Here is a 56,520-nt window from a genome sequence, read left to right as displayed (position 1 = left end):
TGGATGGGCGTCTCGTAGACGTAGCCCTGGCCGTCGATGATGCGGGTTTCCTTGCCCTCGGCCAGCGGCGTGCCATAGGCGGTGCGGGTGAAGAAGCCGCCGATGCCAGCGCCGGCGGCGCGGATGCGCTCGGCCAGGTTGCCCTGCGGCACCAGTTCCAGCTCGATCTTGCCGGCGTGGTACAGCGAATCGAAGACGTAGGAGTCGGCCTGGCGCGGGAAGGAGCAAATGATCTTGCGCACGCGCTCGGTCTTGAGCAGCGCGGCCAGCCCGGTGTCGCCATTGCCGGCGTTGTTGTTGACGATGGTGAGGTCGCGGGCGCCTTGGGCGATGAGGGCATCGATGAGCTCCGCCGGCATGCCTGCCATGCCGAAGCCGCCGATCAGGATGGTGGCGCCGTCCTGGATATCGGCCATGGCCGATTCCACCGAGTCGAATAGCTTGTTGATCACTTGCGTTCCAGTTCCGAGAGTCCGGACGAACTATCCGGAACCGGCCGCCAAGGAGGGAAATCAGGCGGCGCGCAAACGCTGTCTCCGGACAGTCCTGCCGGAAGAGCCATCCGGCTTGGGCGCCCTCCGCTTGCAAAAGGCGCACCGCCGGAAACGAATCCAACAGACTTTGGTTTTTCTTATTATTGTGGTTTGTTCTAATTGCGAACTTCAATTCGCAGAATGAACAGGTTACACCCCCTGTCCGCGGGTGGTCAAGGCGCCGGCAAATCGCTTGTGCGTTAGCCGGCCACAACCGTAGGGCAGTTGAAAGCTAGCTTGCCAACGGGGCCACGGCGGCCCGGAACATCGGACAGCTTACGCTCTTCAGGCCCCGCTGAGGTGGCCCCGGGCCGCTACGGCAATTGCAGCTCCGCCCGGCTGCCGCCGGCCCCGGCACGAATCTCCAGGCGCACATCGATGCGCTCGCGCAACTCGGCCACGTGGGAAATGATGCCCACCAGCCGCCCGGCATGCTGCAGGTCGATGAGGGTGCGGATGGCAAAGTCCAGGCTCTCGGGATCGAGCGTGCCGAAGCCTTCGTCGACAAACAAGGTATCGAGCTGGATCCCGCCCGCGCGCGACTGCACCACATCGGCCAGCCCCAGCGCGAGCGAGAGCGAGGCCAGGAAGCCCTCGCCACCGGACAAGGTATTGGCGGGACGCGCCATGCCGGTATCGTGGTCGAACACCTCCAGGTCCAGGCCGCCAGCGGTGCGCTGGTCGCCCTGCTGGCGCACGCGCTGCAGTTCATACCGGTTGCGGCTCATGCGCATCAGCCGCAGCGAGGCCGCTTCCAGCACCTCGTCGAGCAAGGTGGCCAGTACGAAGCGCTGGAATGTCATGCGGCGCGGATTGTTGCCGTTGGCCACTTCGGCCAGGCGGCCGAGCACCGCGTAGCTGCGCTCGATGTCTGCACCCTTGCTGGCCAGCGCATCCAGCCGCTGCTGGCACTGCAGCAGGTTCTCGCGGCTTCGGTGCAGGTCGGCCTGCTGCCGGACCAGCGCCTCGAGCGCGCCGGCGGCGTCCGCCTGGGCCTGGCGCAGCGCGGCAAGATCCGGCGGGGCAAGGTCGCGCGCGGCGATGGCGGCGCGCTCGCGGCGATCGCCGGCAGCGGCCAGGTCCAGGTCGAAGCGATTGACCTGGGCTTCGGCCTGCTCCATCTGCGCGCCCGGCATGCGCGCCTCGGCATAAGCCTGGCGGGTGACAAAGCCGGCTTGCTCCAGCGCGCTCGCGAATGCGGCGCCCGCCTGCGTCTCCCGCTTTGCGTGGGTAGCGAGGCTGGCTTGCGCGGCGGCTTGCGCGGCCAGGGCTGCCGCCAGCCCCACGCCGGCCTGCTTGTCGGCCGCCTGCGCGGCGGCCAGTGCGGCTTCGCGCGCGGCAAGGTCCTGGCGTGCCTGTGCCAGCGCCGCTGCCAGCCGCCCCGGCTCGCGCCGGTCCGGCGGCACCTGCGTGCTGGCGGCCTGCCACTGGCCCTGGAGCTTGGCGTGACGCTGGCCTGCCTCCTGCACAGCGGCCTCGGCGGCGCGAATGGCCGCCTCCGCTGCCGTGAGAGCGGCTTGCTGCCGCTCAACTTCCGCGGCCAGCGGCTGGCAACGGCCAGCGGCCGCCTCTGCCGCCTGTTGTTGCTGGCGCAGCGTCTGGATGGCGCCGGCGAGCTGCTGCCTGGCCTCCGCCGGGTCTTGCGCGGCGCCGTCGGGCATGCCCACCGCTCCCGCCGCTTCGCGTAGTTCATCCAGTTGTTCCTGCCGGTGCGTGGCGGCCAGCGATGCACCCTGCGCGCGGCTGGCCGCGGCCTGCGCCGCCTGGTCGGCAAGCCGTGCGGCCTCGCGGGCCAGGTCCAGTGCCTCGTCGGAGACCGGCGCATCGACATGCCGCGCCAGTTGCGGGTGCGCGGTGCTCCCGCAGACAGCGCACGCCTGGCCATCCTGCAAGCCTGCAGCCAGCCGCGCGGCTTGCCCGGCCCGCCAGGCCTGCTCCGTCTCGCGCAGGCGCAGCAGGCTTGCCGCCTGCTGCTTGGCGGCTTGCTGCGCGGCGAGCTGGTCGGCGTCGGCCTGGCGGCGCGCTTGCTCGCACTGCGCCAGCGTGGCGGCGTATTTGTCGAGCGTGGTTGCCTGCTGCGCCAGGCCGGCCTGCTTGAGCTGGATTGTCTCCAGCCCGCGCGCGCCTTCCTGCGCCTGGGCCAGGCCGGCCTCGGCCTGGCGCAACGCGGCGGTGAGTTGCTGCTGCACCTGCAGCGCCCCGCCATGGGCCGCACCCGCTTGCGCCTGCTGGCGTGCTGCAGCCTCCAACTCCTGCTGCAGCACGCCGAGCCGCTGCGCCTGCGGCAACATGGCCTCCAGCTCCGTCACCTGTTTTTGCGCCGCCTGGCGCTCGCCGGCACGGGCCGCTTCGGCCTCAAGCCCCGCCGCCGCGGTGGCCGAGACAGCGGCGCAATCGGCAGACCGCGCGCTTGCCGCGGCCAGCGCTTGCTGCGCCTGCTGGTGTTCCTGCACGGCCTGTCCCAGATGCTGCTCGAACGGCTGCACCTGCATGGCACGGCGTGCGGCCTGCAGCCGCTGGCGCTGCGCCTCCATCTCGGGGCGCTGCGCCATCAGCGCGGCATGGGCCGCCTCGGTATCGCGCTGCTCCCGCAGGCGGGCATCCGTCTGCTCGCCCTGCCGGGTTGCCAGTGTGGCCACCTCCAGCACGGTACGCGCGGCCACATCGCGCTGCTGCAGTTCGGCCAGCTGGGCCTGCAACCCCGCAGCCTGCTCCCGCAGCGCGTCCACGGACTCCAGTTGATACTGCTGCAGCAACGCCGTCTGCTCGATGCGCAGGCGCTCGGCTTCCTGGCGAATGCCGGCCGCCTGCCCCTTGAGCAGTTCCTCCACGCGCCGGTACAGCTCGGTGCGAAACAGCCGCTCGAGGATGGCCTGGCGGCTCTTGGAGTCCGCCGTAAGCAATTCGCGAAAGCGCCCCTGCGGCAGCACGATCACCTGGCGGAACTGGCTGCTGTCAAAGCCCAGCAGGTTGCGCACGAAGTCATCGACCTTGTTGGGCTGGCTCGCCTTGCTGGTCCAGCCCGCGTCGCCCATGACATCAAGCTGGGCCTTGGGCGTTTCCTTGACGGTGCCCTCGCCGCGCAGCTTCGGCCGCTCCTGCGCGGGCGAACGCGTGGCCAGGTAGCGCTGGCCACCCAGGCTGAACTCGAACGTCACCTCCGTGCGCAGGGCCGGATCGGCGTTGGCGCTGCGCATGTCCTGCGCGCTGCGCTCACCGCCGGAGGTGTCGCCGTAGAGCGCAAAGCAGATCGCGTCGAGCAGGGTGGTCTTGCCCGCGCCGGTGGGGCCGTGGATCAGGAAGAAAGCCCGCTCCCCGAGCCGGGTGAAGTCGATTTCCTCGCTGGCGGCAAACGGGCCGAAGGCTTGCAGTTTCAGGCGCAGCGGTCTCATGCGGACTCCCGGTCTGCGCGGGCGATGCCCTCAAGCACCTGGTCGAGCACGCGGCGCTTGTCTTCGTCCAGCTCTTCGTCCGCCACCTCCTTGAAGAAGTTGGCGAACAGTTCGCCGGTATCGAGCTGGCGCAGGCGCTGGCCCGCCGCCCCGGCCTCGCCCGTGCGCGCCAGCACGGCACGCTCGATGGCGAGCGCATTGGGATAGGCCTGGCGCAAACGCGCCATCGGATCGAGCAAGGCGCCGTTGTCGGTCAACACCGCGTGGATGTAGTCATCGCGCCGAGGGTCTGCCGCGCCTTGCGCCAGCAGATCGGCCAGTTGCCCTTCGACGATGCGCAGGTCGCGCCGGGGCGACAGCGCGATCGGCTCGATGCTGACCGCGCCATCGGCCGCCAGCTCGATCATCGAGACCGACTTGGCATGCGTGACTTCGGATAGCGAGTACTTCAGCAAGGAGCCGGCGTAGTGGATGGGCTGGCTGAAGGTCTGCGGGCGATGCAGGTGGCCAAGCGCGACCAGGTCGAAGCCGTCGAACACGCTGGCGGCAACGGCGCCGCTGCCGCCAACCGACAGCGGCCGCTCGGATTCGCTGGCCTCGCCACCGATCACGAAAGCGTGGGCCACCACCACCGAACGCGCCTGCGCCGGATGGCTGGCGCGGATCGCGTCCAGGCGCGCCGCCAACGCCGCCTCGTGCCCGGGCAGTTCCATGTCGAAAGCGTCGCGCACGGTTGCGGGCTCGGCATAGGGCAACGCGTAGATCCGTACTTCGCCATGGGCATCGGACAAGGTCACGCAAGTGGCATCGCGCTCGGTGATGCCGGCCACGTGCAAACCCTGCGCCGTCAGCAGCCGCGCGCCGAAACCAAGCCGCTGGGCGCTGTCGTGATTGCCCGCGATCATCACCACGGGAATGCCGGCATCCACCACGATGCGGGCCAGCACGTCGTCCAGCAGCGCCACGGCCTCGGGCGGCGGCACCGCGCGGTCATACACGTCGCCGGCGATCAGCACCGCATCCGGCCGGCGCTCGCGCACCAGCGCAACGAATTGGTCAAGCACCCAGGCCTGGTCTTCAAGCAGGCTGCGCGCATGGAATACGCGCCCGAGATGCCAGTCGGCAGTGTGAAGAAAACGCAATGTGAATCCCTAGCTGTGTGTGGACGGCCCGCAGCGGACCGCGGCGGCAAGCGCCATCATAACGTTGCCCAGCCGTCATTCAGCTTCGGTTCAGCCGGCACTCTCCACAATAGGCGCCGAGCCAGTGCAAAAGCACCGCCTCCGGCACAACGGGCTGGCCAGGTTGCCGCCCCCCCAGCCGGTATGTTTCATACCATACCTGAGAGAGAAACCATGAAACGCATCCTGATCGCGGCAGCACTGACGGCTACGGCCGCATTGGCACAAGCACAGTACGTGGGCCCAACCACGGTTCCAACGACCACCGTCAAGGCGTTGACGGAGCAAGGCAAGGATGACCAGCACGCCGTGCTGCGCGGACAGATCATCGGCGGCGTGGGCCACGAGCTTTACCAGTTCGACGACGGCACCGGCCAGATCCGGATCAAGATCGACAAGAAGCTGTGGCCTGCCGGAAAGCCGGTGGACGCAACCACCAAAGTGGAACTGCTGGGCGAATACGACAAGCAGCTCTTCGGCGACTCCAAGTTCAAGGTCAAGCAGATCCGCATTCTTTGATGCATGGCGCCAAAACGGCGATGCCCGGGCCGTAATCACCCGGGCATCGCCGCACCGACGTCTGGAAGCCTGGAATCCGGATTATTCCTGGATATTGGCTTCGCTCACGATCTTGCGGTACGACTCGGTTTCCTTGGCGATAAAGCTGCGAAAGGCGGCGGCGTCCTTCGCATCGATGTCGACACCCGATTCGGACAGCTTGCTCTTCACTTCCGGCGCGTTAATGGCGCGAGCCAGTGCGTCCGTCAGCTTGTCGGTCACCGCCTTGGGCGTGTTGGCCGGCGCGAAAAAGCCAAACCACAGGCGCATGTCCACATTGGCCAGTGTCTTGTTCTCCGCCAGCGCCGGGATATTGGGCGCGGCATGCGAGCGCGTGGCCGAGGTCACGCCAATTGCTTGCAGCTTGCCAGACTTGATCTGCGGCAACGCCGTCGACAGCACCAGCACGCCCAGTTCGATCTGGTTTGCCATCAGGTCGGCGATGGCCGGCGCGCCGCCCTTGTATGGCACGTGGGTCATATCAACCTTGCTGGCGCCGCGGATCAGCTCTCCCGACAGATGCAGCGGCGTGCCGATGCCCGAGGTGCCGTAGTTCACCGGCTTCTTGCTCTTGGCCAGCGCCAGAAAACCGGCCACGCCCTGGATGCCGGAATGCGCGCCGGACACCAGCACCATGGGCTGCGAGCCCACCATGCGCAAGGGCACGAGATCCCGCTGGCCGTCGTACTTGATCTTCGGGTTGGTCAGCTTGGCGATCGAGATTTCGCTGTTGGAACCCAGCAGCAACGTATAGCCGTCGGCCGGCGCATTGATGGTCTTGAGCGCGCCGATGGTGCCGCTGGCGCCCGGCGCATTGTCCACCACCACCGATACACCCAGGTCCTGGCCAAGGCGCTGGCTCAGCACGCGCGCCACCAGGTCGTTGCTGCCGCCTGCGGCATAGGGCACGACGATGGTAATGGGCCGGTCCGGATAACCGGCGGCCTGGGCAGGCGCTACGGCCAGGGTCAGCGTGGCGGTCGTAGCGATCGTGACGGCGGCGGACAGCGCCGTGGCGAGGGACTTCTTCATCGGATTCCTTTTCTGGCGCCTGAGGCGCTCCTTTGGTGTGGCAAGCGTGATGCGGGAAACCAGCGGATTGCCGGCCTCATGATGCGGATCGCAATATACATGCCATCCAAAAAACTAGCCAAGTCTCGTTTACGAGACTATACGAGCATTGATGCCGCCGTCATGCACCACAATCGAGCATAAAAGACATATTGATGCACAAAATGCGACTGATCCGGATCATCCGGCTGTCGAGGGTATATCGTCCGGAAGCACGGATGCCTTGAACATAGGGAAGCGCGACGGCATGCCATTCCAACACAATGCTTCTCTCGCCATCCGGCCACGGCCCATGCTAGGATGGGCCTTGTCTTCTTTTTGAGATTCCCCGAGGATGGACGCTCCGCTCGCTGCCGGCCCAATGGTTGATTTCGTTGAAATCGGCAATCGCCTGCGCGCGTACCGTCTAGGCGCGGGTATGCGCGCGGAAGCCATCGCCGAACAGCTCGGCGTATCGCGGGCCGCGATCTATCGCATGGAGAAGGGCGACATCGTCAAGATCGAGACCCTTGGCCGTCTCGCCCAGTTGCTCGGCACCTCGCTGGCTTCCATGCTGGGGGTCGAGTCCGAGTACTACTACTCGGCCGTGGCGTATATCGAGCGCATGCGCCAGCTCGAGCACGGCGCGACGCGCATCCTGGCCCATTTCGAGCCGATCTCCTACCTGCTGACCTCGCCCGACTACGCCGGCCACCTGCGCCAGATGCTGGCGGAGAGCCCGCAGCCGGCGCCAGCCGCAACCATCGACGCCTTGCTGGACCTGCTGGAAGAGCGCAAGCAATCGTTCGCGCGCAGCGTGCCGCCCATCACCAGCCTGATCGACCTGCGTTCGCTGGAGCGCTTCGTGCATTTTGGCTTGGTGGGACGGCTGGACCTGCCGCCCGCGGTGCGCATGGAGCGCTCGCTGGCAGCCCGGCGCGAGATCGAGCGCGTGATCGACCTGCTGGACGCGCAGCCCATCGGCCTGCAGATCGGCATCGTCGACGGCAGCATGCCCAACGTGACCTTCCAGGTCTTCGAGCGGCCCGGCAAGGCTTATGTGGCCACCAGCCCATTTCGTTTCGGCGAGTTTCCCAACGTGTCCACTGGCATCGCCACCGTGACCGCAGCGCCCGAGGCGGTGCGGCTTTACACCACCATGGTCAATGACCTATGGCAACGCGCCTACAAGGGGCGCGATGGCGCCGCGCTGCTGCGGCGCATGTTGAACAGCGTATGAGCGGGCGCGATCCGCCATGCAGCCATTTTCATTTGATCTACCGAACCCGTTTTCACTAACCGATATTGCGCCATGACGCTTGAAACCACCCTCCAGCAATTCCAGGATTCGCTCCCCGGCACCGACGCTTTCGTGACGGTGAAGAAAGCCACGCGCGAGCTGATCGACACCGACCCCGCACACGCCGCGGCCTACTTCCTGCTGTACGGCTTCGCCCGCTCGTACGTGCTGCTGTACGAGGACCAGGCAGTGACCATGGACTTTGCCGAAGCCGCCAAGCAGGAACTGCTCGGCTACATGCAAGGCATTGCGCGCACGCTGCACGGCGAGAGCGCCGCGCTGCTGGCGGAAATGAACCGCATCGTCAGCGCTTACCAGGGCGGCAAGAAGACGTTCTGAGGCGCAGCGCCCCCGTGCAAGGACGGGGACAATTCACGCCGGCTCGGCCTCGTTGTCGGCGATCTGGAACTTGCGCATCTTCTCCCATAGCACCTTGCGGCTGATGCCAAGGCTGGCTGCCGTATCCTGGCGCCGCCAGCTATTGGCGTCCAGCGCGGCCACAATGCGGCGGCGCTCCTCGGTCTCGCCGCGCCAGTCGGCCGTGCGCTCGCTGCTATCGAACGCACCCGGACGCAGGCTGCGGAACAAAGGCCGGATCCGCGCCTCGTCCCAATGCCCGGTCTGCTGCACGGTAATGCCGATGCGCTCGGCCAGGTTGCGCAGCTCGCGCACATTCCCCGTGAAGAACGCCGTGCCCACCGCACCCTTGAGCCAGTCAGGCACGGGCGGCAATGCGTCCAGCCCTGAGGCCCCGAGCATCTGCTTGAGGAACGACACCAGCAACGCCACCTTATCGACGGCGCCCCGCTCCTCCAGGCTGGGCAGCCGCAGCTCGATCACCGCCAGCCGGAAATACAGGTCCGCACGGAAGCGGCCTTGCGACACGGCCTCGCGCAGATCCTTGTTGGTGGCCGCGACCAGGCGGAAATCCAGCTTGACCGGCATGGTCGAGCCCAGCCGGGTCAGCGCGCTCTCCTCCAGCACGCGCAGCAGCTTGACCTGCTGGAACAGCGGCAGGTCGCCGATTTCATCCAGGAACAGCGTGCCGCCGTTGGCCTGCTCGAAGAAGCCGCGGTGCGCGAACATGGCGCCTGTAAACGCGCCCTTGGCATGGCCGAAGAACTGCGACTCGAACAAGCCATCGGGAATCGCTCCGCAATTCACGGCAACGAACGGTCCCTTGCCATAGATGTTGTTGCGCTCGTGAAAGCGCTGCGCGATCCGCTCCTTGCCCGCGCCGGTCTCGCCATACAGCATCACGTTGCTGCCGAAATCCGCGAAGGTCTCCACCTGCGACAGGAACTGCTGCATGGCGGGCGACTCCGCCACCAGATCCGCCACCGCGTTCGCCGGCTCGGCCGCCGCCAGCAACTGCGGCAGCAGCTTGCCGATCTGGTTGCGCAGGTCTGGCCCCGTGAAATCGTCGGCCAGGATATGCGCATACTCCGCGGGAAAGCGCCCAGGATCCGTCTCGCGCCCCGGCGCCGCCACCCACACCACGGGCATGCCGTGGGCCGCCTCCCAGTCCAGCGCGGTGAACTTCGCCGCGCCGATCACCGAGACACTGATGACCGCCACGCACGGCTTGAGCCGCGGCTCCGCGGGCAAGGCCTCCAGCGCGCCCGCGCGGATCACGTCCACGCCAAGCGGCGACAGGAAACGCGACACACGGTCGGCAATGTCTGACTTGCCTTCCCATACATATACTTCAAGGCTCTCGTAAGCCCAGCGATCTGTCTTCATCTGTCTTCCGCCGTATAGCGATTAGCCTGCTGCATGGCTCAGAACACCAGCTCGGCGTTGTTGCAGTCGATTCCTTGCATCCAGACCGTGGCGCCGCCGAGGTCGAGACCCAGGAGGTTGAGTAGGGCAGTGACGATGGGATCAAGCAAGGCAAACAGTGGCCTCAGCAAGGCACTCAGCGGCAATGGCAGGGTCACGGGAAGCCCAAGCACGGTCACCGTGATGACCGGGTTCAGGTTGTCAAGCACGTCGGCCGCCACGCCGCTCAGCACCGACCTCGTGGAAACGCTCGCGCTCTGTCCCGGCGCCAGCGTCATGGTCGACGTATTGACAGGAACGACACCCATACGCGGACTGCCCGACGCAGTGATATTCACGGCCAACAGGCCCAAGTCCAGGTTCACCAGCGTCACCGGACCCGAAGCGCAGCCGCTGCCACTGGCCGCCGCCAGGCAGGCTTTGACCACGCCAGTGTTCACGCTCAGCGTGGCGCGGCAATCCGCCCGCGCCGCTGCGCACTGGATGCTCTGCAGCGAAGCCGTGGCCTCGGCCAGCTCCACATAGAGCGGCACATTGAGTGTCACGATCTGGGGCAGGATACCCCCTCCCACGTTGAGCGCCACCGCCAGCCGCAAGCCCACTGCCGCCGTATGCGCCGTCGTCTGCCAGGTCGGCGGCGCGCTGCTCAACTGCCGGGCCGGCCCCACCGCCATCACCGGCGGCCTTACGATGTACAAATTGGCGTCCACGCCGCCGATACCCGCCGGCAGATTGATGTTCAGGGGCAGCTGGATAGCCGAATTGCCATTCGCCACCTGCGCGCCGAGCGTCAGCAAGCTGGCGACGTTGAGCGCCACATCGGCCGCCGACGAGGCGGCCGGCGCCAGCACGCCCAGATTGAGCAGTTGGCCCAGCCCGACATTGGCCTGCACTCCGCTCAGGCCGAGCTGCGTCGGTGGGCTTCCCAGCGCGGTGGACAGCAGCGCATCCTTGCCGGCCGCACTCAGCACCAGCGCATAGAATTGCTGGATCGACAGCGAAGTTTTCAGCAACTGGTCAATGGTGCCGACACCCAGCTTCAGGCGCAACTGGTCGAGCGTAACATTGGCGTTGAGCAGGCCCTGCCAGTCCAGCACGGAAAACTTGACGGAGCTGCCCAGCAACAGGCTCAGCAGGCTATTCGCGGAATTGAAATCCAGCAGGCTGCTACCCAACGAAAACGACGCCACCGGCGGGCTCGCATTGGCAATCGCTTCCGCGCGCAACTGGCGCGACGCGCTGCCGGGAATCACGAACAGGATCGGCACGGTCTGGGTCACGACCACCTGCACCGCGTTTGCCGATAGCTTGGTGGTGTCGTAGCCGGCGTTGAAGTGCCGTGCGGTGTCGCTCCCGGTGCTGTAAGCCGGATCCCATACGCCCAGGCAGACACGCATGCCGTCGGCATCGCCGCTGCCCGCTGCGCTGCAATTGACCGTCGCCGTGCCGGCGTAGTCATTCTGCGCGCCGGCCGATTGCGTGGCGCTCAGCACATTGGCCGACACCGTGGCTGCAGCCGCGGCTTGCTTGAGTTGCTGCGCGCCGGCCAGTGCGGCCATGTCGGCGATCTTTTGCAACTGGCGCTGCCGGTAGAACACATGGCCGACATCGATCGACACCAGCGAACCGATCGCAACCGTCGCCAGCAGCAGGGCGCCAAGCACGCCGATAGCACCGCGCTGCCCGCGTCGGCGCCCGGCGACGAGATGCGAGCAGCAGCGAATCATCGGCCGGCCACTCCCTGGCCCGCGCCGCCGCCGGCGCCATTTTTCGATCCCGCCTGGCCCGTGTAGAACTCGGGGATCGGATAGGTGAACGTCGCCATATAGCGCTGGTAGGACAGGGCTGCCTGCTCCCCATGCAAGACCTGCAGCTCGCCAGCCTGGGCGCCACTGCGCTGGATCTCGAGGATGCCACGGGTATGCGGGCCAACCTCTTGCCGGGCCGGTCGCACCGACGGTGTTGCAGGTGCATCGGTCTGGGCCTCGGCGGGGAAGGCGCCCAACCCGAGCATGGCGATCGCAAGCGCCAGTCCGCCGCGGCGGGCATGGCCGCGCAGGCTTCTTGTTCCGGTCTGGTTCATGGAAATCTCCTGGGTTGGTGCCGTCGGCGCGGACACCGGGTATCGGGTATTGCGAGGTTGTGCCATCCGGCGATCTCTCATGGCGTGGCCTGGATGATGTCGGTCAGGCGCTGATGGTTCGGGCCGGGTGTCCCGGCGGCGGCAAGCCGGGCCGATTGTGGCGCGGTCTGCGCCACGGCCTGCTGCGCGGCGACGCGTTCGCGTTGCGCGCTCGCGCGCCGGACCCGCTCTGCTTCCTGCAACACCGCCTTGCGCGTTGCCTCGGGCAGGCCGGCCCGCTGCATCAGCGACGCCGCCTGGTCACGCTTGCCGTCGGCTGCAAGCCAGACCGCCGCGTTGCTCACCACGCGCGGGTTCTTGCCATCGAGCTGCAGGGCCTGCATCACCGGCACGCGCGCCTCGGGCAACGCACCCGTGCGCATCAACGCGTAGCCAAGGTCATTGGCCACCTGCGCGTTGGTGGGATCCGCGCCGGCTGCCAATTGAAACTCTGTCGCGGCAGCAGCAAAGTCGTTCCTGCGGCCGGCGATCAGGCCCAGGCCGTGGTAAGCCCGCGCCTGCACCTCAGTGCCGGCCAGGCTGCGATAAGCCTGCTCGGCGGCGGCATCCTGATTGGTCTCGCGCAAGGCGTCCGCGCGCATTAGCGTCATCGCCGGCGATGCGCCGAAGCGCTTCTCGTAGACGTCGATATGCGCGAGCGACGCGAAGTACAGGCCCTCTTCCTGCATCTTGCCGATCAGGCCGAGGTAGACCGATTTATCGTCGTAGATGGCCAGGTCCTGCTTGTCGCGCAGCTTGGACAGTTCCACCTGGGCATCGGCCTGATCGCTCATGCGGGTGGCCAGGCTGGTACCGCAGCCGGATAGCACGGCCAGGGCCAGCACAGACCCCAGCGCAGTTGAAGAGTGCGCGAGCCAACGCGATCGATATCTCGTCTTGCTTCCTGAGCGCTTGTCTTGCTTGTTCATTTCGATCCCCCCGACATGTGCGCCAGCATTCTTATCACGCCCAAAAAGCCTGGTCCGGCCGTGATGATCAGCAACACCGGCAGCATGGTCACCACCATGACAGCAGTCATCTTCACGGTCAGCTTCCCCACCTGTTCTTTCATGCGCGCCTTGCGCGATTCCTGCAGGCGCAGGCCGAATTGCCGCAGCGGCTCCTGGACGGCCCCGCCGAATCGATCCACCTGGCTCAGCATGGTGATCAGGCTTTTCAGGTCCTCGCTGTCGAACAACTTCCCGATGCGCTGGAGCGTCTGGTCGCGCGACCGGCCCGAGGCAAACTGCTGGTTGGCACGCATCAACTCAGGGCCAAGCACGCGCAGCATGCTGCCGAACTCCGCCACGATCACCTGCAGGCTCTGATCGATCGACAACCCCACACCCTGCAGCAGGCGCAGCATGTCGACCAGCACAGGCAACTCATCCTCCAGGCGCAACATGCGGCTGCTGGCCCGGCGCTGCAACGCCCATTTCGGCGCCAGGAAAAACACTGCGAACGTGACGAAGGCCCACGTCATTGCGCCCATCAGCGATGTGGGCAAGCGCCATGCAAAGACTCCCGCCGCCAACACCGCCGGTAATGACAGGCGCAGCCCCCCAAATATGGCCCGGGCCTTGTCACCGTAGAAGCCACACTGCTCAAGCAATCGCTGTTCTTCGACCGTCACCACGGCCTTGCCCAAAGGCGACTCAAGCCAACGCTGGTCAAAGCGCTTGCTAAGCTGGCTGCCCAGCCGCGCGCCAATGCGAGCGCCGGCGCCTTGGGCCCCGCCAGCATTGGCAGCGCTGGCTGCGCTGGGCGCAGCCGTGGCGGGAGCGTCCGGCACAGCAGCAGCGGCGGCCGCCTGTCGCGAGAGCGCAGCGTCGATGGTGCGCTCGGCGCGGTGACGTTGCCGCCATTGCGCCACCAGCGGCAAGGCCAGGGCGGCCAGCCCGATGGCCGCCGCGCATAGGCTCAGCGAGATCAAGGTAGTGCTATCCATGGTCCCTTGTTCCTATACCGACTTGGCCAGGCGATAGAGCATGGCCGCCCCCATCACTTCCAGTATCACGGCAACCAGCAATAGCGTCTTGCCGGCCGGATCGCGCCACATCATCATGATGTAGGCAGCATTCATCACGAATATCATCCCGGCCACCACCATCGGCAGCAAGCCAAGCACCCAGGCCGACAATCGCGTCTCGGACGACAGCGCATGCAGTTCCTGTTGCGCTTGCTGGCGGTCTCGCATGAAGGCGGCGGTACGCTCCATGACAATATCCGCGCGGCCGCCGTAGCGCACCGCGAGACGTAGCACGGAAGACAGCAGCATCAGTTCGTCAACCTGGTAGATCCGGGCGACCTGCAAGACCGCCTGATCCAGTTCCTTGCCTGCGCGCTGCAAGTGGATGGCCTGTACCAGGCACTGGCGCAATGGCGCCTCGGTATTGCCGATGGCAGCCTGAAAGGCCGAAGGCACACTGCTGCCGATGCTCATCATCCGGACTACCGCATCGAGAAACGACGGCAACTGCTGGCGAAGTCGCTGCCCGGTACGACGGGATCGGTTCCAGAGCATGAAATAAAGGATCGCCACCCCGATCGACAGCGCGGCCAATGCAGCCAGCCAGCCGCCCATGGCAACGCCCACAAGCCCTAAGCCGATGATGGAACCACCCCACAGCCCATAAGTGCGCCGCGTCGGCGCCAGGTCCGCACGGCGCAGGAAATCCGCCCACTTGCGCCGCAGGTCGTGCTGCTTCCTGCCGGCTTGCGGCTCTGGCGTAGCCGCATAGCGTGCCTTGACCTGCTCGGTCTGCGCCTGCAAGAACGCACGCGCGCTCTCTTCCTGCGCGCGTGCCTTGGCGCTGGACAGCAGCAGCAGGCCCAGTCCAAGCAAAACGAGAGCGGCCGCCGCAACGACCAGCGCCGCGCTAGACATCGAAGCGGTCGTCCAGGCCAAAGTTGGTCGGGCGCATGCGCGCCAGCTTGGGCGAATGCGGCAAGATGCCAAGCGAGAGCCAGCGGTCCACCTCATTGCCGTCAGGGCCGACAAACGGCTCGTGGCGGAACAGCTCCTGGGTCGAGATGATGTTGTCGCCGAGGCCGGTGACCTCCGTGATCGAGAGGATGCGGCGCTTGCCATTGGAGAGCCGGCCGATCTGCACGATAAAGTCGATGGCATTGGCAATCTGCCGGCGCAGGCTGGCCTCGCTGCCCTGGAAGCCGGCAAAGCCGGCCAGCATCTCCAGGCGGTACAGGCACTCGCGCGGGCTGCTCGAGTGGATGGTGCCCATGGAGCCATCGTGCCCCGTGCTCATGGCCTGCAGCATTTCCAGCACCTCGCCACCACGCACCTCGCCCACGATGATGCGGTCGGGCCGCATCCGCAGGCTGTTGCGCAGCAGGTCGCGGATCGACACCACGCCCGTGCCTTCGAAGCCGCCAGGGCGGCTCTCCAGCCGCACCACGTGCGGATGGTTGAGCGCCAGCTCCGCCGTGTCCTCGATGGTGATCACGCGCTCGCCGTCGGGCACATAGGTGGCCAGCGCATTGAGCAGCGACGTCTTGCCCGAGCTGGTGCCGCCGCTGACAAGGATATTGCAGCGGGCCTTTACGGCAGCCTCGAGCAGTTCATTGACCTCGGGGCTCATGGTGCCCAGGCCTTGCAGGTCCGCGGGCGTCAGCGGGTCCTTGCGGAACTTGCGGATCGACACCACCGGGCCGGCCAGTGCCAGCGGGGGAATCACCACGTTGATGCGCCCGCCATCCGGCAAGCGTGCGTCGACCATGGGATTGGACTCATCCAGCCGCCGCCCGATCGGGGCCAGGATGCGGCGCACGATGCGCAGCAGATGCCCGCTATCGGCAAAGCGCACGGGAATGCGCTCCAGCACACCGTGCCGGGATACATAGACGTCCAGGTGCCCGTTGACCAGGATGTCTTCCACCGCCGGGTCGTTGAGCAGGTCCTCGATCGGGCCGAAGCCCGCCAGCTCCTTGGTCAGCGCCTCGGCGATCTGATGCAGCTCGGCCTCGTTGATGGGGATGCGGCGCAGCCGCGTGAAGCTCTCCAGCTCCAGGTCGACAAAGCGGTTGATCGCGGTGCGCGACCAGCGGCCGAACTCCGCGCCCAGCTCCTCAATGCGGGTGAGCAGATGCTCATGGGCCGCTTCCTTGATGTTCTGGAATTCCTGCGAAGCAGGAAAAGGCGCGGCGGAGTTATCGGAGAATTCGATGGCTTGCGACATGTCAGTTCCCAGCCCGCTCAGCGCGTATCACGCGCATGGCGCGTAGCGCTTCGGGCAGTTTTTCTTTTACCCGGCCCAGCAAGCCAGCTTCGCTTGCAGTGCCGGCACGGTATCCCAGCCGATCCACCAACTGGCCAATGGCACGGACATAGGGATCGGCGGGGCTGTCATCGGCCAGCACCACGCCACGGTTGAGCGCCAGCACCAGCGGCTCGCGCCGGTCGGGCAAGGTGCCCACCGATGGCGCCTCCAGGCGCTGCGCGATCTGCTGGGCATCCACGCCCAGGCGCGCCTCGAAACGCGAAACCAGCAAGTGCAGGTCCTCGCGCTCCACCTCGCGCTTCTTCAACTCCTGGAGCAACTCCGCGGCCGAGACGATGGCGCCCACGCTCTGGTCCACCACCAACACCACCATATCGGCGGCCTTGACCAGGTGTGCCATGAAGTCGACATTGCTAAAGCCGCCCAGGTCCACCACCTGCAGGTCAAAAAAGGCGCGCAGGCGATTCAGCAGCCCAAGCGCCTCCATGAACGAGATATCCCGCATCTCCGCCAGCGTGGCCGGCAACGGCAACACGGCCACGCCATTGCCGTGGCGCGCCAGCGCGGTCTGCACAAAGACCTGGTCGAAGCGCCGCAGGTTGCGTACGCCTTCGACAAAGTGAAAGCCCGGGCTGATATTCATGTAAAGCGAGCCGTCGCGCGACGGCAGCCCCAGGTCCATCAACAGCACTTCGCCATGGCTACGCTTGCGCACCGCCGCCGCGAGGTTGGTAGCCAGCGTTGTGGCACCCACGCCCACGCGCGCGCCAAGCACCGCCACGACCTTGCCCCGGCGCGCCGGCTCCGCGTGGCCGCGCACCGCCAGCAGCCTGCGCACGATCTCGATCGCGCCAGCCGGCGGCGCGGTCATGTCGATGAAGTCTTTGGCACCCGCCCGCAGCGCCGCCAGCATGATGTCCGGCTCCCCCGCGTTGCCCACCGCCACCAGCGGCAACCCCGGGTACAGCTTCGTCACGTGCTCAGCCAGCCGGCTTGATGCCAGCGCCTGCTCCCGCGAAAAATGCAGAAAGACCATGCCGGGGTTGACCGTGGCGATCTGCTCCACAAAGGCATCCTGCGGGCCAGCCTCTACGGCCAGCCGGCCCAGGTTGCCGAGCGCGTTGGCCAGCCATTGGCGAGGCTCCGGCTGTACCGTATTGAACAGGAAGAAGTCCATCTGACCCTGCCTTGCGCCGTCGTCCTGCTTGCCCAATGTCATTTGGAAAACCCTGGCAGCGTCGGATCGACATATTCGCCAAGCACGTACCGGCCCCACACATTAGGGTTGCTGCTGGTGCGCCCATCTTCGCTGACCGCGGCCACGGCCGCCGCGCCCTTGGCGAGCGGGCGCACCAGGCGCGGCGTGACCACGATCATCAGCTCGCGGTCTTCCTGGTTGAAGTTCAGGTTGCGAAAGAAAGTGCCGATGATCGGCAAGTCGCCGAGGAAAGGCACCTTGTTGACGTTGCTGACCGTGGTACGGCTCACCAGCCCGCCAATCACAAAGCTCTCGCCATCGCCGAGTTCCACCGTGGTGTCGGCGCGGCGGGTCACGATGGCAGGCACCATGGCACCGTTGATCGATATTCCGCGTGACGGATCGAGATCACTGGCTTCGGGCGCCACCTTCAATGCAATGCGATCCTTGGCCAGCACGGTGGGCGTCACGGTCAGGCCGATGCCGAAGGGCTTGAACTGGATGGTGGTCGTGCCGAGTGCCTGCGGCACCGGGATCGGGATCTCCCCGCCGGCAAGAAAGCTCGCGCTCTGCCCGGACAGCGCCACCAGGCTCGGCTCGGCCAGCACCCGCGCCATGCCATTGCTCTCAAGCAGGCTCAGGTTGGCGAAGATCCCGTGCGACAGTGACGCCGCAACAAGATTGAAGGCGCTGCTCATCGGCGAGCTGATGTCGGCGCTGATCGAACCCGGCGTGGAGTCCGTTCGCGGTGTGAAGGTGAACTTGTTCAGCGACGACGGGGAGAACGTGCCAAAGGCGAAGCCGCCGTTGTTCCGGTAGAAATTGAACCCCACCTCCTTGAGCACGGTCTTGCTGACCTCGACCACCTTCACGTCGACCTGTACCGTGCTGCTGACTGGAATCGTGGAGCGATCGATCACCACACCACCCTTACCTTCGGCCGTAGCGGTGGCCGAGCGCGCTGCCAGTTGCGCGCGCAGCGAAGCCTGCGCATCGCGCGCCTCGCCGCTGATCAAAGCGCCGCCGCCCGATACCGCTACGTCGGGATCGCCGGGCTCGCCTCGCGTCGCATCCACCTGCACCCGGTAGGTTTGCGCGGCGTCGCCACGTGGCCAAACCATCAGCTCGGTAGCGCCCGGCTTCTTGGCCACCACCAGCACGCCGTTGGCACCCGAGCCGCTCTTTAGCAGCAACGCATCCGCCACGGCAGGATTGCCGATCGCCACGCGTTCGAGTGGCTTGTTCAGACGTAGCTCACGCTGGCTACCCACCACCAGCTTCAGATCACGCGCGCCGCCGTTGGCCTGCTGCGCCCACGCCGCGGGGACGCTGCAGCAGACAGCCATGATGGTGGCGGCCCCGGCAAGAATGGATTTCATCAATCGACTATCCAGAAGTAACACTGAAAACACCAATCCAAATGCAATCCGGCGGGCGTGCACGAGGCATGCTTCGACCACGACGGCGTTGCTGGCTTCATTCGATCTCGCGCTTGCCGCCGCGGATCATCTCAACACTGTTTTGCGCGACGCTGCTCGCGCCCGCGCCATGGGCGCGCTGCGCGATGGCTGCGGGTGCCGGGACAGGCGATGGCGCTGCCTTGGCAGGAAGCGCGTCACCCCGTGCCCCGCCTGCGATCCCTGATAGTGCAACGCCTGCCATTGCGCGATCGGATGGCGCCAGCACTGCGGATGGCGCCCCGCCTTTTGCCTGCGCCTTTGCCTGCATGACCGGTGCGGGATCCTCAAACAAGCCTTCGGTGGGAACATCCGGATCATCGGGATTGCGCAGGGCCAGCAACAAGCGCCCGGTTTGCTGTGCGATAGCCAGCTTGCCGACGTTGGCCACCGGTACTGCCAGCACGGCGGTCTTCGCGCCTTCGCGGCGCGCCATCATTTGCTCGGGCGCCGGCTTGACGGCTTCATTGACCGTCCCGGCGCCATAGGCCAGCACGCGCAAGCGCGCGAGCAGCATGCGCGCCTGGCTGCCTGCGATCTCCTGGCCATCGCGGCGGAACACCGCGAACACATCGACAAAGTCGCCCGGCTGCACCTGGTTGCCAACGCCAATCACCTCATCAACCGCAACCGCCACCGCGCGCTCGCCCTCTTTCACCTGAGTGGCAAGGCCCGCCAGCAGCTGGCTTTCCAGTACCGGCACGTTCGCGCCGATGCCAACCAGCGGCACCTGGCCAGCGACGCGGGCCACCTCGGTGTAGGCCCCCGCCGGATTGATGGGCAATTGCTCTACCTTGAGCGCATCGACGGGGACCGGCTTGCCGGCTTCAATCGGCTTCACCGTGACCACCACCGGATAAGACTGCGTGCTTCCCGCCACGGGCTCTGCTGGTTTCGCCGGCGTACGTGCCACGCGCCACGCGAGCAACGCCAGCAACGCGGCAAGGACGAGCAGCGCGATGGCAAGCACGCGGATCTGTTTGCTGGTCATGCTAAATCTCTGGTTTGGATACTCTGGTTCGAATAGATGAAATCTGGCTTAGGCACATGTCGACAAACGGTGTCCGCTCGTGGCGTGGGCAGATTCTCATGTGTCAGGCGCCAGCTGCACCGTCGCGCTGCCAGTCAGCGTTGTGGGAATGGGTACCCCGGGGATGACCGGCAAGATCGCGCTTGAGGGAAGGTTCAGCGTCACCCTGACGCAGACCGAGCCGCTCGGGTTGGCGCAGGAAATAACTTGGGCAATATTGGCGGTGGAAATGACGCTACTGATGGAGGCAGGCAGCACAGCCAAAGCCGTCGTCGAAGCCGCACTCACCCGCAGGGCCTGCGTGGCGGCCGCGTTATTGGCTGATGCCCCGCTGGGATAGCGCAGGGCTGCACGCGCGCCTTCTTCCGCGGCAAGCGTCAGCGTCTGCTGCAAGGCCAGCACGATGCCGAAATAGACAATGCCGATCACGACTGCCAGAAAAACCGGCAGCACGATGGCAAACTCAAGCGCAGCCGTTCCGGACGAGCGTGTCCGCACGGCGTGGTTTCCCCGCAATGGCATACTTCACCCGGTTATCTTTTACTTTTTGCGCCGACCGGTGGCGCGGGGCGACAGGCGGTTGGCTAACAGCCCGTCGCCCGCGCGGCAGCTACCTTCCCAGAATCATCCAGACCAGCAAGCCGATCGCAAGGTACGCGGCGTACGGAATACCGCGCTCCTCCGCGGTACTGCGCGGCGCGCCAGGGACGCTAGTGCCGCCTCCTCGCTGCAGCAAGCTTGCGAAATGGTCTCGCCATACAGCCCAGACCGTGCCGGCTTGCATGCGCACCAGCAAAGCATGCGCAAGCGCCAGCAGGCTGCCGACGACCCATACCGTCACCAGCCCCATGGGGCCAGTAAACAAGCCTGTTACAGCGAAGAACTTGATGTCGCCCGCGCCCATGCGGCCGAGTGCATAAACCGGCAACATGACCAGCAGGCCCACCAGAAAGCCGAGCAACCGCGAACCCAGCCCAGGAACAGGCTCAGAAGCCGGCCCGAACGCAAGCGCCAGGCCGATTGCCACGATCGTGGCAACCAGCACGGCATTTGGTACTTTGCGATAAGCGAAATCGGTCCAGACGATTGCCGCGCAGAAAAGCGCGGCAATTAGGGCTAACACTTAGGTACCAAGAATGCCCGTAACCTTGCCGCTCAAGCGAGTGAACAGAGCACCGATGTCGACGCCCAGTTGGGTGACCGTGCCGATAATAGCCAGAGAAATGAGTCCCGCAATCAACCCGTACTCGATTGCAGTTGCCCCTTGTTCGTCCCGAAGAAAGCGTGCCAAAGCGTTTTTCATGATGTCACTCCGTTTTTGATTTATTCCATCACGCAGCGTCCGCTTACCCCTCCGATGCCGCCTCGCTCTTTTGGCCAGGCTAGTACCGAGCAGTAACGCTGGTGAAGAATTTATAGATCAAAGCCATGTATCAACCATACCCCCCCTTGGAGTTATAGTTGTCTCAGCATAAGGGCTGACGTCCGTTTGAAAACAGTGTCTTTTTAAAGAGCAAACGTTCTAATCGCGCCAAATACCACACCCGTTCGGGTGAGCCATGTGGCGCGGTGTGATGTAAAAGGATGCGCAGCCGCGGGGTAAGGACGACTGCGCACCGTAAAGACTTATTCGGCGTACTCGACGTATTCAGATCAACAATCAACGAGCCAGGCCGCCGAGCAGATTGGTCAGCCCCGGCGTGTTCGGCGTGCTCGATGTCGTCGAAGCCGCGCCCGCTGCGGCGTTGCGCGCGCCGCTCAGCACGCCCGTCACAGGTGCCAGCAAACCGGCCAGGGGCCCCAGCGCGCCGGCGGTGCCCGTGCCCGCGGAAGCGCCGCCCGTCACGCCTGCAAGCAAGCCGGTCACGGGTGCCAGCACGCCTGCTGTGCCTGCGCCCGTGCCCGAGCTGGCACCGCCGGCAATGCCGCCCAGGGGCAGGTTGTTGAGCAGCCCGCCAAGCGGATTGCCGCCGGTGCCGTTGCCATGCACCAGCACGCCGGTCCCCGCGACGGTCTTGCCGGCTTCGGTCACGACACCGCCGAGGCTGGAGACCAATGGGGCCTGGGCATTGGTCAGCAAGCTGCCGCCGCTGGCCACGGAGTTGCCAAGGGTTGCCAGCAGCTTGTCAAGCGGCGCGCCTAGGCCGGTGGCGCCGCCAACCGTTTGCGTAACGGTGGTGACCTGCGTGGTCAGCGGCACGATCACCTTGCTCACGCTACCGGTGACTTGCGCCACGGGGCCGGTCGAGAGCGCCTCGCCGAGCTTGCCGCCAGCCATCGTCACCGCGCCGCCAACCTGATTGACCAGGCCGCCCACGGGTGTGGTCACCGCACCTAGCGGCGCCAGTTGCCCAGTGCCGAGGCTGCTCACGAGGTCGCCCGCGCTCGATACCGTGACGCCGGCTTTCTGCACCACGTTGCCCGTGCTGGACACGGTGATGCCTAGCGGATCGGTGACTGCGCCCATCTTGCCAAGGCCGTCGCGCACACCCACGCCTAGCGTGCCGACCGTGTTACCCGCGTTTGCCACTACGCCGCCGAGCGCGTTGCGCGTGGCGTCAGGCAGCAGCGGCACTTGCGCAGCCTGGATCTGCTTGCCGATATCGCTCACCGCATTGCCCGCTGCCACCACCGTATTGCCCACGCCTTCAGTGACCTTGGCGGTGGGCGTCGTGTCAGGCGCCGCAGCCGGTTTGTTCGGAGGGGGCGTGGTTGGCGCGACGGCGGTGGGGCTGGCGCCGCTGCCGGAGCCGCCTGAGGAGCAACCTGCCAGCAGCAACAGTGCGGCGGCGCAGGCGAGGGTCACGGATGACATCGGGGCGAAATGCGCTTTCATGGGATCTCCTGGTCTTCCTTGCGGAAGGTTCTCCTTTGGAACTGCAATCGAATTGGCTCTTGGACGATGCATGCGAAGCCTTGAGCGCGGATCGCAATACGACTAGGGCGTTTGCTCCGCGCCGCGCTGTGCGCCGCGCTTGTCGGGAGTCAATACCGCAAGCAGCGTGCCACCCGCATGGCACGCTGTCGGCAAGGCAGTCCATCAACCCTGGCGCCGCGGCGCAAACCGTTGTTTGACGCGGGATGGCGAGCATGGGCTAGTCACGCGGCACGTTGCACAACAAGGCGGCCCCGTGCCGCGCGGCGTGTTACGTGCTACGTAACGTGTTCCCCCCTCGATGTTCCCGACGCGCAACTGCGCACGCACTGTCTGCCCACACGTTGCCGACACGCCTGGCATGCGGCCACGGCACAGGGAACAGGGCCGCGTTGTTCCGTATGGGCGCCACGGCGTTACGTAACGCGTAACACCGAAACACCGCACAGCGCGCTCATGTCTGGTCCTTTCCCGGCTATGTCTCATCCTCTTCAAACCCAGGCGTGGCAAGGCTTGGCGCGCTTTTATCCGGCGTCCGCGCGCGCGCCGGCGGCATGCGGGCACGCACTGGCACACCCTTTGCGCAATGCAGTGACAACACGGCATGCGCCACGCGCTCCGTGATTTCACGACGGGAAGAAAAAAGGAAAAGGTCATGCGTACTCAACAGATTCTCATCACGGCATTGCTCGGCTCGCTGTTGGCACTCGGCGGTTGCGCCAGCGGTGGCGGCACAACGTCCATGGATACCGGCAGTGGTGCGGGCACCGGCAATGGCGGCGGTACCAGCGCAGGCACCACCGGCGGCAGCGGTACCGGTACCGGTGGGGGCACCAACGCCGGCACGGGTGGTGGCAGCAACGGCGGCAATAACGGTGGCAACAATGGCGGGAACAACGGTGGCAATAACGGTGGCAATAACGGCGGTAACAATGGCGGCAATAACGGCGGCAACACGGCCGCGCTGACGCCGACCAGCAAGATCGTCAATCAGGCGGGTGGCATCGTGACCTCGGCCGGCAACGTGGTGAGCGACCTCGGCACGCAGATCAAGAACACCAACCTGCCGATTCTCTCGACCCAATCCAAGGATGGCCTGGGCGGCGTGGTCGGCTCGCTCGGCGCCGCGGTCAGCACCCTGGGCAACGGCGTGCAAAACGGCCTGGGCAACATCCCTAACGCCACCAACCCGCTCGGCACCACGGTGGCAAGCACCGGCGGCGTGGTCAGCCAGGTGGGCAATGCCGTGACCAATGCCGGCGCGCTCGTCGGCGGCCTGGGCAGCGGTCCGCTGTCGCCCCTGGCAGCCGTCACCACGCCGGTGGGCTCATTGGTTTCGCAAGTCGGCACCGCGGTCAATGGCGCGGGCGCCCAGCTCGGCACGGCCCTCTCGACCGGCCCCGTGGAGCAGCTCACCGGCGGCGTCAGCAAGCTCATCGTGCCGCTCACCTCGCAACTCACCAGCACCACGCAGACGCTCGGCGCTGCCACCGGCCTGGGTGCTCCGGTCAACAACCTGCTGGCGACGCTTGGCGGCGGCCTGGCCACGGCGGGCAACACGATCAAGCAGACCAACACGCCGGTGGTATCGGGCGTGGGCGGCATCGTCGCCGGTGCGGGCAGCACGGTGGCCGCGCTTGGCGGCGTGGTCTACAACCCCGGCGGCACGGGTACCGGCAACCCGCTGGCGCCGGTCACGGGCCTGCTGGGCGGCCTCACGGGTGGACTGACTGGTGGCAGCGCAAGCGGCCCGCTGGCGCCCGTCACCAGTCTGGTGAGCGGCCTGACCGGTGGGCTCACAGGCGGCCTGGGCGGTGGTAGCGCAAGCAGCCCGCTCGCACCTGTCACCAATCTGGTCAGCGGCTTGACCGGTGGGCTCACCGGCGGCCTGGGCGGCGGTAGCGCAAGCAGCCCGCTCGCGCCTGTCACCAACCTGGTCAGCGGCCTGACCGGCGGGCTCACCGGCGGCCTGGGCGGCGGTAGCGCAAGCAGCCCGCTCGCACCTGTCACCAACCTGGTCAGCGGCGTGGTGAGCACGGTCGCCGGCGCAGCCGGCGGCGCCTCGGGTAGCGGCGCAGGCAATGCGCTTGCACCGGTTACCGGCATCGTCGCGGGCGTCACCGGCGGCAATGGCGCAAGCAGCGGCAGCGGCTCGGGCAACAACGCCCTGGCGCCGGTTACCGGCCTCGTGAGTGGCCTGCTGGGCGGCCTCGGCGGCAAGCGCTAAGTGTCAATCAGGCAATACATGCTTCGCGCTTCATGCGCCTGCATGTAAGAATTAAAAAAAGGGGCGCGTTCAACGCGCCCCTTTTAAAAGAGAACGCGATCGGCCACGCAGCAGCGCCAAGGGTAGCGGCACCCCTGGCGTCATTGGCACAGCGCGTTAAAGCCGCATGCTGATTTTTACGGATCCTGGGGTATTACCATGACGCACACACAACTGCGTGTTGCCACGTTGCTGCTCGGCATCGGCGCCTGCAACAGTGTCCTTGCGGAGCCACGCAGCCCGATCCTGGGCGATCCCACGCAAACCTTGCCTAGCATCGCGCCCGCGCGCCCGCCCGAGAGCAATGTCACCGTGCAGGTCGAACGCCCGGACTCCGCGCTGCAAAACCTGCTCACCAGCAAGCTCACGCCGCAGCGATTCCAGATCGAAGGCGTGAAGGCGATCCCATTCGCGGAGATCGCAGCCAAGTTCGCACCGCTGGCCGGCAAGGAAATCACGGTGGGCCAGCTGCTGGCGGTGGCAAATGAAGTCACCCAGATGTACCAGCAACGCGGCTTTCCGCTGTCCTTCGCCTTTGTCCCGACGCAGAGCTTCGAAAATGGCAATGTGCTGGTCACCGTGGTGGAGGGCCATGTTTCCACCATCACGATCCGCGGCGAAGCGGGCCCGGCCGAAGGCCGCCTGCGCGCCATTGCAGAGCAATTGATGCAAGACCAGCCGTTGCGCCGCGAGACCTTCGAGCATTACGTCAACGTGCTGGCGCTGCAGCCCGGCATGCAGGTGGCCGCTACCGTGCAGCCGCCACAGACCACGGACGGCGCCTGCGAGATGGTGCTCGAGGTCAAGCGCAAGCCTTTTACGTTTGGCATGGGCCTGGATTACAAGGATCCGAGCGTGCGAGGCATCTTCACCGCCACCACCAACAGCCTGACGCCGCTGGGCGAACAGATATCGGTCTCCGCGCTGGCGCCCCGGGGCCCGGACCACGAGGAATACTACGTCGCCAGCTACGGCCAGCCGATCGGCACCGAGGGCATGATGGCCCGCCTGAGCGCCTCGCATTACCGTGGCGTGCCGCAGAACGGCACGCTGGCGCAGATCGGCTTTGATACGCGCTATGTGAACGACACCAAGCGCCTCGGCGGCACGCTCAGCTATCCGGTGATCCTCAACAACGCGCATTCGCTAACAGCTACCGGCGGCCTCTACGCCAACGACCAGTTCGAGCGCTATACGCAGTCGGGCACGGGCAGCCAGATCGCGCTGACCACGCATGTGCGCGTGCTGAGCGCGGAACTCGCCTACGTGCAGCGGCAGGAGGGCCAGACCCGCAGCGCCACGCTAGGCGTCTACAAAGGCATGAACGCGCTCGGCGCGAGCCGTGAGAACAACGTCAACGACCTGGACTTCGTGCGCAGCCGGCTGGTGGTGTCGCAGGCCACCGACTTGCCCTGGGGCTTCGGCGTGGCGGTATCCGCCGCGGGCCAATACAGCGGGCAGCGCCTGGCGTCGAGCGAGCAGATCAGCTTTGGCGGCCGCTTCTTCGGGCTCGGCTATCCGGCCGGCGAGGTGGCGGGCGACAAGGGCTGGGGCGCGTCGGCTGAGATCAACCGCCTCTTTACACCTGGCCTGACCTACCTGAAGACCGTGCAGCCTTACGTGCTGACAGACATGGCGCGCGTGTACTCGAACAGTTTGTCGCTGGTGCACCGCACGCTGCAGTCGGTGGCCATCGGCCTGCGCTTCTCGGACCGGCGCTACTACACGCTGGATGTCTCGGTGGCGCAGCCGGTTGGCGACAAGCCGATCAATGCCGCGCGCCGGTCACCGCGCCTGAACGCAACTTACTCTTATCAGTTTGAATAGGTGACGGCGCAGGTGACGGCGCAGGTGACGGCGCAAGTGGCGAGTCGGTAGCGCTTGGACAGCAAAGACGAGGCGTCTTTGGGAATTTTCCACTTAGCTTTGCAGATTTTTCCGAATTTCTGCGGCATGGATGCAAATGATACTTGTTTGCATTCATTGTCAACCGCAGCAGTCGGAGAATCATGCAAAGCGCCCTCGTCATCAGGACCAAGAAGAAGCTCAGCGCCATCCCGCACCTGACAGGCGCCGTTGGCGTGGCCATCGCGGCCACGCCAGCGGCTGCCCAAACCGCGGGAAGCACCAGGGTAGCGGCGGCGGAACTGCCCGCAGTCATCGTCAGCGGCTCGGCCCCGAATCCGTTCAAGACCGACAACACCTCCTCGGTCAAGACGCCTGGCGCCTTGCTGGATACGCCGAGGTCCATCACGGTGATCCCGCAGGAACTGATCCAGAGCACCGCCTCCACCAGCCTCACCGAGGCGCTGCGCACCGTGCCCGGCATTGCATTTGGCGCGGGCGAAGGCGGCAACCCGGTTGGCGACCGTCCGTTTATCCGTGGCTACGATGCGCAGGCCAGCACCTTCCTGGATGGCATGCGCGACATCGGCGCGCAATCACGCGAGATGTTCAACGTCGAGTCGGTGGAGGTCACCAAAGGGCCGGCCGGCGCCTACGACGGACGCGGCTCGGCGGGCGGCAGCATCAACATCGTCAGCAAGTCGCCCAAACTGGGCAGCTTCGCCGAAGGCAATCTCGGCGTGGGCAATGCCAGCTACAAGCGCGGCACCGCCGACGCCAACTGGCAGTTCAGCGGCCACGCCGCGGCGCGCGTCAACGCCATGTTCCAGGATGCAGGCGTGCCCGGCCGCGACAGCACGCATCAAGAGCGCTGGGGCTTTGCCCCGTCCGTCGCCCTTGGCCTTGGTGGCCCGACCCGGCTGACGCTGTCCTATTACCACATGGAGACCAATGGGCTGCCCGACACCGGCATGCCCTACAACAACCCGAACTTCGTCCCGCGCACCGATGGCCGGACGCGTACACGGCTGCCCGGCGACGGCTCGCCGCTCAAGCTGCCGCGCAACACCTACTACGGCCTGGTCGACCGCGATTTCCGCAAAGACAGCGCCGATGTCGCCACCATCCGCTTCGAGCACGATTTCAGTCCGGCGCTCAAGTTCCGTAACCAGACGCGCATCGGGCGCACCAAGCAGGACTACCTGTGGACGCGTCCGGACGGCAGCTTCAATGGCAACATCTACTACGACATGGTCTGGCGCCGGACCAACCAGCGCCATGGCATTTCCACTACGCAGGCCAACCAGACCGACTTGTCGGGCGAATTCCTCACCGGGGCCATCAAGCACAAGTACGCGTTCGGCGTGGAATTCTCTCGCGAGAAAAGCGAGAACGACGGCTACACGGTCGCCACCGGCAACAACCGCTGCCCAAGCGGCCCGGGCGCGACCAGCGGCTACAACTGCACCACGCTGTACAACCCCAACCCGCATGACCCGTGGAACGGCCGCGTCGCCCGCAACTACAACGCGACCAATCACACGGCCACGACCGCATCGGTCTATGCCTTCGACTCGATCGAGCTTGGCAAGCGGTGGATGTTGAATGCGGGATTGCGCTTCGACCGCTACCACGGCGAAGTGCAGACCGCCCGCGCCAACGGTGGCGCCGGCCCGCGCAGCACGCACACGCGTGACGACAATCTCTTGAACTATCAGGTCGGCGTGGTCTACAAGCCGGTGGAAAACGCCAGTGTCTACTTGTCCTACGGCACCTCGTCCACGCCAGCCGGCGCCGTGGTCGGCCAGGGCAGCGAGCCGAGCGGGATCGCGCCGACCAGCGCGGGCTCCGCGTTGTCCCCGGAAAAGAACCGCAGCATCGAGCTCGGCACCAAGTGGGACGTGCTGCGCAAGCGCCTGGCCCTGACGGCCGCCATCTTCCGCGTGGAAACCACCAATGCGCGCATCATCCTGGAAGACGGCCTCGCGGCCATGGCAGGCAACAAGCGTGTGGACGGCATCGAGCTCGGCTTCTCCGGCAACGTGACGGACCAGTGGGCTGTCTTCGGCGGCTACACCCACCTGAAGAGCGAACTGCGCAACAACGGCGGATCCGGCGCGGCCTTCGGTGCGTCCAACGGCCACGCATTCCCCAACACGCCGTCGGATAGCTTCAGCCTGTGGAGCACCTACCAGTTCCTCCCCAACCTCACGGTGGGTGGCGGCGCTTACTACGTCTCCAAGGTGTGGGGCAGCGAGGCCCGCAACAACTGGGTGCCGTCCTACTGGCGCTTCGACGCCATGGCGGCCTACCAGTTGAACAAGAACGTGACGCTGCAGCTCAACGTGATGAACCTCGCCGACAAGGTCTATTACAACCAGGCCTACCCGGCGCACTACGCATCGATTGCGCCCGGGCGCGCCGCCGTTTTCAACGTCAACCTGCGCTACTGAGCCGAGGTTGGTCACCGCCGTGGCACGCGGGAGCCGCACATGCCACGGCATGTATTCCCATGCCGCCAATCCCAAAATGTAACGTTTTCGCTACAGCCGCTATGGATGTATGTCTTGACTGACATATGAAACACAAATGATAATTCCTCTCATTCGCAACATCATTCAAGCAATCGGGGAAATTCGTGCAGACCGCTTTTGTCGTCCGGAAGAACAAGAAACATAACGTCATCCCGCGCCTTTCCGGTGCCGTTGGCATGGCGGTAGCAGCCGCGCCGGTGGCTGCCCAATCGGCCGGCACGACCGTTGCCGCCGTGGAATTGCCCGCGGTAACCGTCAGTGGCGCCAACGAAAGCGGCTTCAAGGCGGACACTGCATCGTCGATCAAGACACCCGCCGCCCTGCTCGACACACCCAAGTCGATCACCATCATTCCGCAGGAAGTGATCCAGAGCACCGGCTCGACCAGCCTGAGCGATGTGCTGCGTACGGTACCCGGCATCTCCTTCGGCGCCGGCGAAGGCGGCAACCCGGTTGGCGACCGGCCCTTTATCCGTGGCTACGATGCGCAGGCCAGCACCTTCCTGGATGGCTTCCGCGACATCGGCTCGCAAAGCCGCGAGTTGTTCAACGTCGAATCCGTCGAGGTCACCAAGGGCCCGGCCGGCGCCTACGACGGCCGCGGCTCGGCCGGCGGCAGCATCAATATCGTCAGCAAGGCGCCCAAGCTGACCAGCTTCGCCGAAGGCAACATCGGCGTCGGCAATGCGGACTACAAGCGCGCCACGGTCGACGGCAACTGGAAGTTCGCGGACCACGCGGCGTTCCGCCTGAACGCCATGTATCACGATGCCGGCGTCGCCGGGCGCGATACCACGCACCAGAATCGCTGGGGCTTTGCACCCTCCGTGGCCTTCGGCCTGGGTACCGACACGCGCCTGACGCTGTCCTACTACCACATGCAGTCGGACGATATCCCCGACACCGGCATCCCGTACAACAACCCCACCTTCAATCGCCGCACCGACGGCCGCCCGCGCTTGAGCGTTGCCGGCGACGGCTCGCCGGTGAACGTGCCGCGCAACACCTATTACGGCTTGTCCGATCGCGACTTCCGCAAGGACAAGGCCGATATGGGCACCATCCGCTTCGAGCACGATTTCAGCCCCGCGCTCAAGTTCCGCAACCAGACGCGTATTGCCAAGACCAGCCAGGACTACATCTGGACCCAGCCGGACGACAGCCAGGGCAATCTGTACTACGGCATGATCTGGCGCCGCACCAATACGCGTGTGGCCACCGCCAATACCATTGCCAACCAGACCGACCTGTCGGGTGAGTTCGCCACCGGCACGATCAAGCACAAGTACGCCTTCGGCGTGGAGTTCGCGCAAGAGAAGAGCGAGAACGACAGCTACAACGTCGCGACCGGCAGCAACCGCTGCCCGAGCGGCCCGGGCGCTGCCGGCGGCTACAACTGCACCACGCTGTACAACCCGAACCCCAACGACCCATGGGCGGGTGCCATCAGCCGCGTGAACAACCCGACCAACTCGAAGACCAACACCAGCTCGGTCTACGCCTTCGACTCGATCGAGCTGAACAAGCAGTGGCTGCTCAATGCCGGCGTGCGCTTTGACCGCTACAGCACCGAGTTCCAGGCCGCCCGCGCCGCCAATGGCACCCGCGCCGAGTACTCACGTGACGACAACCTGTTCAACTACCAGTTGGGCGTGGTGTACAAGCCGGTGGACAACGCCAGCTTCTACGTCTCCTACGGCACCTCGTCGACCCCGGCCGGCTCCTTCCTGGCGCAGGGCAGCGACGGTAACGCACTGGCGCCGGACCGCGCCGGCAACCGCGGCGACCAGCTCGCCCCGGAAAAGAACCGCGCCTTCGAAATCGGCACCAAGTGGGACGTGCTGCGCAAGCGCCTCGCTTTGACTGCTGCGATCTTCCGCGTGGAAACCACCAATGCGCGCATCACGCAGCAGGACGGCACCGCCGTAATGGGCGGCGACAAGCGGGTGGATGGCGTGGAACTCGGCTTCTCCGGCAACGTGACCGACAAGTGGGCCGTGTTCGGCGGCTATACGCACCTGAAGAGCGAGCTGCGCAAGAACGGCGGTACCGGCGTTGCTTTCGGCGCCACCGACGGCCAGTCCTTCCCCAACACGCCGGCGGACAGCTTCAGCGTGTGGAGCACGTATCAGATCATCCCCAACCTCACGGTCGGCGGCGGTGCGTACTACGTCTCCAAGGTGTGGGGCAGCGAAGCCACCAACAAGTGGGTGCCCTCGTACTGGCGCTTTGATGCGATGGCCTCGTATCGCATCAACAAGAACGTGACGGTGCAGCTCAATGTGTTCAACCTGGCCGACAAGGTCTATTACAACCAGGCCTACGCCAGCCACTACGCATCGATCGCTCCCGGACGCTCCGGCGTCCTGAGCCTCAACGTGCGCTATTAAGCGGCGGCAAGCGCTCGGCAAACCCTGCGCTGCCGGGCGGTCTTGCTGACCGCCCAGCCCGCACACGGCACACCACCCTTGCGGCACGGTGTGCCGTTTTCACTTTATCGCCCCGTATGGAAACACCGGACACACTGGCCACACTCCCTTCGCGCATCGCCTCTCCGGGAGAGCTTGATCAGCTTGGCCCCAACGGCCTGGCCGACAAGCTGCGCGAGCCGCCACACCTGGCGCTGCCCTGGCTGGGCGGCGCCGCCGTGCAAGGCAACCTCGAAGCGCAGATGATTCTCGGCCAGTGGTTTCTCGCAGGCCACGGCGTCGAGCGCGACGAAGGCCGCGCCTTCGCATGGTTCAAGCACGCCGCGCACGCCGGTCATGCCGGGGCCTCTAACATGACCGGCCGTTGCTACGAAAACGCCTGGGGCACGCCGCAGGACGATCACGCGGCAGCGCAGTGGTACACGCTCGCGGCGCAGCGCGGCTCCGACTGGGGCATGTACAACCTGGCAACCGCGCTGGTGCTTGGCCGCGGCATTGCCGCCAGCCGCTCGCAAGCGCTCGACTGGTATATGCGGGCCGCCGATATGGGGCACGCCAAGTCGCTCAATATCGTGGGCGGCTTCTACGAGGACGGCTGGGAAGTAGAACGCAACGCGGCCGTGGCAATGGACTACTACCGCCGCGCCGCCGAAGGCGGCGATTTTCGCGGCCAGTTCAACTACGCCCGCGCGCTGGCGCTATGCGGCCAGGAACAGGAGGCCATCCGCCGGGTGCGGCAAGTGCCGCGCACCGCCAATGCGCCATTCATCGACAAGATGCTCGCCTTCCTGCGCGACGCGCCCGACGCGGCGCTGAACCAGTTGTATCGCCACGCGGACGATGCCGCGCAACTCAGCTCACGCGAAACCCAATCTTCAGCGTGACCTGGAAGTGCGCGACCTTGCCGTCCGCGATGTGCCCGCGTGTCTCAACCACTTCGAACCAGTCGATATGCTGGATGGTCTCGCTCGCCTTCTCGATGGCGCTACGGATCGCCGCGTCGCAGCCGTCCGGCGACGAGCCTACGATCTCGACCAGTTTGTAGGTGTGGTTTGACATGTCCGCCCTCCTTGGCGCGATGGCCGCTGGCTATGATCCGCACCCGCCAGCTTGGTGCTCCGGATACATCTCTCCATCATAGGCAGCGGGCACGGCAAATCCAAAGCGCGGTTACTCGCCGACAAGTGATTGACGCGCATATCGTGCGCATCCAATACAAGGATTCCTTTCTGAGCGCGAGGGTGCGCACTACCTCTGGCTCCGCCGTGTACCGGGATTGCGTGCCCGCGCAGGACAGTGCCGTGGTGGCGCGCCAGCGGGCAGCGGGCGCCATCATGTTGGGCAAGACCAACCTGCCGGAGTTCGGCGCGGGCTCGCACACGCTGCAGGAGGCGATTCGCGAGTGCCAGGCGCTAGGCTGCACGGTGGATGAGGCGGAGCCGGATTTCATCGGGGCCGACCACGCCTTCGAGGTGCTGCGCGCGCTGGCGTTCGCCACCAGCTACGGCGCGGCGAGCGCGCGCTGCTGGCCTTCGCGCAACTGTTCGAGCAGGCCACCCCCTCAGGGCGCATCCGCCCGGCGTTGTAAGCCGCCACGGCGGCGCCGGCCAGGGTCCGCGCTGCGGCCCACATTGACCATTTCGACAACATCGGCCACATTGATCGCAACACAAGGGGAAACACCGATGCTTGCAACGCATATGACAAGATGGACGCTGGACAAGACCAGCGCCGTGGCCCGATGCATCATGGGGGGTGCCGCCGCCTGCGCGGCGCTGGCGGCTGCCGGGCCGGCGCTGGCCCAGACGTACCCGGACAAGCCTGTCAAGCTGGTAGTGCCGTTTCCCCCGGGCGGCTCCACGGATGTGCTGGCCCGCCTGGTGGCGCGCAAGCTGGGCGAAGTGCTGCGGCAATCCGTGGTGGTGGAGAACAAGGCCGGTGCGGGCACGATCGTCGGCGCCGACTATGTGGCGAAAGCCACGCCTGACGGCTATACCCTGCTGCTCAGCGCCGCCACCACGTTCACCGTGAATCCGGTCACGTACTCGCGCCTGCCCTACGACTCGCTCAAGAGCTTCGAGCCGCTCGGCATGGTCGGCTCCACCGCGCTGGTGCTGCTGGCCAATCCGGCGGTCAAGGCGGACACGCTTAAGCAACTGGTGGCCGAGGCCAAGGCCACGCCGGGCGGCATGTCCTACGGCTCCTATGGCGCGGGCACCACCGCGCACTTCGCGGGCGAGATGATCAACGCGGCGACCGGCATGGGCTTGCTGCACGTACCGTACAAAGGCAGCGCGCCCGCCATGGCCGACCTGATCGGCAACCAGATCCCGCTGTCGGTCGATACCGTGGTGGCAGCCGCGCCGCAAATCAAGGGTGGCAAGGTCAAGGCCATCGCCGTCACCAGCGCCACGCGCTCGATGCTGTTGCCCCAGGTGCCCACGGCGATCGAAAGCGGCTATCCCGGCGTGTCGCTTAGCACCTGGTTTGCCATCGTCGCGCCCAAGGGCATTCCCGCGCCGGTGCGCCAGACGCTGGACGCCGCCATTGCCAGCATGATGAAGGATCCCGCGCTGCAGCAGAGCATGACCGCCAACGGCTTCGAGCCCGAGTACGGCAGCGCCGGCGAATACCGCGCGCGCGTCACCAGCGAGATCGCGCGCCTGCGCAAGATCGCGCAAGCGGCGAACATCCACGCCGATTGATCGCTATCCGGCGGTATCGGCCTCGCATGGCACCATGCGAGGCCGCCCGCTCGCGAAGAGGCCATTTCAAAAAGATTCTGCCGTCGTTGCGCGGCCTTGGCCGTACCACTTGTACTGTCCGCGGCAGCGCGCCGGGCCAGAACCGCTTCGCTTCATTTTGAAACCGCTTCTAATGAACGCCAGGAAGAACGCCACGCAAACTGGTAAGGATCATGCCATCGCAACGGCGCGCTTGGTGTGTGCGCCTTGCCGTTGTTTGCGCTGTCCTGGGTGCGTGTTGGCGGACTGTTGCCTTGACGCGTAAAACGATCGTATGCGCCGAGAAAGTGTTTGTCCTTTCCGGTGCATACGTTCTACCTTACGAGTGTGCGCCCTGCCTTTCCGGAGACCGCAATGGCAATCCGTTCCACCGCCTCACACAGCACCGCGCAGTTGCGACGGCTCGTCGGCCAGTTGCAGGCCGAGGTCGATTCGCTTGATCACCTGGCGATCTTCGATGCCGAGACCCAGACCGCGCTGGGCCAGGCGCGCGACCGCCTCACCCAAGGCATCGAGGCGATCGAAGATGCCATCCAGAGCCTGCGCACCCTGCAGCAGGTGCGCCCCTCGGCCATGCGTAGCCGAAAGACGCCGCGCGCGGCCTGATCCACAGGGATGCAGCTTTGTTGCCCGCAATGCTCAGAATTCCTGCACAGTCGGGCGCAGCACAATCTCGTTGATGTCCACGTCGGCCGGCTGCTCGATGGCGTAGGCGATGGCGCGCGCCACCGAATCGGCCGGGATGGCTTGCTGATAGAACTCGCCCACCACCTTGGCGCTCTCCGCGTGAGAGCTGCCCAGCTTAAGTTCCGAATCGACCGCCCCCGGAGAAATCACCGTGGTGCGGATCGCGCCGCCGGTTTCATGCCGCAGGCCTTCGGAAATGGCGCGCACCGCGAACTTGGTGCCGCTGTACACCGTGCCGCCCGGGCTGAACACCTTTACGCCCGCGACCGAGGCAATATTGATGAAGTGCCCCGTGCCCTGCTTCTGGAACACCGGCAGCGCGGCGGCGATGCCATACAGCACGCCCTTGATGTTGATGTCGATCATGCGCTCCCATTCCTCGACCTTGGCCTCGCTCAGGGGGGCGATGGCCATGAGGCCCGCGTTGTTGATCATGACGTCGATGCGGCCAAAGCTGGCCACGGCCTTTTGCACCAGGGCCTCGACATCGGCGCGCCGGCTTACGTCGGCTACCACCACTTCCACCTTGCCTCCCTTGGCGCGGATCTCGGCCGCCAGGGTTGCCAGGCGGTCGCCGCGACGCGCGGCCAGCACCAGCGAGGCGCCCGCCGCGCCCAGGTGACGTGCGGTGGCTTCGCCCAGCCCGCTGCTGGCGCCGGTGATGACGATAACCTTGCTTGCGATGTTCGTGCTCATTGTTCACTCCGGAGAACTGCAGGCGCGCTGCCTGCGGGTGGGAGTGATTATCTGGGCGGCGACGATCAATCAAAATGGAAACGTTTTGATTTCAGTATTCCATTTTTTGGAATTTATCGGCTAACAACTAACAGCTAACAACTAACGGCTAACCCCGCCCGGCGGCAGGCAACCCACCGTCCACTCGTTCAAGCCAGCGGGAAGCGGGAAGCGGGAAGCGCGCTCAGCGCGCCGGCACTGCGTCCTTGTCGCCGAAGTAAGCCACCAGCGCGTCGAACACCAGCCGGATTCGCATCGGCACCGGGCTACGGCGCGAGCGGTAGATGTACAAACCCCACGGGGCGGGCGCGAAGCGCTCCAGCACGCTGACGAGGCGGCCCGAGCGCAGATGGGGCTGCGCGAGATAGTCAGGCAACTGCCCGTAGGCGAGCCCGGAGAGGATCGCCTCCATTTCGGTCTCCGGGTCGTCGGTGAGAAACGCTGGCGCGCGCGGGTTGAACTGCTCGCCCTGGGCGAAATACCACGGCCAGGCACGACCGCTGCTGCGGTCGATCAGGCCTGTGGTGGGCAGCGCGGCAAGTTGGGCCAGATCGGCCGGCTTGCCCACGCGCGCCACCAGTTCCGGCGTGCCCACGACATGGAAGCCCACCCGCGTCGTCATGCGTGCCACCAGCCGCTGGTCGCGAAACATGCCGAGGCGCAGGCCGATGTCGATCTCGTCGTCGACCACATCGGCGACCTGGTCCGAGAGCCGGATGTCGAGCGTGATGCCCGGATGCGCCAGCGCTACCTCCCGCAGCGCCACCAGCAGATGCTGCCGCCCAAGCGTGCTCGGCGCGGTAATGCGCACGACGCCCTTGAGCTCCGTGTCCGAGCGGCTGGCCGGATGCGCGAACAGGCTGTCGACATCCACCAGCGCCGCGCGGGCGCGCTCGGCCAGGCGCTCGCCGGCGGCGGTGATGCGGATCTGGCGGGTGTTGCGGTGGAACAGCGGCTCGCCCACGGCTTCCTCAAGGTCCTTGACCGCGCGGGTGACGGTTTGCGGCGACGTGCCCAGCCGCGTCGCGGCCGCCTTGAACGAAGCCGACTCCGCTGCCGCGCAGAAGATCCTCAGCATTTCCAGCCGGTTGAGCATGGTGGTGTGCGCCGTAAAAAACGCAGGTGTGGGTGATGATGCAAAAGCGCGATTATAGGAGCCGCCGCAGCATTGAATGAGAACCGTCTCATTGCCGCCCTGGTCTATGTAGGTTGCGCCTCGCTCGTTCCGCATCGCGCTTCTGTCTGGCAGAATGCCCGGCTCCCGCGCGCAGCCTCCGCCATCCTGCGCGACGGGGCAATGTCCTCTGACGGCGCTCGCCGGCTTTTTCAGGGTTTTTTTCGGGCCTTTGCCGGTTTTTGCCGTCTCTTCAATCTGCAAGCTGTAAGGATTCCTTTCTCGCATGAAGACGTTTTTTGTCTCGGTGGCGCTGTGCCTGGCATCTGGCGTGGCCAGCGCTTCCGGTAGCTTTGCCCAATGTCCTCAATTCTTCGCGCAAAGCGCGGCCCCCAAGGCGCCGAGCTCGGCCGAGCTTAAGCTGCGCCCGCTTTGCTATGACGCCTTTGCAGTCATGCACTCGGGTCGCAGCAAGACCCCGCTGTACGTGGCCGAGCGCCTGTCGCGCGCGCAACTGATCGATGCCAGGGATGAGACGCGAACGAATCGCTTCTTTTCCGATGCGCGCCTGCCCCGCGCCGAGCGAGCGGAGCTGGACGATTACAAGGGCAATGAAGGCATCGACCGCGGCCATATGTCGCCTGCCGCCGACCAGCCGACCGCGCAAGCCATGTCGCAATCGTTCACGCTCGCCAACGTGGTGCCGCAATACAGCCAGAACAACCGCAAGGCATGGGCCTCCATCGAAAAGGCCACGCGCAAGTACGCCATGCGCGCGGCGGGCGATGTCTATGTCATCACGGGTCCGGTCTTCGATGGCAGCGTTCGCACCATCGGCAGCGGCAAGGTCTGGGTCCCCACGTATCTCTACAAGCTCGTCTACGATCCGTCGACCAACCGTGCCTGGGCGCACTGGATCGAAAACTCCGACGCCGCCCGGCCGGGCAAGCCGATCTCCTATGGCGAGCTGGTCAAGCGCACCGGCATCGAGTTCCTGCCTGGCGTTCAGCCGGCAAGCTGACGAACCGGGCGCCCGCATGCTGCATGACGGGCGGTGTGACGGGTTGCGGCACGCCCGGCACGTCTGCCCGGACAGTGGCACACTTGCGGTTCGCCGGATTTCTGTCCTGCCGATCAACGTCACTGAGTGTCAATGGAGCAAGCATGCCTAACCACAGCAACAGCCAATGGATCCGCGTTGAAACCGAAGGCGGCGCCTTCGATGCCTACCTGGCCCTGCCGCCCACGGGCAAGGCGGCCAATGCACCGGGCATCGTGCTGGTGCAGGAAATCTTCGGCGTCAATGAACATATCCGCGCGGTAGCGGACCAGTACGCCCTCGACGGCTACGTGGTGCTGGCGCCGGACGTGTTCTGGCGCCTGGCGCCGCGCGTGGAGCTCGGCTATGCGGGCGCGGACATGGCGCGCGCGATGGAGTTGCGCCAGAAGGTGGATGTGGAGCTGGCGGTGAAAGACATCGCCGCCACCGCCAAGGCGCTGCGCGGCCAGCTCGGCGCGGGTGCAAAGATTGCGGCAGTGGGCTACTGCTTCGGTGGCCTGATGGCCTACCTGAGCGCCGCGCGCGGCCTGGTCGATGCGGCGGTTCCTTACTATGGCGGCGGCATCCAGAACAATCTGCAGGAAGCCGCCAGTATCAAGGTGCCGGTCCAGTTCCACTACGGCGCGCTCGATGCGCATATCCCGGCTGACGCCGTCGAGAAGGTGCGCGCGGCCGTGGCCGGCAATCGCCAGGCGGAAATCCACGTCTATGCGCAGGCCGATCACGGCTTCAACTGCTGGGCGCGCGGCTCGTATCATCAGCCGTCCGCCGCGCTGGCCCACGGCCGAGCCCTGACCTTCCTGGCTGGCGCGCTGTCCGCCTGAGCCTCGCTTTATCTTCCCCTTGCGCCGGGCGTCCTGCCCGGCGTCTCTCGCCTTCCCCCTCGCCAGGGCGGCTTGCGCCTGTGCCGTCCCGCCCCTATGCTGGCCCCTCGAAGGCCAACGCCACAGCCATGGCATCGTGCTTGCGCCGGGAATGCAATGACGCGATCAAACCCTGCGGCATCGGCTCTCAAGACTTGCTGGACCCTAAAACCATAACGGAGACCACCATGCAGTCAGAGCAGCAGCGCGTCCTGCGCAATACCATCCCCGATGCCCTCGCCCGCGCGGTGCGGCGCAGCCCCGACAAGGTGGCGCTGCGCTTTGGCGAACGCAGCTGGACCTATCGCGAACTCGAGGCCGCGGCGGCCAGCGTGGGCGCCGCGCTGCAGCGGTGGGGACTGCGCCCCGGCGACCGCGTGGCGGCGTTCGGCAAGAATTCGGATGCCTACGTGCTGCTGTGGCTGGGCTGCCTGCGTGCCGGGCTGATCCATGTGCCGGTGAATTTCTCGATGACGCGCGGCGAGGTCGAATACATCGTCGCCCAGTCCGGCGCCAGCGCGCTGTTCGCCGACCCGGCGCTGGCCGCGCACGTCGAAGGACTGCCTTGCCCGCTGCTGGGGACCCTCCATGGCGGCGGCCAGCGCGACGTGCTGACGGCGGCCAAGGGCCCCGCCGGGGAGATCCTCGCCACCCTCGACGACGCCATGCCGGCGCAGATCCTCTACACCTCCGGCACCACGTCCGCGCCCAAGGGCGCGGTGCTGACGCATCGCGCCTTGCTGGCCGAATACATGAGCGCCATCGCCACGTGCGACATCAAGCCGGAGGATGACGCGCTGGCTGCGCTGCCGCTCTACCACTCCGCGCAGATGCATGTGTTCCTGATGCCGCTGCTGCTGATGGGCGGCAGCGTCCTGCTGGCGCAAAGCCCCGAACCGGGCTTCTGCCTGCGCACGGTGCGCGAGGCCGGCATCACCAGCTTCTTTGCGCCACCCACCGTATGGATTGCGCTGCTGCGCCACGCGGACTTCGATCCGCGCCAGCTGGTCTCGCTGACCAAAGCCTATTACGGCGCCTCGATCATGCCGCTGCCGGTGCTGCTGGAGCTGCGCGAGCGCCTGCCCGCGCTGGGCTTTTTCAACTGCTACGGACAAAGCGAGATCGGCCCGCTGGCCACGGTGCTCGGCCCCGAGGAGCACCGCGAGCGGCCCACTTCGGCCGGGCGGCCCGTGCTGAATGTGGAAACCCGCATCGTCGACGAGAAGATGCAGGACGCCAGACCTGGCGAGCTCGGCGAGATCGTGCACCGCTCGCCACAGTTGCTCACCGAGTACTGGGACAAGCCGGAGCAGACCGCCGAGGCCTTCAGCGGCGGCTGGTTCCACTCGGGCGACTTGGGCTATATGGACGAGGGCGGCTACCTGTATGTGGTGGACCGCATCAAGGACGTGATCAATTCCGGCGGCGTGCTGGTATCCAGCCGTGAAGTCGAGGAGTGCCTGTACCAGCATGAGGCCGTGGCGGAAGTCGCCGTCTTCGCGCTGCCGCATCCCAAGTGGGTGGAGGCCGTGGCGGCTTGCGTGGTGCTCAAGCGCGAGGCGCGCGCCGAGGAGGAGGCGCTGCTTGCCCATGCCCGCGCCGCGCTGGCCCCGTACAAGGTGCCCAAGCGCATCGTGTTCGTGCCCGACCTGCCGCGCAACACCGCCGGCAAACTGCTCAAGCGGCAATTGCGCGAAGATTACGCGGGCTTGTTCGGGGCTGGACTGTAGGCGATCAAGACTTCAGCAACGCCAGCAAGGCCTCGGCCGCTGCGGCAGACGAGGCGGGATTCTGTCCGGTCACGAGCCGCTGCGCCACCAGCGCGTAGCTCTGCCAGTCGGCCGCCTTGCTATAGTGGCCGCCCAGCCGCTTGAGTTCATCCTCGACCAGGAAAGGCACCACCTCGGTCAGCTGGACGGCGGCCTCCTCGGCATTGGAAAAGCCCGTCACCGCCTTGCCCCGCACCAGCGGCTCACCGTCCGGGCCACGCACGTGGCGCAGCACGCCGGGCGCGTGGCACACGGCGGCAACCGGCTTGCCGGCGGCATACATGGTCTCGATCAGCGCAATGGAGGCGCGATCCTCGGCGAGGTCCCATAACGGGCCGTGGCCGCCGGGATAGAACACAGCGTCGTAGTCGCCACCCTTGACCTGCGCGAGCTTTAGCGTGCTGGCCAGGGCGGCCTGGGCCGCGGTGTCCTTGCGGAAGCGTTCGGTGGCTTCGGTCTGCGCATCGGGCGCGTCGCTCTTCGGGTCCAGCGGCGGCTGGCCGCCCTGAGGCGAGGCCAGCGTGATGTCGGCCCCGGCGTCGCGGAACACATAGTAGGGCGAGGCAAACTCTTCGAGCCAGAAGCCGGTTTTCTTGCCGGTATTGCCCAACTGGTCATGCGAGGTCAGAACCATCAGGATCTTCATGCTGTGCTCCTTGCTGTGGGTTGAACGGCGCCAGGCGCGGAAGCGGGTGCGCTATGCGCGGCCGCCTCTCCGCCCGGAAACCCTTAGACCATAGACCTTGGACAACAGAAGATCCGGGCAACCCCATCGTTAGTAAGGCATTGCCACGCCGTTCTGCACCTTGACCCGGTCGCCGTTGCGCAGGTTGTACGGCGTCGACTGGGTCAGCGTGAGGTAGCCGTTGTCGGTGGTGCGCACGCGGATGCGGTACGCGGGCGGTGCCGTGTTGGCGCGCTTCTCCACCTCGTTGCCGGCCACCGCGCCGACCACCGCGCCGCCGATGGTCGCCACCGTATTGCCGCGGCCGCCGCCTACCTGGTGGCCGAGCAGGCCGCCAACCATGCCGCCGATCAAAGTACCGGCGACGCCGCCGCTTGCCGGCTGTCCCGGCAACATCTCGATGGATTCAACCTGGCCATAGCGCACGCCGTAGGCGTCGTTGCCGTAGGCGGCTTGCGGCTGGCTCGCCTGGGGATAGCCGGCTTGCGGGTAGCCCTGTTGCGGATAGCTCTCCTGTACCGGCGCCTGCGGGTAAGCGGGTTGCTGGTAGCCCTGCTGCGGGTAGGCCACGGGGTAAGCGCCACCCGCCGGCGTGCTGCTGCCGTACGTGCCCGAATTGCCATAGGCCCCGTAGCCACCATACCCGCCGCCATATGGCGCGCTCACGCAGCCGGCCAGGGCGCCCGCTGCAAGCAAGGCAAGCGCGGCGGTACGAAGGGGGAAGGAAGGGAAAGGCATCGGGAAAACTCCTGCGGTAGCAACGCGAGTGGGAATGCGCGCGAGTCTAGGGCCGCAGGGTCGCCTCGGGTGTCACCGAGGCTTGTGATTGGTAACCACCTGTAACGGGGAATGCCTGGCGGGTTAAAAAAACGCCTTTGCCCGCTTCAGGAGCGCTTCAGAAACGCTCCACGAGCGCTCAGGCGCGCTCCGCGCCATCGTCGTTGAAGGCCGTGAGGCGTGCCACGCGGAAGGTGCCGCGCAGCGACTCCAGCTCGCTCCGGTGCAGCATGGCCAGCCGGTTAAGGAAGCGCTCGCCCTTGGCCATCAGGTGGACCTCGACAATGCGGCGATCATCCGGGTTGGCCTTGCGCTTGACCAGCCCGGCCGCCTCGCAGCGATTGACCAGCGCGACCACGCCGTGCTGCTTGGCCTGCAAGCGCTCGGCAAGCTCGCCGATCGATGCCCAGTCCTTGCCGGCACAGCCGCGGATATGCAGCATCAGCAGGTATTGCTGCACGGTCAGCCCTTCGCTCTGGGCAGCATCTTCTGAAAACCGCAGGAAACGCCGCAGTTGGTAGCGAAAATCGGAAAGTGCCTCGAAATCCTGCTTGGCAAGCGGGGATTTGGATGCGGCAGGCTGGCGGGTCATAAGGGGCAGCGTCTGGGCGCTGGGGAACTTGGCTCGACGCTTATTATAGGGGCTGCCCCCGGCGGTCCCGCAGGCGTGTGGCAGTGTCTGGTTCCGGGGCCAGGCCAGGGTTTCGACCAGCGCCGATGCGGGTATGGCAGAATCTGTGCGTTCGCAGACACTCCTGACTGCAGACATCACACTTCCACCGGAACCGAAACCGATGTTCTCGGAAATCGCCCTTTTCCTGCTCGATACCGTCTTCAGCTTGTTCGGCATGGCGCTGCTGCTGCGCCTGTGGATGCAATGGACACGGCTGCCCACGCGCAATCCCGTCTCACAAGGCGTATTCCAGGTCACCGACTGGCTGGTGCGGCCCTTGCGCCGGTTCATCCCCGGCCTTGGCGGCATCGACTGGGCCACCGTGATCGGTGCCTGGCTGACCGCCCTGGCGTTCCTGCTGCTGGTGCTGCTGGTCTCCGGCGCCGACCCGCTGGCCTACCTGCCGCTGATCCTGCTGATCGCCGTGCTCAATGTGCTGAAGTGGGGCATCAGCATGGTGATGTGGGTCACGCTGCTGATGGCGATTCTGTCGTGGGTCAACCCGCACTCACCCGTCACGCCCGCCATCAACCACCTGACCGAGCCGCTGCTGCGCCCGATCCGCCGCGTGATTCCGCGCCTGGGCGGCTTCGATATCTCGCCGCTGGCGCTTTTCGTGATCGCGCAGATCCTGCTGATGATCATTGCCCGCCTTGGCGCGGGATTGTTCGGCGCACGATTTGGCCTCTGAAGACATCCAAAGACCACCAAAGAACCATGAAGGCCTTTTGAAGGCCCCTCCGGCAAGGGATGCCGATGAATGCCCCTCCGGCAAGGGATGCCGATGAATGCCCCGGGTGCACACCCGGGGCATTGTTCATAGTGACGAACAGTGTTTTGGTGATTGACGCTTTTTCCTGGGCAGATGTAGGCATACATTACGGCCAACGTGGAACACACCACGATATGCCCGAAGGAAGAAAAGCATCATGAAGACCCTCGCACAACCCCGCACCCTCGCCGTTTCCCTCCTCTGCGCCATCGGCCTGTCGATGGCCGCCGCCTCCGCGCACGCCAGCACGCCGGTTTCCGACCTGGCCCGCCTCGATGGCAGCATCGGCCGCACGGTCGACGCGTTCACCGACGGTGCCCGCAACGGCGCGCGCGACCCGTTCACCGATGGCGCGCGCAGCGGCCCGCGCGACCCCTACACCGACGGCGCCCGCGGCGTGAACGAGCCCCGCAGCAGCTTCAGCGACGGCGCTTGAGCGCAACCTGGCATTCGCCAGGTATGGAAGAGACAGCTAGATAGGTAGAAATAGTCAGAGATAGTCAGCAAGTGCTCACGGTGTGAGCACCATTGTCAGCGCGGAAATGGGCAGGCCTGCCAGCCGCCCACCCCCAACCGCAATGACCCCCACAGCCGCGCCAGCCCTCACGGGCCGGGCGCGGCTGCGTCGTTCCGGTCCTGCAGTTCGGAGGCCATCATGGCTTCCACCGCCTCCATGAAGACGCGTACCTTGCGCGGCTGCAGCCGGCGATCGGGCAGCAAGGCAAAGACCCGCAGCGGCGGCGGGGGGTAGTCCGGCAGCACCTTCACCAGCCGTCCCTGGGCGACTTCTGCTTCGCAATAGATCAGCGACAACCGGGCAATGCCAAGGCCGGCCAGGGCGCCCTGCAGCCGCAGCTCGGCGTTGGCGGTCTGCATGCGCGGCCGGATCGGTACCGCCACGCGCTCGCCATCGCGGGTAAATTCCCACATGCCGTCACCGGGCGTGGTCAGGGTCGGCAGGTTGGCCAGGTCTTCGGGCTGCAGTTGCAGCGGCAGGCCGGCGGCCAGCGCCGGCGCCGCGAACAGGCCGCGCTCCACATGATAGATGCGCCGCGCCACGGTCCCGGAATCGGGCAGGTCGGCATCGACCGCGACAAAGGCGACGTCGAATCCGTCACGAATGGGATCGACCATGCCTTGCGAGATCTCCACCTTCACGTCCAGTGCGGGGTGGGCCGCCAGCGTGCGGCAGATCACGCCGCCCAGTTGCTGGGCGCCAAACTCGTACGGCGCGGCGATGCGCAGCACGCCTTGCACCCGCTCCTCGCGCGCTAGTGTTTCCTGGCGGATCTCACGCAGCCGCGCGAACAAGGGCGCCACGTCGCGGTACACCGCGCTGCCGGCGTCGGTCAGGCGCATGCGCCGGGTTGTGCGCTGGAGCAGCTTGGAGCCGATGGCCGACTCAAGCCGCGCCACCGCCGCCGAGACCCGGGACTTGGGGCAGTCGAGCTGCTCGGCCGCAGCCGTGAAAGTGCCTTGCTCCACCACGCAGCAGAAGGCTTCCCAATCGTTCCACTGGATTGTCTCGTTCACCAGGCGATGTTTCCTTTACAAGCTATGTTTCCCAAACGCGCGACATTATGCGCGCAGCGGGCGCGCCACTGGCGCGCGCCCCGCATTTCCTCTACCCTTTCGGCCTTTCCGTGTGTATTCGGCAATCAGCCGAACCAACCGATGGCCAGCCCTGCCGCTCCCGACAATTCCGACCACCCGGCCGCGGATGCTTCCGTGGCGCCCGCCGCCGCGCCGGGCCCGGAGAAGCCGAGCGATACCTATGTGCAGTCCTTTGCACGCGGGCTCTCGGTCATCCGTGCCTTTGACGCGCAGCATCCCGCCCAGACGCTGAGCGAGATCGCGCAGGCCAGCGGCCTGACCCGCGCGGGCGCGCGGCGCATTCTGCTGACCCTGGTCGGCCTGGGCTATGTGCGCGCCGATGGCCGCCTGTTCCGCCTGACGCCCAAGATCCTCGACCTGGGCTTCGCCTACCTGACCTCGATGCCGTTCTGGAATCTGGCCGAGCCGATCATGGAGGCGTTGTCGCAGGAGGTGCGTGAAAGCTGCTCGATCTCCGTGCTGGACGGCACCGAGATTGTCTATGTGCTGCGGGTGCCGGCGCGCAAGATCATGACGATCAACCTGTCCATCGGCAGCCGGCTCCCGGCCTATTGCTCGTCGATGGGCCGCGTGCTGCTGGCCGGCCTGCCGCTTGAGGAACTCGACCGGGTGCTGGGCGCCAGCGAACTGCGCGCCCGTACCAGCCGCACCGTCACCGATCCTGCCGAGCTCAAGGCCATCATCGCCGGCATCCGCACGCGCGGCTGGGCCCAGAACGACCAGGAGCTGGAAGAAGGGCTGGTCTCGCTGGCCGCGCCGATCCGCAACCGTGCCGGCCAGGTCATCGCCGCCATCAATATCAGCGGCCAGGCCAACCGCACCAGCGCCGACGACATGGCCAGCAGCTTCCTGCCGCCGCTGCTGGCCGCCTCCGAGAAAATCTCGAACCTGATCAGCCTGCGGAGCTGATGCGTGATGCGCCAGCGCGGTTAGCGCGTGGGCGTTGCCGGCGCGGACAGCTCGACGCTGCCGAATTCGGCCGAGCGGGTGCCCGGCAGCGGATGGTTGCTGGCACCGTGGTAGGCGAAGGCGACCGACAGCTTGACCGCTTCGGAAACGTTCTGGCCCGCGCTATGAAACAACCGGCTGTCGAACAACAGCACGTCGCCGCGCTCCAGGGCCAGCGGCCGCACGCCTTGCAGCATGGCCTGGCTGGCCGGATGCGACTCGATCAGGAATTCGGCCGCATCGAGCTGGCCGGATTCGAGCGCGACGGTATGCGAGCCGGGAATCACGCGCAGCACGCCGTTGCTCTCATCTTCCCTGCCCAGCGCCAGCCACACCGTCACCAGCTCCGGGCGGGCAAATGACCAGTAGCGGGTATCACGGTGCCAGCCGGTCTGGCTGCCATAGTGCGGATGCTTGGTCATCACGCAGTTGTGGTGCGCGAGAGTCAGGCACACCGGCTCGCCCAGCAAGCTCGCCACCACCTGCGCCACCGCGGGATCGGCGGCCCATGCACGGAACGCATCGTCGCGCCCATAGGCCTGGCGCAAGCGCCGCACCGTGCCCCCTCCGACGGCGTCGCGGCTGGCGGGCGCGCCGGGATAGCCTAGCTCGGCTTCATATTCGACCGGCGCCGCCGCCGCGGCCAGTTGCGCGCGTGCGACCTGCTCGAGCTGGTCGCAGACCGCGGGCGGGGCAAAGCCGCGCAGCACGATATAGCCGTCCGCATGAAAGGCACGGTTGAGTTCGTTCAAGTCTGCAGCGGTCGGAGCGATGGCCGAAGCGATGGAAGCGGTGGAAACCTTGGAAGCCGTGGAAGCCACTTTGGAAGCGGCACCCGGCGGGACAGCAAGCGGGGAGTTCATTGCAGCGGATGAGGGGTTGGCTGGGCCGACAGCTTCGATAATGCCAGAAGCCGGGCGAATCGGCGCGCCCGGCGTGTGTGGGGTGCCCGTTGCGTGCGCAAACAGACTGTTCCCGCGCCTGCGCGCGCCGCTACAATGGCCGGGTTCTCCCCCCGACCCGCAGGCTTCACGTGACAGCTCGCCCACGCATCGTCGCATCGCTCTCCGAGGCGGAAGCCCAGCTTGGCCGCATCGTCCTGGGCAAGCCCCGGCAGATCCGGCTGGCGCTGGCCTGCATGCTGGCACGTGGCCATCTGCTGCTGGAGGACCTGCCGGGCGTGGGCAAGACCACGCTCGCCCACGCGCTGGCGCGCACGTTGGGGTTGCAGTTCCAGCGCGTGCAGTTCACCAGCGACCTGTTGCCCGCCGACCTGATCGGCGTCTCCGTCTTCGTGCGCGACAGCGCGGATTTCCGCTTCCATCGCGGCCCCGTGTTCGCGCAGGTGGTGCTTGCCGACGAGATCAACCGCGCCACCCCCAAGACGCAGAGCGCCCTGCTGGAGGCGATGGCCGAGGGACAGGTCACCCACGACGGCGTCACCCATGCCTTGCCGTCCCCGTTCTTCGTCATCGCCACGCAGAATCCGCTGGACCAGATCGGCACGCACGCCTTGCCCGAATCCCAGCTCGACCGCTTCACCATGCGCCTGTCGCTGGGTTATCCCGATCCGGCTTTCGAGCGCGTGCTCTACCTCGGGGGGGCAGCGCCCGCGGCCGGCACGCCCGTGATGGATGCCGAGCAGGTGGCCGCGCTGCAGCAGGCCGCGGCCCAGGTCTATGCCGGCCCGGCGCTGGTGGACTACGCCCTGGCGCTGGTGCAGGCCACGCGCGCGCACTCCGCCTTTGCCGCCGGGCTGTCGCCGCGGGCAGGCCTGGCGCTGCTGGCCTGCGCGCGCGCCTGGGCGCTGCTGCACCAGCGCGACAGCGTGCTGCCCGAAGACGTGCAGGCGGTCTTCATGCCAGTAGCGGGCCACCGGCTGCTGCCGTCCGGCGCAGCCGGCGGTGGCCAGGATGCGCTTACCCGCCTGCTGGCCGACGTGGCCATTCCCTGACGCCCGATGGCGCGCAACCGGCCGTTTTCCTCGCCGGGCACGGCAGCGCCGGCCGCGCCTGGCCCCAAGCGGCAGGCGTGGGCGTCGCCACCCTGGCTGCAGCGCCGGCGCGCACCCCGGCAAGGCGTGGTAACGCTCGACCGCCGTCACCTGTACATCCTGCCCACCCGGGCCGGCCTGGGCTTCGCGGTCTTGCTGATGGCCATGCTGCTGACCTCGCTGAACTACAACATCAGCCTGGGCTTCGCCCTCACCTTCCTGCTCGGCGGCATCGGCATGGCCTGCATGTGGCAGGCCTACCGCAACCTGCTCGACATGACGGTGGCCGGTGCCAGCGCGGCGCCAGCCTTTGCCGGCGAGGCGGCCGCATTCAGCCTGCGCATTTCGGGCAGCGACGCGCCGGTGCGCATCGGCGTGGAGGCAAGCCTGCCGGCCCAGGCTGGCGCGCTGCCTGCCCGCCTGAGCCTGGCACGGGATGCCTCCGGCCAGCTGGCCCTGCACATGCCCACCAGCCAGCGCGGCTGGCTGGCGCTGCCGCGCGTCACGCTGTCGAGCCGTTTTCCGCTGGGCTTGTTCCGGGTGTGGAGCTATGCCGACCTGCCGCTAGCCGCGCTGGTCTACCCAAAGCCGGAACCTGGCGCGCCGCCTCTGCCATTTGCCGCGCAGCCCGACGACGACGGCGCGGCGTCCGTGCCCTCGGACGATGGCACGGATCAGTTGCGGCGCTACCGCAGCGGCGATCCGCTGCACCGCATCGCCTGGAAACATAGCGCGCGTACCGGCCGCTGGCTGAGCCGCACCGGCGAGGCCGGCAGCCTGCCGACCTGCTGGCTGGACTGGCAGGCCCTGCCACCACAGCTCGGCATTGAGGCGAGGCTATCGCGCCTGTGCGCCTGGGTGGTGGCCGCGGGCGACACCATGGAAATCGGCCTGCGGCTGCCCGGGGTCGAGATCCCGCCCGGGCGCGGCGGCGGGCATCGCCGCGCCTGCCTCGAAGCCCTGGCCCTGTGGCCGGGACGCGCCGGTCAGACCCCGCCGGAGGGCACACCGTGAAGCTGCCACCGCGCCCCCTTGCGCATGAAGAGCATGGCCTGCTGCTGGGCCAGCTGGCATTGGTGCTAGCGCCGCAAGCGCGCAGCCTGCCGGTGACCATCAGCGTCTTGCTGGTCTTGCTGCTGGCGTGGCGCTGGCTGTTGTGGCACCAGCGCGCGCCGCTGCCCTCGCGCCTGATGCTCGGGATCATCGCGGGGCTGGTGATGCTGGTGGCCGCCGCGCTGGTCTGGCAGGCCGGCGGCAACATGGGGCGCGACCTGTCGGTGGCGCTGCTGGGCGCCTTCGTCGTGCTCAAATTGCTGGAGTGCCGGGTGCTGGCCGATGCCACGCTGGTTACCCAGCTGTGCTTTTACCTGCTGCTGAGCCTGTACCTGTTCGACCAGCCGTTCTGGCTGGCCTTGTACAGCCTTGCCATTGCCGCCTGGCTGCTGCGCAACTGGCTCTTCCTGGGGCATCCCGAGGCACGGGGCTATCTTGCCGTGTGGCCGTTGCTCGGCCGCCTGACGCTGATCGGGCTGCCCTGGGCGCTGTTGCTCTTTGTCCTGTTTCCGCGCCTGGATCGCCCACTGTGGCGGCTGCCGCAAGCCGAGGCCGTGGCCACTACCGGCATCAGCGACACCATGAGCCCGGGCAGCGTAAGCCGGCTCACCCAGTCGACCGAAGTCGCACTGCGTGCCGACGTGCAAGGCGGTCCGTTGCCGGCCAGCGCCCTGTACTGGCGCGCGCTGGTGCTGTGGCAATTCGATGGACAGACCTGGCGGCCATCGCCCCTGCGGCAGCGGCGCGCGCAGCCGGCGCCTGCCTTGCCGGCGGCCGATGACACGGCTGCGGACGGCGGGCGCGGCGAGACGGTTGGCAACGCCCCGGCCAACGGGATCGTCGACTACAGCATCACGCTGGAGCCCAACCAGCACGCGTGGCTGTTCCTGCTCGACCGTGGCCAGGCGATCGCCCCCGGCGCCGGGGCAGTGATCAATGCCGACGGGGAGTTTTTTACGCGCGACCCGGTGGACCGGCGCCTGCGCTACCGCGCGCGTTCGGCTCCGGCCGCAGCGCAGCCGCTCGATCTGGCGACGCGAGAGCTGGCACTGGCATTGCCTCCGGGCAACCCGCGCACGCGGGAGCTCGCCGCCGCGTGGGCGGAGCAATATCCGGATCCCGCCCAGCGGGCGCGGGCCGCGCTGCGGCTGTTTGCCGCCGCGCCGTTCAGCTACACGCTCTCGCCTTCGCCGCTTGGCCACGAGCAGGTCGACAGTTTCCTGTTCGACACGCGACGTGGCTTTTGCGAGCACTACGCCAGCAGCTTCGTGTTCCTGATGCGCGCAGCCGGCGTGCCAGCGCGCGTGGTCACCGGCTATCTCGGCGGCGAGTACAACCCCATCGGCGGCAATTACATCGTGCGGCAGGCCGACGCCCACGCATGGGCGGAAATCTGGCTCGAGGGGCGCGGCTGGGTGCGCGTCGATCCCACCAGCGCGGTGGCGCCAAGCCGGGTCGAGCGCGGCATCGACGCCGCGCTGGAGGCCAGCGAGATCGAAGCGCTGCACGCGATGCGAGACCCGGGCTGGCTGCGGAACCTGCGCTGGGGCATGGACGGCATGGTCTACACCTGGCAGCGCTGGGTATTGCAATACGATCGCGGCCAGCAGGCACGGCTGATGCAGCAGCTCGGCATCGGCGACAGCGTGCCGCAGGTCCTGCTGGGCGGACTGGCTGCGCTGAGCCTGCTGGCGCTCGTGCCACTCGTGCTCAGGCGCCACCGGATCGATCCGGTGCAAGCCGCCTACGCGCGCTTCTGCCGCCAGCTGGCACGCCACGGTTGCGTGCGCGCGCCGTCCGAAGGGCCCCAGGATTTTGCAGCGCGGGCCGCTCGCGCCCTCCCGGCTGCCGCGCTGGCAGTGCAGGACTTCAGCGATCGCTACACCAGGCTGCGCTACGGCCGCCTGGCGCCAGTGCAGCGCTCGGCCGAGCTTGCCGGGCTGCGTCAGGCGCTGCGGCGGCTTTGCCGTCACCTCGCTCGCTGAACATAGCGAGCGCCGGGAGGCATCAGCGCCTCGACTTGTTTCAGATGATATAATTACGTTTGTAATTATATTGTCGGACCGGCTCCATTGTTCCGGCATCACCTGACTCCCCGCCATGTCCTTCGAAGACCGCATTGACCGCTTCTGCGCGGGCCATCCGGAAGCGCCGCGCGACCTGATCCTGGCTTCCCGGCTGCTCATGCGCACCGCACGTCTGCTGCGCAGCCACATCGATCGCGCGCTAGCGCCCTTCGAGCTGGACCTGCAGCAATACCTCGCCATCAGCCTGCTCGCCACCGACGACAACCAGCCCAGCCTGCCGTCCGAGCTCGGCATCACGCTCGACGCCACACGCACGCAGATGACCCGGCTGATGGACGGCCTCGAAGCGCGCGGCCTGGTGCGCCGGCACGCCTCGGCGCAGGACCGCCGCAGCACTGAGCTGGTACTGACAGCCGCCGGCCACCGCATGCTGGAGCGTGCCGCCCCTGCCGTGCACGCGGCCTACGCCGAGGCCTGGGGGCCGGTCGGCGAAAGCGGCCTGGCCGCTGCCACGCGTGCGCTCAACCGGATGCACCAGAATCTGCTGACGCTGGAACCATGAAAGCCGTATCTGCATTACGGCCGCTGCGGCTCGGGCTGCGGTGGCTGCGCCTGCTCAGCCACCAGCAGCGCCAGACCCTGGTGATGCTGCTGCTCGCGCTGGCGACCTCGGTGGAGTTCCTCGAGAGCATCATGTTCGTGTTCGCGTCGAGCCACATCGTTGGCGGCATCGATGCCGATCCGCGCAGCTTCGCCCTGGTCCAGGCCGCGTACGCGGTGGGCAGCATGTTGATGATCCTCAAACAGCAATGGCTGGCGCAGCGCTTTGGCTATCGCTACTACCTCACCGGCGCGCTGTTGATCTTCATGGCGGGCACGCTGGCGGCAGCCACCAGCCATTCACTGCCGCAGCTGGTGGGCGCGCGCTTTGTGCAGGGCGTGGGCGGCGGGGCGCTGTTTACCAGCTGCCGCATCCTGGTCAATGTGATGTTCGCGCCGGCCGACCGGCCGCGCGCTTCGCGCATCTTCATGCTGGGGATCTTTGCCGCCTCCGCGCTGGCGCCCGCCATGGCAGCTGAGCTGATCGAGCACGGCGTGTGGCAGGACGTGTTCTACGGCGTGCTGCCCTTCGCCGCGCTGGCTGCGCTGGGGGCGTGGCTGCTGCTGCCGGACGCCGAGCCGCGCGAGGACGATCCCGGCCCCGCGCTGGGCCCCCTGCTGCTGTTCGGCGCGGCGGTGGTGACCCTGCAGGCCGCCATGACGCAGGCGCGCTTCGATATCTTCTCGCACCCGCTGCGGCTGGCACTGATCTGCGCGGCGGGTATCGGACTGCTGATGGGGTTTCTCTGGCAGCAATGGCATCACAGCACGCCGGTGCTCCATCTGCGCGCGCTGCGCAATCCGGTCTACCTGACCGGGCTGGCCATGTATTTTGTTTACTACCTGATCAGCAACCTGAGCGGCTACGTGTTCCCGATCTACGCCGAGCAGGCGCTCGGGCTGCCGCTGGCGACTACCGGCTGGCTTAACACCTTCGCCGCCACGGTCAGCCTGGCCGGGATCGTCGTCTACCTGCGCCTGGCCCCAAAACTGCCGCACAAGAAGCCGCTGATGGCAAGCGGACTGCTTCTGATGGCCGGCGCCACGTGGTGGTTTTCGTCGATGCCGCCCAATGCCGGCCCCTCGGCGCTGGCGTGGGGACTGGTGGGCAAGGGCCTGTTTGGCGTGATGGTCATCATCCCGATTGCCGGCCTCACCTTCCGCTCGCTGGCCGGCGACGATTTCGCCCACGGCTACCGCAGCAAGAACCTGCTGCGCCAGATCGCCGCGTCCTTCGCGTCCGCGCTCGGCGCCGTGCTTTTGCAGAACCGGCAGTTCGCGCTACACACCAGCCTGACCGGCGCGCTTGGCCAGCACACGACAGAGACGCAGCAGTGGATGGCGACGGTCCAGGCGGCCTTGAGCGCGCGCGGGCTGGATCCTGGCCATGCCTATCAGGCCGCGCTGGCGCAACTTGCCGGCCTGGTGGATACGCAGGCCAGGTTGATTGCCTGCGAGGATCTGTATCGGCTGATCGCGGCGCTTGCCCTGACGGCTGCTGTCTTTATGCTGGCGCAACGCCGTCTCGATTGAAGCGCGCTTGGTGCAGGACTGGGAGTTGGATGCCGGGGCGCGTGCAGATCTGTCTGCCGCACAGGCTACGCAGTGTCGGCCCGAGGGGCTGGAGCAGCGCGTTGGATCGGGTAAATCTGGCTGGCATGCCGGAGCGGATCGCTCCGGGGAGTCGCGGCGCGGGGCGCGCGCGGCTGTCGCTTTCCGAGAAAGCGTCGGGTCGGCTAGTTAATCGGCTCTAGTCAGAACAGAGCGAGCTGGCGCATGCCAAAGCCGATGGTTTCTTCCACGCGCATGCGGGCATGAGCGAGCGAGCCCTCCGCACCGGAGTAATTGCCTGCGGCCCAGTGATAGACCACGGGCATGTCGCCACGATCGGACAAGCGAACTTCGCCCAGTTTCTCGCCGCGCTCATTGCGGTAGAAATGCGAACGGTAGCCACGCTCCCAGTGCGGGGCTTCAGCTTTCTTGCGTCGGCGCGGGGTGGGCGAGGCTTGCGGCAGGCGCCGCGCTCTCTCGGTACCCGTGGTCGCGGACGCGCGGGTGAAATCCAACTGCATAGACTTCCTTGTGTCATCGAGTCTGCAGGACAATTTCGCATTAATGGCCCGGGATGGTCAAGGCTGTTGCTGCATGTCCTGCTTCGCAGTCGAGATGATACCTGTTACCGCGCGTTCTGGCAGCCCTATTGCACCGGAATTCGGCGTCCACAAAGGCTTGGCGGGCCGACACGTATACCTTCGTGCCGGCCCGCCCGCCATTTATGCCGAGGTTAACTCGGGGTTAACTTCGCGGTTAACTCCCTGGCTAACTCCGTAGCTGGCTTTGCAGTTAACCCAGGTCCAGAGGGATAAAGATACGGGCATCGTCGCGTTGCACCAGCAGTGCAACCTGCTTGCCGGACTTCGCTACCAGGGCCCGCAACTGCTCCGCCGAGCTGATCGGCGTGCCGTTGATGGACAGGATGACGTCACCCGGCTGGATGCCCACCTTGGCCGCCGGGCCAGCGACATCTTCGACCACCAGCCCGCCGTCTATCCCGCTGTCGCGCTTCTCGGTCGGGCTCAGCGGGCGGACCGCCAGGCCAAGCTTGCCGCTGGCGTCATTGGCGGGAGTCTTGCCGGCAACTGCCGCATCCTTGGCCGTGCCGACCTTCACCGTCAGGGCCAGCGGCTCACCTTTGCGGATCACCTTCAGCGAAGTCTGCGTGCCCGGCGCGAGGTCGGCCACATGCTCAGGCAAGTCTCCGGAATGGTCGATCACGTCGTTGCCAAGCTGCACGATCACGTCGCCCGGCTTGAGACCCGCCTTGGCGGCCGGGCTGTCCGGCTCCACCGAGTTGACCAGCGCACCGCTAGGCTTCGGCAGCCCGAAGGATTGCGCCAGGGCCTGGTTGACCTCCTGCACGCCGATGCCGAGACGGCCGCGGGTGACCTTGCCATGCGCCACCAACTGCGCCTGCACCTTGGTAGCCACGTCGATCGGAATCGAGAACGACAACCCCTGGTAGCCGCCAGTCTGGCTGTAGATCTGCGAGTTGATACCGATCACTTCGCCCCGCTGGTTGAACAGAGGGCCGCCAGAGTTGCCGGGATTCACGGCCACATCGGTCTGGATGAATGGCACATAGGTGTCATCGGGCAAGGAGCGCGATTTCGCGCTGACGATGCCGCCGGTGACCGTATTCTCGAAACCATAAGGCGAGCCGATGGCCAGCACCGGCTCACCCACGCGTACGCGCGAGGGGTCGCCCAGGCGCACGGTCGGCAGATCCTTGGCGTCGATCTTGATCACCGCCACATCCGTTTGCGCATCCGCGCCCAGCACCTTGGCCTTGAATTCGCGGCGGTCGGTCAGCTTGACCGTCACTTCCTGCGCGCCATCCACCACGTGCGCATTGGTCAGGATCAGGCCATCGGGACTGACGATAAAGCCCGAGCCGAGGCCACGCACAAGTTGCTGCTGGCCATTCTGGGGACCTTGGAACTGCGGGCCGAAGCGCTTGAAGAACTGGAACAGGGGATCATCCGGGTCCATGCCCTGCGGTACCTGTGCCGAAGCGCGCTGGGCGCGCGCGGTAACACTGATATTGACCACTGCCGGACCGTACTGGTCGACAATGCTCGAGAAGTCGGTGGGCGCGGCAACGGCCAGGGGCTGGGCCGAGGCCGTTACTGGCGCCTGAGCGGCATATCCCGGCGTGATGACTTCTTTCTGCAGATAGGTATACCCCCCGGCAAGAGCGGCCAGGGCAGCAATGCCAATGGCGGAGCGTGCAAGCGTCTGGCGAATCATGGCGTTTTCCTTTCTTGGTTACCTCAGGCGTCCAGGCTATCTGGACGCGACAGGACCATCCTAAAGGCCGATCCTTAAACCAGACTTAAGGAAGCGTAGAAGGCACTGCCGGGATCAAGAAGGATGCCACCGATGTGGGGGCATTCAAGGTGCGAAGGTAATGCTCAAGCAAGATCGGCGGCTGGCGCATCGTGCACCTCCGTCGCCAATTGCGCGCAAAAACTCCGCTTCTGCGCGGAAGTCAGCCGCTTTGCCGCCGCTTCGGCCTTTGAGGCTTCCGAGCGATTGTCGAAGCGCTGCCAGCCCAGGATCCTGATGGGCTTGCGCGATCGCGTATATTTAGCGCCCGTTCCTGCCAGATGTTGGGCGAAGCGCCGCTCCACATCCGTGGTGATACCGGTGTAGATCGTGTTGCCCTCGCATTCGAGCAGGTAAAGAAACCACGGGGCTTCGCCGTCGGCTGGCATTCGAAATAAGCTAAAGAGAGGGAGGCAAGGTGGCCGGAGCGGCAATTATGCTTGTGGCCATCATTTTTCGCAGCCGCAAATCACAGCCACGAATCCGCAGCCATAAAAGCAAAACCCCCCAGTACTTTCGTACTGGGGGGTTTCAAGGGAGAGCCTGGCGATTACCTACTTTCACACGGGTATCCGCACTATCATCGGCGTGGAGTCGTTTCACGGTCCTGTTCGGGATGGGAAGGGGTGGTTCCAACTCGCTATGGTCACCAGGCATAAACGGTGGCTGCGTTGAGGTGTGCTCAACGCAGCGAATAGGGATGTAGTAAATAGGTTGTGCGTATCGGCCAA

50 protein-coding genes, 1 rRNA gene and 1 pseudogene (1 of these 52 only partly in view) are annotated in these 56,520 nt (G+C 66.3%); 22 read left to right on the top strand and 30 right to left on the bottom strand.

The window, feature by feature from the left end; all coding sequences use genetic code 11:
• The 3 genes from A9975_RS17380 to A9975_RS17370 form a co-directional block, all read right to left on the bottom strand.
• Positions 1-452, bottom strand: the 5' portion of a protein-coding gene (locus A9975_RS17380; protein WP_043357062.1) for a 3-oxoacid CoA-transferase subunit A. 232 nt of this gene lie to the left of the window's left edge; only the first 452 of its 684 coding nucleotides appear in the window; its start codon is at positions 450-452; its stop codon lies off the left edge, out of view.
• A gap of 395 nt (positions 453-847) precedes the next feature.
• The gene (locus tag A9975_RS17375) at positions 848-3,925 is read right to left on the bottom strand and encodes an AAA family ATPase (protein WP_183033923.1); all 3,078 of its coding nucleotides are present in this window, start codon (positions 3,923-3,925) and stop codon (positions 848-850) included.
• Positions 3,922-5,067 (bottom strand): exonuclease SbcCD subunit D, encoded by a 1,146-nt coding sequence (locus A9975_RS17370; RefSeq protein ID WP_183033922.1) that lies wholly within the window; start codon positions 5,065-5,067, stop codon positions 3,922-3,924. The genes A9975_RS17375 and A9975_RS17370 overlap by 4 nt, the downstream gene beginning before the upstream one ends.
• 213 nt (positions 5,068-5,280) lie before the next feature.
• Here A9975_RS17370 and A9975_RS17365 point away from each other — a divergent pair, with 213 nt between their 5' ends.
• Entirely contained in the window at positions 5,281-5,625 is a 345-nt protein-coding gene (locus tag A9975_RS17365; protein WP_183033921.1) for a NirD/YgiW/YdeI family stress tolerance protein, read from the top strand.
• 81 nt (positions 5,626-5,706) lie between these two features.
• Here A9975_RS17365 and A9975_RS17360 read toward each other — a convergent pair whose 3' ends face one another.
• Positions 5,707-6,696: a tripartite tricarboxylate transporter substrate binding protein gene (locus A9975_RS17360; RefSeq protein ID WP_183033920.1), complete on the bottom strand. Its 990-nt coding sequence runs from the start codon at positions 6,694-6,696 to the stop codon at positions 5,707-5,709.
• Positions 6,697-7,069: 373 nt separating this feature from the next.
• Between A9975_RS17360 and A9975_RS17355 the strand changes: the two genes are divergently transcribed.
• Both A9975_RS17355 and A9975_RS17350 read left to right on the top strand, forming a co-directional pair.
• Entirely contained in the window at positions 7,070-7,954 is an 885-nt protein-coding gene (locus A9975_RS17355; protein WP_183033919.1) for a helix-turn-helix domain-containing protein, read from the top strand.
• Positions 7,955-8,026: 72 nt separating this feature from the next.
• Positions 8,027-8,353, top strand: a complete 327-nt coding sequence (locus A9975_RS17350) for a hypothetical protein (RefSeq protein WP_150991512.1) — start codon at positions 8,027-8,029, stop codon at positions 8,351-8,353.
• A 33-nt stretch (positions 8,354-8,386) separates the two neighbouring features.
• Here the strand turns inward: A9975_RS17350 and A9975_RS17345 are convergent, their stop codons facing one another.
• The 14 genes from A9975_RS17345 to A9975_RS17280 all read right to left on the bottom strand — a co-directional run bounded on the left by A9975_RS17345 (position 8,387) and on the right by A9975_RS17280 (position 22,677).
• On the bottom strand, positions 8,387-9,757 hold the full coding sequence (locus A9975_RS17345; RefSeq protein ID WP_183033918.1) for a sigma 54-interacting transcriptional regulator: 1,371 nt from the start codon (positions 9,755-9,757) through the stop codon (positions 8,387-8,389).
• A 38-nt stretch (positions 9,758-9,795) separates the two neighbouring features.
• Positions 9,796-11,523, bottom strand: a complete 1,728-nt coding sequence (locus A9975_RS17340; protein WP_183033917.1) for a TadG family pilus assembly protein — start codon at positions 11,521-11,523, stop codon at positions 9,796-9,798.
• A complete protein-coding gene (locus A9975_RS17335) occupies positions 11,520-11,879 on the bottom strand; it encodes a DUF3613 domain-containing protein (protein ID WP_183033916.1) in 360 nt (119 codons plus the stop codon). The genes A9975_RS17340 and A9975_RS17335 overlap by 4 nt, the downstream gene beginning before the upstream one ends.
• A gap of 77 nt (positions 11,880-11,956) precedes the next feature.
• Positions 11,957-12,712, bottom strand: coding sequence for a pilus assembly protein TadD (locus tag A9975_RS17330; protein ID WP_255503283.1), 756 nt, complete (start codon positions 12,710-12,712; stop codon positions 11,957-11,959).
• Positions 12,713-12,843: 131 nt separating this feature from the next.
• Positions 12,844-13,866 (bottom strand): type II secretion system F family protein, encoded by a 1,023-nt coding sequence (locus A9975_RS17325; RefSeq protein WP_183033914.1) that lies wholly within the window; start codon positions 13,864-13,866, stop codon positions 12,844-12,846.
• A gap of 12 nt (positions 13,867-13,878) precedes the next feature.
• The gene (locus A9975_RS17320) at positions 13,879-14,805 is read right to left on the bottom strand and encodes a type II secretion system F family protein (RefSeq protein WP_183033913.1); all 927 of its coding nucleotides are present in this window, start codon (positions 14,803-14,805) and stop codon (positions 13,879-13,881) included.
• Positions 14,798-16,114: a CpaF family protein gene (locus tag A9975_RS17315; protein WP_150991529.1), complete on the bottom strand. Its 1,317-nt coding sequence runs from the start codon at positions 16,112-16,114 to the stop codon at positions 14,798-14,800. Before A9975_RS17315 ends, A9975_RS17320 begins: the two co-directional genes overlap by 8 nt.
• 1 nt (position 16,115) lies before the next feature.
• A complete protein-coding gene (locus tag A9975_RS17310; RefSeq protein WP_183033998.1) occupies positions 16,116-17,333 on the bottom strand; it encodes a pilus assembly protein in 1,218 nt (405 codons plus the stop codon).
• A gap of 38 nt (positions 17,334-17,371) precedes the next feature.
• Complete coding sequence (locus tag A9975_RS17305; RefSeq protein WP_220810803.1) at positions 17,372-18,733, bottom strand: type II and III secretion system protein family protein; 1,362 nt, start codon at positions 18,731-18,733, stop codon at positions 17,372-17,374.
• Positions 18,734-18,830: 97 nt separating this feature from the next.
• Positions 18,831-19,802 (bottom strand): Flp pilus assembly protein CpaB, encoded by a 972-nt coding sequence (cpaB, locus tag A9975_RS17300; protein ID WP_183033912.1) that lies wholly within the window; start codon positions 19,800-19,802, stop codon positions 18,831-18,833.
• Positions 19,803-19,898: 96 nt separating this feature from the next.
• Entirely contained in the window at positions 19,899-20,363 is a 465-nt protein-coding gene (locus A9975_RS17295; RefSeq protein ID WP_183033911.1) for a TadE/TadG family type IV pilus assembly protein, read from the bottom strand.
• Between the two features lie 88 nt (positions 20,364-20,451).
• Positions 20,452-20,964, bottom strand: coding sequence for a prepilin peptidase (locus A9975_RS17290; RefSeq protein WP_183033910.1), 513 nt, complete (start codon positions 20,962-20,964; stop codon positions 20,452-20,454).
• Entirely contained in the window at positions 20,965-21,144 is a 180-nt protein-coding gene (locus tag A9975_RS17285; protein WP_183033909.1) for a Flp family type IVb pilin, read from the bottom strand.
• 357 nt (positions 21,145-21,501) lie between these two features.
• The gene (locus tag A9975_RS17280; protein ID WP_183033908.1) at positions 21,502-22,677 is read right to left on the bottom strand and encodes a collagen-like triple helix repeat-containing protein; all 1,176 of its coding nucleotides are present in this window, start codon (positions 22,675-22,677) and stop codon (positions 21,502-21,504) included.
• Between the two features lie 694 nt (positions 22,678-23,371).
• Here A9975_RS17280 and A9975_RS17275 point away from each other — a divergent pair.
• The 5 genes from A9975_RS17275 to A9975_RS17255 all read left to right on the top strand — a co-directional run bounded on the left by A9975_RS17275 (position 23,372) and on the right by A9975_RS17255 (position 32,674).
• Positions 23,372-24,943, top strand: coding sequence for a collagen-like triple helix repeat-containing protein (locus A9975_RS17275; RefSeq protein ID WP_183033907.1), 1,572 nt, complete (start codon positions 23,372-23,374; stop codon positions 24,941-24,943).
• A 198-nt stretch (positions 24,944-25,141) separates the two neighbouring features.
• Positions 25,142-26,809, top strand: coding sequence for a ShlB/FhaC/HecB family hemolysin secretion/activation protein (locus A9975_RS17270; RefSeq protein WP_183033906.1), 1,668 nt, complete (start codon positions 25,142-25,144; stop codon positions 26,807-26,809).
• Positions 26,810-26,991: 182 nt separating this feature from the next.
• A complete protein-coding gene (locus A9975_RS17265; protein ID WP_183033905.1) occupies positions 26,992-29,280 on the top strand; it encodes a TonB-dependent siderophore receptor in 2,289 nt (762 codons plus the stop codon).
• 257 nt (positions 29,281-29,537) lie between these two features.
• Positions 29,538-31,751: a TonB-dependent siderophore receptor gene (locus tag A9975_RS17260; protein WP_220810802.1), complete on the top strand. Its 2,214-nt coding sequence runs from the start codon at positions 29,538-29,540 to the stop codon at positions 31,749-31,751.
• Positions 31,752-31,867: 116 nt separating this feature from the next.
• A complete protein-coding gene (locus A9975_RS17255) occupies positions 31,868-32,674 on the top strand; it encodes a tetratricopeptide repeat protein (RefSeq protein WP_255503282.1) in 807 nt (268 codons plus the stop codon).
• Here the strand turns inward: A9975_RS17255 and A9975_RS17250 are convergent.
• Positions 32,643-32,849, bottom strand: coding sequence for a dodecin (locus A9975_RS17250; protein ID WP_183033903.1), 207 nt, complete (start codon positions 32,847-32,849; stop codon positions 32,643-32,645). The two genes, A9975_RS17255 and A9975_RS17250, sit on opposite strands and share 32 nt — an antisense overlap.
• A 32-nt stretch (positions 32,850-32,881) precedes the next feature.
• On the opposite strand from A9975_RS17250, the pseudogene A9975_RS38125 reads away from it, so the two are divergent.
• The 3 genes and pseudogenes from A9975_RS38125 to A9975_RS17235 all read left to right on the top strand — a co-directional run.
• A pseudogene (locus A9975_RS38125) lies at positions 32,882-33,169 on the top strand (amidase family protein); the annotation flags it as partial.
• A gap of 321 nt (positions 33,170-33,490) precedes the next feature.
• On the top strand, positions 33,491-34,495 hold the full coding sequence (locus tag A9975_RS17240) for a tripartite tricarboxylate transporter substrate binding protein (RefSeq protein ID WP_254615486.1): 1,005 nt from the start codon (positions 33,491-33,493) through the stop codon (positions 34,493-34,495).
• A gap of 393 nt (positions 34,496-34,888) precedes the next feature.
• The gene (locus A9975_RS17235; RefSeq protein WP_006163098.1) at positions 34,889-35,140 is read left to right on the top strand and encodes a hypothetical protein; all 252 of its coding nucleotides are present in this window, start codon (positions 34,889-34,891) and stop codon (positions 35,138-35,140) included.
• A 33-nt stretch (positions 35,141-35,173) separates the two neighbouring features.
• On the opposite strand, the gene A9975_RS17230 is transcribed toward A9975_RS17235, so the two are convergent.
• Both A9975_RS17230 and A9975_RS17225 read right to left on the bottom strand, forming a co-directional pair.
• A complete protein-coding gene (locus A9975_RS17230) occupies positions 35,174-35,917 on the bottom strand; it encodes an SDR family oxidoreductase (protein ID WP_183033902.1) in 744 nt (247 codons plus the stop codon).
• A 223-nt stretch (positions 35,918-36,140) separates the two neighbouring features.
• On the bottom strand, positions 36,141-37,334 hold the full coding sequence (locus A9975_RS17225) for a LysR family transcriptional regulator (RefSeq protein ID WP_370564843.1): 1,194 nt from the start codon (positions 37,332-37,334) through the stop codon (positions 36,141-36,143).
• 22 nt (positions 37,335-37,356) lie between these two features.
• On the opposite strand from A9975_RS17225, the gene A9975_RS17220 reads away from it, so the two are divergent.
• The 3 genes from A9975_RS17220 (at position 37,357) to A9975_RS17210 (ending at position 40,723) form a co-directional block, all read left to right on the top strand.
• Positions 37,357-38,091 carry a DNA/RNA non-specific endonuclease gene (locus A9975_RS17220; RefSeq protein ID WP_183033901.1) on the top strand — a complete coding sequence of 245 codons (735 nt, stop codon included), beginning with the start codon at positions 37,357-37,359 and terminating at the stop codon, positions 38,089-38,091.
• A 143-nt stretch (positions 38,092-38,234) separates the two neighbouring features.
• Complete coding sequence (locus A9975_RS17215) at positions 38,235-38,954, top strand: dienelactone hydrolase family protein (RefSeq protein ID WP_043357103.1); 720 nt, start codon at positions 38,235-38,237, stop codon at positions 38,952-38,954.
• A 227-nt stretch (positions 38,955-39,181) separates the two neighbouring features.
• Positions 39,182-40,723: a fatty acyl-CoA synthetase gene (locus A9975_RS17210; protein ID WP_183033900.1), complete on the top strand. Its 1,542-nt coding sequence runs from the start codon at positions 39,182-39,184 to the stop codon at positions 40,721-40,723.
• A 4-nt stretch (positions 40,724-40,727) separates the two neighbouring features.
• Here the strand turns inward: A9975_RS17210 and A9975_RS17205 are convergent, their stop codons facing one another.
• From A9975_RS17205 to A9975_RS17195, 3 genes are all read right to left on the bottom strand, one after another.
• Positions 40,728-41,408, bottom strand: coding sequence for a type 1 glutamine amidotransferase domain-containing protein (locus tag A9975_RS17205; RefSeq protein WP_183033899.1), 681 nt, complete (start codon positions 41,406-41,408; stop codon positions 40,728-40,730).
• 129 nt (positions 41,409-41,537) lie between these two features.
• On the bottom strand, positions 41,538-42,185 hold the full coding sequence (locus A9975_RS17200; RefSeq protein ID WP_183033898.1) for a glycine zipper 2TM domain-containing protein: 648 nt from the start codon (positions 42,183-42,185) through the stop codon (positions 41,538-41,540).
• 178 nt (positions 42,186-42,363) lie between these two features.
• The gene (locus tag A9975_RS17195) at positions 42,364-42,816 is read right to left on the bottom strand and encodes a MarR family winged helix-turn-helix transcriptional regulator (RefSeq protein WP_150991589.1); all 453 of its coding nucleotides are present in this window, start codon (positions 42,814-42,816) and stop codon (positions 42,364-42,366) included.
• A gap of 202 nt (positions 42,817-43,018) precedes the next feature.
• Between A9975_RS17195 and A9975_RS17190 the strand changes: the two genes are divergently transcribed.
• Together A9975_RS17190 and A9975_RS17185 are read left to right on the top strand one after the other, a co-directional pair.
• A complete protein-coding gene (locus tag A9975_RS17190) occupies positions 43,019-43,588 on the top strand; it encodes a YggT family protein (protein ID WP_150991592.1) in 570 nt (189 codons plus the stop codon).
• 238 nt (positions 43,589-43,826) lie between these two features.
• Positions 43,827-44,105 carry a hypothetical protein gene (locus A9975_RS17185; RefSeq protein WP_183033897.1) on the top strand — a complete coding sequence of 93 codons (279 nt, stop codon included), beginning with the start codon at positions 43,827-43,829 and terminating at the stop codon, positions 44,103-44,105.
• 167 nt (positions 44,106-44,272) lie between these two features.
• Here the strand turns inward: A9975_RS17185 and A9975_RS17180 are convergent, their stop codons facing one another.
• Entirely contained in the window at positions 44,273-45,202 is a 930-nt protein-coding gene (locus tag A9975_RS17180; RefSeq protein WP_150991598.1) for a LysR family transcriptional regulator, read from the bottom strand.
• Between the two features lie 141 nt (positions 45,203-45,343).
• On the opposite strand from A9975_RS17180, the gene A9975_RS17175 reads away from it, so the two are divergent.
• Complete coding sequence (locus tag A9975_RS17175; RefSeq protein ID WP_183033896.1) at positions 45,344-46,192, top strand: IclR family transcriptional regulator; 849 nt, start codon at positions 45,344-45,346, stop codon at positions 46,190-46,192.
• A 20-nt stretch (positions 46,193-46,212) separates the two neighbouring features.
• On the opposite strand, the gene A9975_RS17170 is transcribed toward A9975_RS17175, so the two are convergent.
• Entirely contained in the window at positions 46,213-47,094 is an 882-nt protein-coding gene (locus A9975_RS17170; RefSeq protein WP_370564838.1) for a phytanoyl-CoA dioxygenase family protein, read from the bottom strand.
• A gap of 170 nt (positions 47,095-47,264) precedes the next feature.
• On the opposite strand from A9975_RS17170, the gene A9975_RS17165 reads away from it, so the two are divergent.
• The 5 genes from A9975_RS17165 (at position 47,265) to A9975_RS17145 (ending at position 53,437) form a co-directional block, all read left to right on the top strand.
• Positions 47,265-48,185 (top strand): AAA family ATPase, encoded by a 921-nt coding sequence (locus A9975_RS17165; protein WP_183033894.1) that lies wholly within the window; start codon positions 47,265-47,267, stop codon positions 48,183-48,185.
• A 6-nt stretch (positions 48,186-48,191) separates the two neighbouring features.
• Entirely contained in the window at positions 48,192-49,238 is a 1,047-nt protein-coding gene (locus A9975_RS17160; protein WP_183033893.1) for a DUF58 domain-containing protein, read from the top strand.
• Positions 49,235-51,262 carry a DUF3488 and transglutaminase-like domain-containing protein gene (locus A9975_RS17155; protein WP_183033892.1) on the top strand — a complete coding sequence of 676 codons (2,028 nt, stop codon included), beginning with the start codon at positions 49,235-49,237 and terminating at the stop codon, positions 51,260-51,262. Before A9975_RS17160 ends, A9975_RS17155 begins: the two co-directional genes overlap by 4 nt.
• Before the next feature lie 115 nt (positions 51,263-51,377).
• Positions 51,378-51,866 (top strand): MarR family winged helix-turn-helix transcriptional regulator, encoded by a 489-nt coding sequence (locus A9975_RS17150; RefSeq protein WP_043357122.1) that lies wholly within the window; start codon positions 51,378-51,380, stop codon positions 51,864-51,866.
• Positions 51,863-53,437, top strand: coding sequence for an MFS transporter (locus A9975_RS17145; protein ID WP_183033891.1), 1,575 nt, complete (start codon positions 51,863-51,865; stop codon positions 53,435-53,437). The genes A9975_RS17150 and A9975_RS17145 overlap by 4 nt, the downstream gene beginning before the upstream one ends.
• 221 nt (positions 53,438-53,658) lie before the next feature.
• Here the strand turns inward: A9975_RS17145 and A9975_RS17140 are convergent, their stop codons facing one another.
• The 4 genes from A9975_RS17140 to rrf all read right to left on the bottom strand — a co-directional run bounded on the left by A9975_RS17140 (position 53,659) and on the right by rrf (position 56,443).
• Positions 53,659-53,976: a hypothetical protein gene (locus A9975_RS17140; RefSeq protein WP_006164639.1), complete on the bottom strand. Its 318-nt coding sequence runs from the start codon at positions 53,974-53,976 to the stop codon at positions 53,659-53,661.
• Positions 53,977-54,247: 271 nt separating this feature from the next.
• Positions 54,248-55,711, bottom strand: a complete 1,464-nt coding sequence (locus A9975_RS17135) for a DegQ family serine endoprotease (RefSeq protein ID WP_183033890.1) — start codon at positions 55,709-55,711, stop codon at positions 54,248-54,250.
• Between the two features lie 164 nt (positions 55,712-55,875).
• Positions 55,876-56,178 (bottom strand): GIY-YIG nuclease family protein, encoded by a 303-nt coding sequence (locus tag A9975_RS17130; RefSeq protein ID WP_183033889.1) that lies wholly within the window; start codon positions 56,176-56,178, stop codon positions 55,876-55,878.
• 152 nt (positions 56,179-56,330) lie between these two features.
• Positions 56,331-56,443, bottom strand: a 5S ribosomal RNA gene (gene rrf / locus A9975_RS17125).
• Between the last annotated feature and the right edge of the window lie 77 nt (positions 56,444-56,520).

This window comes from Cupriavidus sp. UME77, assembly GCF_014170355.1.
Taxonomy (GTDB): domain Bacteria; phylum Pseudomonadota; class Gammaproteobacteria; order Burkholderiales; family Burkholderiaceae; genus Cupriavidus; species Cupriavidus basilensis.
Note: the sequence above shows the minus strand (reverse complement) of the source record. Positions and strands in the feature narration are given on the sequence as shown.

Excerpts from the sequence above, each read along its gene's own strand:
- A9975_RS17130 (WP_183033889.1), bottom strand. The coding sequence starts at position 56,178 with ATGCCAGCCGACGGCGAAGCCCCGTGGTTTCTTTACCTGCTCGAATGC.
- A9975_RS17270 (WP_183033906.1), top strand. The coding sequence starts at position 25,142 with ATGACGCACACACAACTGCGTGTTGCCACGTTGCTGCTCGGCATCGGC.
- A9975_RS17280 (WP_183033908.1), bottom strand. The coding sequence starts at position 22,677 with ATGAAAGCGCATTTCGCCCCGATGTCATCCGTGACCCTCGCCTGCGCC.
- A9975_RS17135 (WP_183033890.1), bottom strand. The coding sequence starts at position 55,711 with ATGATTCGCCAGACGCTTGCACGCTCCGCCATTGGCATTGCTGCCCTG.
- A9975_RS17335 (WP_183033916.1), bottom strand. The coding sequence starts at position 11,879 with ATGAACCAGACCGGAACAAGAAGCCTGCGCGGCCATGCCCGCCGCGGC.
- A9975_RS17215 (WP_043357103.1), top strand. The coding sequence starts at position 38,235 with ATGCCTAACCACAGCAACAGCCAATGGATCCGCGTTGAAACCGAAGGC.
- A9975_RS17210 (WP_183033900.1), top strand. The coding sequence starts at position 39,182 with ATGCAGTCAGAGCAGCAGCGCGTCCTGCGCAATACCATCCCCGATGCC.
- A9975_RS17240 (WP_254615486.1), top strand. The coding sequence starts at position 33,491 with ATGACAAGATGGACGCTGGACAAGACCAGCGCCGTGGCCCGATGCATC.
- A9975_RS17250 (WP_183033903.1), bottom strand. The coding sequence starts at position 32,849 with ATGTCAAACCACACCTACAAACTGGTCGAGATCGTAGGCTCGTCGCCG.
- A9975_RS17310 (WP_183033998.1), bottom strand. The coding sequence starts at position 17,333 with ATGGACTTCTTCCTGTTCAATACGGTACAGCCGGAGCCTCGCCAATGG.
- A9975_RS17190 (WP_150991592.1), top strand. The coding sequence starts at position 43,019 with ATGTTCTCGGAAATCGCCCTTTTCCTGCTCGATACCGTCTTCAGCTTG.
- A9975_RS17340 (WP_183033917.1), bottom strand. The coding sequence starts at position 11,523 with ATGATTCGCTGCTGCTCGCATCTCGTCGCCGGGCGCCGACGCGGGCAG.
- A9975_RS17295 (WP_183033911.1), bottom strand. The coding sequence starts at position 20,363 with ATGCCATTGCGGGGAAACCACGCCGTGCGGACACGCTCGTCCGGAACG.
- A9975_RS17145 (WP_183033891.1), top strand. The coding sequence starts at position 51,863 with ATGAAAGCCGTATCTGCATTACGGCCGCTGCGGCTCGGGCTGCGGTGG.
- A9975_RS17360 (WP_183033920.1), bottom strand. The coding sequence starts at position 6,696 with ATGAAGAAGTCCCTCGCCACGGCGCTGTCCGCCGCCGTCACGATCGCT.
- cpaB (WP_183033912.1), bottom strand. The coding sequence starts at position 19,802 with ATGACCAGCAAACAGATCCGCGTGCTTGCCATCGCGCTGCTCGTCCTT.
- A9975_RS17330 (WP_255503283.1), bottom strand. The coding sequence starts at position 12,712 with ATGAGCGATCAGGCCGATGCCCAGGTGGAACTGTCCAAGCTGCGCGAC.
- A9975_RS17255 (WP_255503282.1), top strand. The coding sequence starts at position 31,868 with ATGGAAACACCGGACACACTGGCCACACTCCCTTCGCGCATCGCCTCT.
- A9975_RS17160 (WP_183033893.1), top strand. The coding sequence starts at position 48,192 with ATGGCGCGCAACCGGCCGTTTTCCTCGCCGGGCACGGCAGCGCCGGCC.
- A9975_RS17305 (WP_220810803.1), bottom strand. The coding sequence starts at position 18,733 with ATGAAATCCATTCTTGCCGGGGCCGCCACCATCATGGCTGTCTGCTGC.
- A9975_RS17200 (WP_183033898.1), bottom strand. The coding sequence starts at position 42,185 with ATGCCTTTCCCTTCCTTCCCCCTTCGTACCGCCGCGCTTGCCTTGCTT.
- A9975_RS17315 (WP_150991529.1), bottom strand. The coding sequence starts at position 16,114 with ATGTCGCAAGCCATCGAATTCTCCGATAACTCCGCCGCGCCTTTTCCT.
- A9975_RS17350 (WP_150991512.1), top strand. The coding sequence starts at position 8,027 with ATGACGCTTGAAACCACCCTCCAGCAATTCCAGGATTCGCTCCCCGGC.
- A9975_RS17230 (WP_183033902.1), bottom strand. The coding sequence starts at position 35,917 with ATGAGCACGAACATCGCAAGCAAGGTTATCGTCATCACCGGCGCCAGC.
- A9975_RS17320 (WP_183033913.1), bottom strand. The coding sequence starts at position 14,805 with ATGTCTAGCGCGGCGCTGGTCGTTGCGGCGGCCGCTCTCGTTTTGCTT.
- A9975_RS17275 (WP_183033907.1), top strand. The coding sequence starts at position 23,372 with ATGCGTACTCAACAGATTCTCATCACGGCATTGCTCGGCTCGCTGTTG.
- A9975_RS17185 (WP_183033897.1), top strand. The coding sequence starts at position 43,827 with ATGAAGACCCTCGCACAACCCCGCACCCTCGCCGTTTCCCTCCTCTGC.
- A9975_RS17140 (WP_006164639.1), bottom strand. The coding sequence starts at position 53,976 with ATGCAGTTGGATTTCACCCGCGCGTCCGCGACCACGGGTACCGAGAGA.
- A9975_RS17235 (WP_006163098.1), top strand. The coding sequence starts at position 34,889 with ATGGCAATCCGTTCCACCGCCTCACACAGCACCGCGCAGTTGCGACGG.
- A9975_RS17265 (WP_183033905.1), top strand. The coding sequence starts at position 26,992 with ATGCAAAGCGCCCTCGTCATCAGGACCAAGAAGAAGCTCAGCGCCATC.
- A9975_RS17285 (WP_183033909.1), bottom strand. The coding sequence starts at position 21,144 with ATGAAAAACGCTTTGGCACGCTTTCTTCGGGACGAACAAGGGGCAACT.
- A9975_RS17375 (WP_183033923.1), bottom strand. The coding sequence starts at position 3,925 with ATGAGACCGCTGCGCCTGAAACTGCAAGCCTTCGGCCCGTTTGCCGCC.
- A9975_RS17345 (WP_183033918.1), bottom strand. The coding sequence starts at position 9,757 with ATGAAGACAGATCGCTGGGCTTACGAGAGCCTTGAAGTATATGTATGG.
- A9975_RS17260 (WP_220810802.1), top strand. The coding sequence starts at position 29,538 with ATGGCGGTAGCAGCCGCGCCGGTGGCTGCCCAATCGGCCGGCACGACC.
- A9975_RS17150 (WP_043357122.1), top strand. The coding sequence starts at position 51,378 with ATGTCCTTCGAAGACCGCATTGACCGCTTCTGCGCGGGCCATCCGGAA.
- A9975_RS17355 (WP_183033919.1), top strand. The coding sequence starts at position 7,070 with ATGGACGCTCCGCTCGCTGCCGGCCCAATGGTTGATTTCGTTGAAATC.
- A9975_RS17365 (WP_183033921.1), top strand. The coding sequence starts at position 5,281 with ATGAAACGCATCCTGATCGCGGCAGCACTGACGGCTACGGCCGCATTG.
- A9975_RS17325 (WP_183033914.1), bottom strand. The coding sequence starts at position 13,866 with ATGGATAGCACTACCTTGATCTCGCTGAGCCTATGCGCGGCGGCCATC.
- A9975_RS17205 (WP_183033899.1), bottom strand. The coding sequence starts at position 41,408 with ATGAAGATCCTGATGGTTCTGACCTCGCATGACCAGTTGGGCAATACC.
- A9975_RS17170 (WP_370564838.1), bottom strand. The coding sequence starts at position 47,094 with ATGAACTCCCCGCTTGCTGTCCCGCCGGGTGCCGCTTCCAAAGTGGCT.
- A9975_RS17175 (WP_183033896.1), top strand. The coding sequence starts at position 45,344 with ATGGCCAGCCCTGCCGCTCCCGACAATTCCGACCACCCGGCCGCGGAT.
- A9975_RS17220 (WP_183033901.1), top strand. The coding sequence starts at position 37,357 with ATGAAGACGTTTTTTGTCTCGGTGGCGCTGTGCCTGGCATCTGGCGTG.
- A9975_RS17195 (WP_150991589.1), bottom strand. The coding sequence starts at position 42,816 with ATGACCCGCCAGCCTGCCGCATCCAAATCCCCGCTTGCCAAGCAGGAT.